This window comes from Cupriavidus sp. DL-D2, from assembly GCF_039710735.1.
GTDB lineage: Bacteria > Pseudomonadota > Gammaproteobacteria > Burkholderiales > Burkholderiaceae > Cupriavidus.
The window spans coordinates 1-57,671 of the sequence record NZ_JBDKXK010000069.1; the positions used below are offsets into that span (position 1 = coordinate 1).

The window sequence follows — 57,671 nt, forward strand, 5'->3', positions numbered from 1 at the left end:
ACTTCATACGGCCCCCGGACGTAGACGAATGGAATCGATCACGGCGTCCCACAATTCCAGTGCTTCCTCATCGCTGGCAAAGGATTCCTTGTTCGTGGTGTAGGCGCTCTCTCCTACCCTGAGCGAGGCATTCAGATTAGGCTCCGCCAGCGAGCGCGCCTTGCCGGGGGCCTCCCATTTGAAACCATAGCCGCGCTTTCCATCCTGCGTGCTTGCAAGCAGGATCTCGTCGGCTTGAATGGAGCCAACCGGTCGTGCGCGGTCACGCAGACGCGAGAGCCCCGCCATGGTTCCGAGCAGGCCCGCGACGACGCCACCGGCGCGCTCGCGCAATCCTGGCTCTACGCGATACAGTGCATAAGATGTGAGCTCGAAAAAAACGTCAGGCTTGCCGGGCAATTGGATAACCATACGCCAGCTTTCCGGATTGAATCGTTTCTCGACCAAAATTGCATCGTCAACTATGTAGCCGACGCTTTCCGGCGTTACTCCATTTGTAGTCTGGCGCCACTGTCGAGACAACTCCGCGCAAGTCTGTAGCGCCGTTGCCTTTAGGTCTCGCGACACTTCCCCGATGGAGTTCAGATAGCGATTATCGGCCAAGAAATAGGTATCAAATACGTAGAAAATGTTCCCAGTGGGGCGATTCCATGAGATCAATGTAACGGCGTCGTTCGCATGTTCTACACGCTCCACGAACATGCTGCCAAACTTTTCATGCTTGGCCGCTCGCAGCGCTTGTTCTTTCTCAGCGAGAAGTCTCTCGTAATGCTCTTGGCTTCGGATATCGGATAGCGGTTTTACTTTGTCTTCATTGAATATATAGGTTTCGATTGTCTTGGCGTTCTCTGGAATGTCAACTAGGTGTCGCCCAATCGCTCTCGTTCTCCATCCCTGTTTCATGTGCTCTCCTTCTTGTGCCAGTGTGCCTGCTGAGCAATCTTGATCACTGCGTACATGGTGGCAAAGAGCGAGCGCCGATGCACGTCACCGAAGCTTCCCTGATGGTCATAGCAAAAGTATTCGTTACTCTGCCCCGGATTACCCTGTCCATGCGCAAAGCTCATCGCGATACCGGCTTTACCCGGGGCCTCGCCCGAGTACACTGGCACCGTGCCATCACCAGGACAGTCAGGATCAGCAATCTTCAGGACGGAACCTTTGTTCGTTCTGAGAGTTCCTTTACCGTCGTCCCGTGACACGGTAATTGCCGCGGCATCGACGTCGAACATCTCCTTGCTTTCCCATGACACCCCGCCCCAGGTCATGCGGTCCTTGTCCGCCATCAAGCCGGAACCGAATAGCCCGCCGGAGTCTTTACCTACATCGCGCTTACCCTGTACTCCATAGTGGGCATAGGTCGGTGATTTGTATTTCTTCTCAATGGCGCTGTGAAATTCTTTGACCAGGCCAATTGTCGTTGCCAATCCTTCACGCGGAGAGTCACGCTCTTGCTTCTCTCGTCTTTGTATTTTCCTGCCATTGGGATTCATCAACGCCAAATTGTGATCCGGCACAAGTCCATACCACGCGCGCGATTGATAGATCTCCTCATAGGGGTCTCCGCCCGCTGGCAAGGGCGGCATCAACTCGTTTCCTTTGTTGTCCCGCACGAACAACCATGGCTTGCCGTCGTTGTAATCAGCCGTCGGCAACAACTCGAGTCCACCCGGTGCTTGCGAAAGTATGGCCACCACGTCGGCGGCGTTGCGCCCCAGGAACAGCTTTTCCGCCCCTTCGAAGCCCGCGCGCATGCGCTTGTACGTGGCCGGCGCGCCTGTTGCGGGCTGAACGCCGTGCGAAACACCAAGGACCTTGCCGCACTGATGTATCTCGGTCAGTGCACGACTGACCAGTCCTCCCATCGAATGCGTGACAACGATGACCTTTTCCGCCATCGGCCGATTCGGCTTCTTGCGCTGGATACTGCATTGGTCGCTCCCCTCGCCATCTGGGGTGTCCTTGACGGTCACGCGCTTGCCCTCGTTGTAGAAGGGAAGAATCGTGTTCTCGATCAGGTCCTGGATGGCCGCGCCAGAATCCTTGTTGCTCTGCAGCCAGTTGTAACCACCCGCCCAAACATCGAACTGATAGTTGGCCGCGTGCAGAACCTCCTCCCTTGTCAGCGCATCGCCTTCTTCGGCGCCCCATTCCCTTGGCGAATCCTGACTGGATTCCTCCGCCCAACCCTTGAAGTCGGCTTCGCAACGCTCAAAATCGTACCGGGCCAAGTCATTGAGCAATTTTTGCAACTGCCCCATGAACGGGTGGTAGCACGAGCGCATCAATGCACCCCAACCGCGTGCTACCAGCACATTTTTCGGCAGGCCGCTGTCGCCCGCGTCGATCGGTCCACTGGGGTCGATCTCCACCGTGTCCGTCGCCAGGTCACCGGCTCGCTCATTCGTATTCTTGAGCAGGTAGCCGAACAGTTGGACGATCAGGTCTGCCGCGCCTCTCAGATCGGCGTTCGGAGGACGCCAGGCGCTTGACTTGCCTTCCTTCTTACGCAGGTTGGTCCCCATGATGCCCGGTATGAAAAGAATGGGAATCACATACGGCTTTACCAATACGATTTTCTCCCGCTGGTCCTCCTCGGAGGTCAGGGTCGCGCTACCGTACTGGTCCCCGTTCTTGTCGACGATACTGGGAATGATGACGATGTTCGATTCGGTCATGATCTTCGCAACGGATTGGGGGATTAGTCGAGCGGGCGAATTTTTACGGGTTCCACGAAGATGCTCTTCTGGACTGGTGTCTTGCCGGACGCGTTTGTTTGCATCTTCAGCCGCGTGCCGTCCTCCCGGGCGATTTCAATGGCGGAGTTGGAGAGTGGTTCCCCCGTCGATGGATTCCGGAGGACATAGGCCTCGTCGAATTTCGCGTGCTGCCACGTGTTCATTTCTTGCGCGAGCGAACTGGCGCCCTGGCGGCTGAAAGCCGCCGACTTGACCGTCCGGTCGCCCCGCGTCCCGTCCTCGATCCCGGTTGACGACATTCGCAGATACGACCCTCCACACTTGAGCAGCAACTCGTCCCTTGCCTCGATGACGACTCGGCCATTTACGCTGGAAATCGTCATGTGTTTATCTGCAAGCAGACGCATTTCATCGCTCTGGGCCTGAAGTTCTACCTTCCCGCGCGCGGCAAGCAACTTGATGCCCAGCTTCTGGGAAAAGATGGACACCAACTCGCCCGCAGCCAGCGTAAAGCGTTTCGCGATACTGAGATCGGCGTGGCCCCCCGCCGTGGCAATGAGGTTATGGGCGGCCGTGCACTGCAGGTCCGTTCCCGAAGCGAGCGCCACGCCGGCCGGGGCACTAATCAGAATGCCCGCCTTCTTTAGTTGCGCGAGGGATTCGTTCAGCAGAGCCTTCTGCCGGTCGTAGTCAGCAGTCACTGCTTCGGCTGCCTTGGCCGCAGCGGCCAAAGCTTCAGTCTGCTGTAGTGCTTGCTGGAGAAGACCTTGGGCAGACTCCATGTCGAGTTGTTGGCCGTTGGCGTTCGGCTGGTCGTCCGCCGAGATGAGCATCCCCTTGCCGCTGCGCAGAGCACCCCACCCGGACGTGCGCAGCTCGAAACCGTCGCCACGCTTTTTCTTCTTGCCATCGACCAGATAGCCCATGTTGAGCTGCGTCTTGCCACCGTAGTCGGTGGACAGCTTGATGCCTTCCTCGCCCTCCCAGTCTTCAAACCGCAGCTTGTTGTTCGCTTGCGTACGGATGACATTCCGCGAAAGCCAGCGATCTTGACTGGTAATCAGGTCCTCATGCTGACTGTGATGATGGGCGTGCGCAATGTAGGGCTTGTTCGGATCACCATCCCGGAAGGCAATGGCCACCTCCGTGCCATCGATGAGCGGAAAATGGAAGCCTGTCTGCCTCGCCCCAGCGAATGGTTTAGCCAGACGCATCGGAACACTCTCGCCGCCTTCGGGCCAGTCCTCGAAGTCGAGGTCAAGGCGCACCACATAGTGACCTTGCTGCGTCAGGTAGGCGTACTTGTAATCGCCGGGCGAGGTCACGCGCCCACTGAGGTTGCCCGAGATGCGCGGCCACTTGCCCTCGTCAATTGGCAGACGGAAGCGCCGATCCGACGGAATGGCCTTGTAGGTGTTGCGGTAGGCTTGATCACGCCCACCCGTGTGAACGACTTCTGTTACCACCTGACCGTTGGGCGCATCGGACAGTTCGACATCCATGCGCAGGATGCGTGCCGGTCGTAGGCCGAGAATGTTGCTCTGACCCTCGTAGACGATCTGCCCAGCCAAGGCCGCCTCATGGCGCAGTTGTGCTTCCCACTTGGCGCCCGCCATGTCCAGGTGGTGCGTGCCGTAGATGTAGGGCTGTCCGTAGTTGGGTTTTTCCTTGCGGGCGACATTCGCCTCGGCTTTAAAGCGCTCATAGGACTGCGCCGGATTGTAGTCTGCTGTCAGGTACGACTCGGGCACCGTATGCACGTGCGTCTGGATGTCGAACACCGTCTCGACACCGACCTCCAAGCCCGCCGTTTCCCGATATGGCACCCGCAATTCCGGCTGGTAGATATAGTGGTCTACATCGTCGGAAACCTGAAAAACATCACCAAAGGTTGTTCCAAATCGCCCAGGCAGAAAATAACTGTACAGCCCTTCTTGCTCCATCAGCAGCCGGATATAGTCCCAGTCCGACATCTGGTACTGAAGTCGGAACAGGTGCTCGGGATACTGGCGGCGGGTCTTGAAGGAGAACTGGTGGCCTTCCAGGTTGTGGCGGCGCAGGATGGCTTCGATGATCTGCGGCGCCGTCTTCTTCTGGTAGACGCGGCTCGCCTTGGTCAACGTCAGCAATGCAACTTTGGGCCGCACCTCCATTTCGTAGGCGCAGAAGTCGCGGCTCTGTCCGGTCTTCGAAAAGCGAAAGATGCAGCCCGAAAATTGACGCGGCTCCGAGCCATCACCCGGGTCGATCGAGAACGTAGCGTCACGGCGCAGGTACTCCAGCCGGTCCAGGTTCATCGGATGGGTCAGGCGTACCTTGACGCTGTAGGGCTCCCCCAGGCGCTCCTCCGCTTCGAATGACATCACGGACAGGCCCGCGGCGCTTCGCGCGCTTGGCACATCCAGATGATAGGCCTGACGCCCGGTCACCACCTTGAGCAGCCCGCCCCCCAAGACCTTCAGTTGATCCGCCACTGCACCAGCCATGTTCCTCGCTCCGTTATCAGCGTGACCGAAGTTGCCGAGTAGGTCATCGCTTCCGATGCGAAACCCACAGCCTGCGCGCCGCACCTTACGCCGTTTTCAATCGACTGAAAATGGTCAATGGCCAGGACCCACAACGGAAGTTAAACAAAGCTAGAAATAAGATAAATCCTATATACGGAGCGTTGTCACGCTGATAAAAATCGCGCTGGTCTCCGTGCCGGTCTGTTTCACATAGACGAGATGGCGCGATACAAGCAGCGTTTAATTCTGATATAAAAAGGAATAGGTATATGTCGGAAAGTTTTCAAAACGAAGTCCCCAAGGCACGGGTCAACATCAAGCTGGACCTGCATACAGGCGGCGCACAGAAGAAGGTTGAATTGCCGCTCAAGTTGCTGGTGATGGGCGACTACAGCAACGGCCAGGAAACGCGTACGCTGGCTGAGCGCGAGAAGGTTTCGGTCAACAAGAACAACTTCAACTCCGTCCTCGCCGACTACAACCCCAGGGTAAGAATCGCGGTCGAGAACACGCTGGCGGGTGATGGTTCGGAGCTACCGGTTGATCTGGACTTCAAGTCGATGGACGACTTCAAGCCCGAAGTTGTGGCGAGCCGCGTGCCAGAGCTGCGCGCACTGATGGCCGCACGCAATTTGCTGCGTGACCTCAAGTCGAACCTGCTTGATAACGCCATGTTCCGTCGCGAATTGGAAAAGATCCTCAAGGACCCGGGCCTCTCCGATCGCCTGCGCGCCGATCTGCAGAAGATCGGCGAATCGGCACCATCCGCCGTCCCGTCCGCCCAGTATCCCACAGTTCCTGAGAATTCAACTCCATGACCAAGCACGAAATCTCCGCCCTCGGCAATCACGAAACCGAGACTGTCGTATTGGATGCGTCTGGCAAGAGCGTCTACGAATCCCTGTGCGAAAAAATCAATCTGACGCCTGTCAAGATGACCCGTCCGGTCGAATCCTTTCAGAGCGCCGATGCGCTCGCGGAATCGTCGCTCGACGAGCGCGTCACGCAGGCGATGAACGTCTTCCTGAAAATGATCCAGGATTCGTCGCAGCAGGTGGACCGCCTCGACAAGAGCCTGCTGGACTTCCATATTGCACATCTGGACGAGCAGATCAGCCGACAGCTCGACGCGATCATGCATCACAAGACGTTTCAGGAGATCGAGTCTGCCTGGCGTGGCCTCAAGTTCCTGGTCGATCGCACGGACTTTCGCAAGAACGTCAAGATCGAAGTACTGGATGTCGCAAAGGAGGCGCTGCGCCAGGACTTCGAGGACACCCCTGAGGTGATCCAGAGCGGCCTGTACCGACACACCTACATCCAGGAGTACGACACCCCGGGCGGTGAGCCGATCGGCTCTATCATTTCGAACTATGCGTTTGATCGCAGCCCGCAGGATATTGCCCTGCTACGCAATATTTCCAAAGTGTCCGCCGCCGCCCACATGCCGTTCGTGGGTTCGGTCTCGCCGAAGTTTTTCGGTAAAGACGCGATGGAAGACGTGGCCAGCATCCGCGATATCGGCAACTATTTCGATCGTGCCGAGTATCTCAAGTGGAAGAGCTTCCGTGATTCGGACGATGCGCGCTATATTGGCCTGACGCTGCCGCGCTTCCTGGCTCGCCTGCCCTATGGCCCTGAGACCGTGCCGGTACGCGCGTTCAACTACACCGAGGCCGTCAAGGGTCCGGACCACAACCGATATCTGTGGGTCAATGCGTCGTTCGCGTTTGCCGCGAACATGGTGCAGAGCTTCATCAAGAACGGCTGGTGTGTGCAGATCCGCGGCCCGCAGGCCGGTGGTCTGGTCGAAGACCTGCCAATCCATCTGTATGACCTCGGTACCGGCAACCAGGCCAAGATTCCGACCGAGGTGCTGATTCCGGAAACGCGCGAGTTCGAGTTCGCCAACCTCGGTTTCATTCCTCTCTCGTACTACAAGAATCACGATTTTGCGTGCTTCTTCTCGGCGCACTCTGCTCAGAAGCCGGCGCTCTACGACACCAGTGAAGCCACGGCAAACAGCCGCGTCAACGCACGGCTGCCGTACATTTTCCTGCTGTCGCGCATCGCTCACTACCTGAAGCTCATCCAGCGCGAGAACATCGGCACCACCAAGGACCGACGCGTTTTGGAACTGGAGCTCAACACCTGGATCAAGACGCTGGTGACCGAGATGACCGATCCGGACGACGAGTTGCAAGCGTCGCACCCGCTGCGCGAAGCCAAGGTGATTGTCGAGGACATCGAGGACAACCCGGGCTTCTTCCGCGTCAAGCTCTTCATCGTGCCGCACTTCCAGATCGAGGGCATGGACATCAATCTGTCGCTGGTCTCGCAGATGCCGAAAGCGAAGAACTGAATTTCAAGGGGCTATCAGCGCCGCACGGGAGGCCAAGGCTTCGCGCGGCGCGATTTGCATTCGCCGTCTAACGCGCGTTACAGCGCGGCTCTCGATCACCATGAAGATAACAAGACCGCTGTGGGCACAGGGAATTTTCATGACCCCGCAGCATTTCCAGCAGCAGGCGCTGTGGGAGCGATACTCCGACGAACTGGTCGCGCAGATTGCCGCCCCTGAGCCGTGGGGTGTCGTGCAGGTGGCACTGGACCAGCAGGCGCTCTCCATTCATCGGCTTACCGTCAGCGCCCTGAAAGCGCGCCTGCCGGATGGGACCCTTATCGATACCCGAACATCCGACCGGACGCCCACCCCACGCGATCTTGCCGACATGCCGGTGAATGTCGACAGCGTGACGGTTCTCATCGGCCTGCCCCTGGTAGATGCCCAGGGCGGCAACTGCGTCGAGGAGGTTGATCGGCCGGCGCGACCGCGCCGTTTCGTTCGCGAATACCTGTCTGTTGCGGACATGCACGGCGAAGGCAGGGAAGAGATCAGTATCGAGCGCCACGCACTGGCCCTGCTCTTCGATTTCGAGGAACACGCCGATTACGTGACCTGTCCGATTGCCCGACTGGCCCGCACCCCGCAGGGCCGCATCGAGATTGATGCGGCCTTCGTACCCCCCTGTCTCTTCCTGTCGGCAAGTGACCGCCTCACCGACCGGATGAAGCGCTTGTCGGACATTCTTGCCGCCAAGAGTGCGAGCCTCGCCGTGCGCCGACGCGAGCGCTCGGACCAGATTGCCGATTTCGCCGTAGCCGATGTCGCACTCTTCTGGCTGCTGCACAGCGTCAACAGCAGCTGGCCGGAGCTGGCTCGGCTGTGTGCAGCGCCGCAGCAGCACCCGGAGCGCCTCTACGGTGTGCTCGCCCGCCTGGCTGGTGCGCTGCTGACATTCTCAACGACCGAAACGCTGAAAGCCATACCGGCCTACGATCACCTGACCCCCGAGCCCGTGTTTGCGGAGCTGGAATCGGTCATTCGCGCGCTGCTGGATACGGTAATTCCGTCACGTGTGGTTCCGGTAGTACTGGAGCGAGTGCGACCGACAGTCTGGGTCGGCAAGATCAACGAGGAGCGCCTGGTCGAAGGTGCCGATTACTACTTGTCAGTCCAGGCCGGATTGCCCGCCCATGCACTGCTTGAGCAGCTCCCGCGCCTGTGCAAGGCCGGGGCACCGGATGAGGTTGAGCAGATTGTCAACTCGGCGCTGCCGGGGATTCCGCTGCGCACCATGTCACGATTGCCTGCGGCTATTCCGGTGCGCATCGAGAACCAGTACTTCGCACTGGACAGCGCGCATCCCGCCTTCAGGCGCATGCTCGATGCACGCGCCTGCCAGTTTTATGTACCGGCCTCCGTGCCGGATGTCTCACTTGAGCTCTTTGCGGTACTGCCGGCATGACCACGTTCACGACCATTGTTCCACTCGCCTTGCGCGACACCGCACTGACCGTCACCGAATTGGATGCTGGCGCCACGATTGCGGTCACCTTTGAGTCCTTCCGGGCAAAGTGCCTGGAGCTTGTGGCTCACTTGCGCGAAGAGTTCCGCGCGGCTGGCCATTCTGCGGCTGTTGTGGAAGACGCTGCCTACGCGCAGTGTGCATTGCTGGATGAAGTCGCCCTCCAACATCTCAAGGCGGTGGATCGCGACGCCTGGGAACGCGAACCCCTGCAGGTCAAGGAGTTCCAGAGTCATAACGCAGGAGAAGAGCTAATTGTCCGTATGGAGCGTCGGTTGGCGGAGCCGCAGCCTGTGGTGCCGTTGCTGGCAGTGTTCTATGCCGTCCTAGGACTCGGCTTTCAAGGCAAGTTCGCGTTCGAAGGCGCCGCTGCCCGCGAGACCCTGATGCGGGCCATTGATGAACGCCTGGGGCGTGCCGGGGTGCAGGGAGCGTCCGGTCCGATCATCGTCACCGCCGGCAAGGCGCGTGGCTTGCGCCATCTCACGCCCCTCGGCTGGGTCCTGATTTCCCTTGCCGGAGCGGGCCTGATCTACTTCGCGCTGGACCGCTGGCTCACCGCCTCGATCGCGCAGCTTGTCGGCTGAAAGGGAATTCGTGACCGGCTACCCGTATCGCACACTCTTTGTCTGGATCGCGGCGCTCGCGCTGGCCTGGTTGGCGGTGAGCTCACCGTGGGCCACAGCTTGGAATCTGCTGCTCGGCGGCCTTGTCGCCGTTCTGGCAGTGGCGGCAATCGCCGTTGCAACGCGGCGATTGCAGGCGCGTCGGCAAGTTTCTCAGGCTGTTCTGACCGCGATTGATGCCTCGCTTGCGGCGCTGCCGGACGATATTCGGCGCAATACGCCGCTCGTGCTAACCGTCGGCGCTGCCAATGGCGTCCTGGCCTCGACCTTTGGCGAAGCGCTTGTGAAGATCACGGACGTCGCCATCTGGGTACGCATTGATGAGCCAAACCGGTTGGCATTCGTAGCCGATGCCCTCAAGCGTCGGCGTGAGGGCCAGGCGCCGGATGCCGTTGCCTGTCTGGTTGCGGCCGACGAAGCACGCGACGCCACGGCACTATTCGCGACACTCCGGAGCTGGCGGGCGGCCGTTGGCGTGGCCAGCCGCGCCGTCGGCTACTCGCTGCCGGTTTGCTTGGCCGTGTACGTAGAGGAAGCTGACGGGCCATCCGACGACTGTCCTTGGTTCGGCTTTTCAGGAACAGTGCCACCCGACACCGCACTAGGCGCGCAGCTTGCCGATCGCCTCGCCCAGTATCCGGCAGGGGCCATACCGGCAGATCGGGCGGCACGCATGCGCCGCATTGCCCGCCTCGATGCGCTGGCGCAGTGGGCTTCCGTTGCATTGCTGCCCTCGCTGCGCAACGACGACCCAGGCAGGAAAGCCATTGGGCGTCCGGTCTGGCTGGCTGCGTTTGGCGTAACCGCCACGGTAGGTGTGCCGGTGGCCGACTCGCTCTATGCCCAACTTGTTTCACAGACGACAGGCTTAGCCCCTGTGCCCAAAGGCGACCGGCGCGCGTCCTACGCTTTTCCAGACCCACTTATCCGGGGTATTGCAGTGCAGCCAGCACAGCACGCGCTGCCCCGCGCGCTGGCCCACGCCTTCACTTGGCTGGTCTTGGCGTTCTGCGCCGCCGCAGCGGCGTCGGCCTTGCAAAACCGCGCACTGGTCGTACGCGTAACGGACGACATGAGTAGGTATCGCGCGATCGGTGCGGACCATGTCGCAGCCCGGATCGATGCCTTACAAGTGCTCAAGCGTGACCGGGACGAACTAGAACGCTATCACCGCAACGGGGTGCCGCCACGGCTCGGCCTGGGATTCTATCGGGGAGGCGCATTGCAAAGCCCGTTAGAAAGCCTGATTGCCGCTTACAAGCCGCCAGAACCGCCGCCGTCGACCATTGAACTGGACAGCCTGTCGCTATTCAGAAGCGGCAGCGCGGTGCTCAATCCAGGCTCCAACCGCGTCTTGGTTGAGGCGCTGGAGATGATCAAGGCCCATCCGGACAAGCGCGTGCTGGTGGCCGGGCATACCGATGCCGTTGGCCGCCCCCAGGCCAATCTGAAACTGTCCGAAGCCCGTGCAGCTTCTGTGCGGGATTGGCTTGCCGACGCGGCAGGGCTGCCGGTGACGCATTTCGCGATCCAGAGCTACGGCGACACCCGCCCCAAGGCCACCAACGATACGGAGGTTGGCCGCGCGGCCAACCGTCGCGTCGAGATCACCCTTCTCCCTGACTGCCGTGATGATCGTCGTGGCAATCAGGCAATTTCGGGCCAATCGGCCTGTTCATTCCAGCAAAAGGAGTAAGTCATGGCAATTCCCGCATACATGTGGATCAAGGACGATGGCGGCGCCGACATCAAAGGGTCGGTTACCGTTTCAGGCCGTGAAGGCAGCGTCGAGGTCGTGGCGTTCGACCACACCGTGAACATCCCGACCGACTCGAACACCGGCAAGCTGACCGGCACGCGCGTGCACAAGCCGATCACCTTCACCAAGGAAACTGACGCCTCGACCCCCTACCTGTACAAGGCGGTCACCAGCGGCCAGACCCTGAAGTCGATCGAGATCAAGTGGTACAAGATCGACGACTCCGGCAAGGAGAAGGAGTACTTCAACACCAAGCTGGATAACGTCAAGGTGGTGGCCGTCGCGCCGAAGATGCTGGACATCAAGAACCCGGCCTTTGAAAAGCACAACCATCTGGAAGAGGTCGAGTTGCGCTACGAGAAGATCACTTGGTCGTACAAGGACGGCAACATCATTCACGCCGATAGCTGGAACGAGCGCTCGTAAGCGCTGCACGGCCGGTACATAGTGTCGGCTAACCACCCGCGCGGCCGGCGCGTCCTGGCCGCGCTTTCCTGACTCTTCTGATTACTCCCCCAGTTCACATCGTCATGATCGCTCGAGACTACTCACCGTTCCTGCGCCGCCTCAACACACACTGCGCTCACGCGCTGGCCGACGCTGCCAGCCTGTGCGAGACGCGCGCTCATCGGGACATCGAGGTCGAGCACTGGCTGATCAAGCTGCTGGAGCTTGGGGAAGGCGACCTGCTCGCCATCCTACGTCGCTACGAACTGGATGTGGACACTATCTGGAACGGACTGCTGGCTGCGGTCGACCGCCTGCCACACGACCTCCGCGGTAAGCCAGGGCTGTCGTCGCGGCTCGGGCAATGGCTGGAAGCTGCATGGCTCAAGGCATCCTTGAGCGAAGGTACACAATCGATCCGTTCGGCCCACTTGCTCGCGGCGCTCGCCGAAACCCCCAGCCTGCTGCGCGCAGCGGATGCCTGGCCGCTCCTGAGCATCTCGGCCGCGCAAATCGAGCGACTTATCCCGGAACTGGACAAGATCTCGGCGGAAGCGGATACACCGTCGGCCCCGGAAAAGGCTCACCCGTCCGCCAGCGCCCCGGCACAGCCGCCATCTGGATTGGCGACCGCACGTAGCTTGCCCGGTCAGGGCGATACCTCGGCGCTTGCCCGGTTCACGACCGATATTACGCAAAAGGCGCGCGACGGCAAGATCGATCCCGTCTTCGGGCGCGATGTCGAAATCCGACAGATGGTGGATATCCTGGCCCGCCGACGCAAGAACAATCCGATCCTTGTTGGCGAGCCGGGGGTGGGCAAGACTGCGCTCGTCGAAGGTCTGGCGCTCAAGATTGCCGAAGGCGCCGTGCCCGCCGTCATCCGAGGCGTGTCCGTGCTCACCTTGGACCTCGGACTGCTTCAGGCCGGGGCAGGCGTAAAGGGCGAATTCGAACAACGACTGAAGAACGTCATTGAGGCAGTACAGCAGTCACCGACGCCAATCCTGCTCTTCATTGACGAGGCCCACACGCTGATTGGCGCGGGCAACAACGCGGGCGGCGCGGATGCCGCCAACCTACTCAAGCCGGCACTCGCACGGGGCGAGTTGCGCACGATCGCGGCCACCACATGGTCTGAGTACAAGCAGTATTTCGAACGAGACGCGGCGCTGGAACGGCGCTTCCAGATGGTTAAGGTCGATGAGCCAGACGATGAGAACGCCTGTCTGATGCTACGGGGGCTGAAGGAGCGCTACGCACAGCACCACGGCGTTCATATCACCGATGCGGCGGTGGCGGCCGCCGTGCGTCTCTCGCGCCGCTACCTGACTGGGCGCCAGCTGCCGGACAAGGCGGTTGACCTGCTCGATACGGCGGCGGCCCGCGTGCGCATGAGCCAGGAGGCCACACCCGTCGCCATCTCGATTTGCCAAGCAGAACAGGCCGCCCTAGAGGTCGAGCGCACTGCGCTGCAGCAGGACCGAGGCGCCGTGGGCACCAGCGATCAGGATCGCCTGGCAGCCATCGAAGTGCGGCTCACTGCGCTGGCCGCTGAAAGGGTCCGGCTTGAGCAGGCGTTCGCCAAACAGAAGGATGCCGCCGAGACGCTGCGATCTTTGCGAAAACGTTGGGAAACGGCCTCGGACGAAACCGTGCGGCGGCACCTGGAGCCGGCGATCGCCGCCACGCATGAGACGCTGGCGCTGCCAGGCCACAACGCACTGATCCATGCGGAAGTCGATGAAAGCGCCATTGCGCAAGTCATTGCCGACTGGACAGGCGTCCCGGTAGACAGCCTGCTGGCCAACGAACTCGCGACACTGCTCGAGCTGGAATCGCGCCTCGGCACTATCGTTGTGGGCCAGAATGATGCGCTGGCGGCCGTGGGCAGGAGCCTGCGCGCCGCCAAGGCAGGACTGAAATCCGAGGAAGCGCCACTAGGCGTTTTCCTGTTGGTCGGGCCGTCCGGGGTGGGCAAGACCGAAACAGCGCGCGTGCTTGCGGACCTGATGTTCGGCGGCGAACGATCGCTCATCACTATCAACCTCTCCGAGTACCAGGAAGCCCATACGGTGTCGCAATTGAAGGGCTCGCCGCCGGGTTATGTCGGCTACGGGGAAGGCGGCATCCTGACCGAAGCGGTTCGCCAGCGCCCCTACAGTGTGGTGTTGCTCGATGAAGTCGAGAAGGCTCATCGAGACGTGTTGAGCTTGTTCTACCAGGTATTTGACCGCGGCTTCATGCGTGACGGTGAGGGCCGGGTCATCGATTTCCGCAACACCGTCATTCTCATGACGTCGAATCTCGGCAGTAGCGAGATTCTGGCTGCCAGCCTGGCGGTATCGGAGGCCGGCGGCGAGCTCACCGCCGGCATGCTGATGGAAACCATCCGGCCAAAGCTGCTGGACCATTTCCAGCCTGCGTTGCTCGCCCGCTTCCAGACCGTCGTCTACCAGCCGCTTGCCGCGAACGCAATGGCCACGATCGTGCGCATGAAGCTCGCGAAGGTAGCTACCCGTATCGAACGCCGGTTTGGCGTACCGCTGCAGTGTGCCGATGCGCTCGTGGCCGAACTGGTTCGCGCCTGCCTCTTGCCGGATTCCGGCGCGCGCAACATCGATAGCCTGCTTGATCAGCAGATCCTGCCGGTGCTGTCCCGCGAGTTGCTCTTGCGCGTCGCCAACGGTCAAACCCCGGCTTCGATCCGGCTGTCGTTCTCAGAGGAGCACGGCATCGGTGTGGAGTTCGACGAAATGCCTGAAGGCGTGGAGCAAGGCTGATGCGCGGTGGGCCAGGCCTCTTTGAAGCCGTGACGGGATACTTTGCAAATGGCCTGGCGGTCGACGAGTTCGATGCAGCCACGCAGACCTTCCTGTCGGTGCAGGACAACATTCAGCGCATCCTCAATAACCGCCGTGGTGGTCTCGCGCATCTGCCGGATTATGGGCTCGGGGACTTGTCCCGCATCTATCGCCATCTCCCCGCCTCTGCACATACGCTTAAGCGCGAGATCGAAGCCACGCTGCTGCGCTACGAGCCGCGGCTGAGGGCCATAGACATCACCATCGAGCAAACCGAGCCGGGGATGCTGCTCAGTTTCACCATGAGCTGTCACCTGCATCAAGCTGGCCTCGTGCGATTCGGCACCCACTTTACCCCGGACGGCAAAACGCGGCTTAAGCTGCTCAGGCCCGGCCAGGAGCAGTACTAAACCACGGCCTGGAACGTGGGGTGTTGTCGGCCACACTGATCAAGTTCATGCTGCGCGACGCACGCGTTGCCCTGGGATTTGCATAACCGCGAAACTGGTGGATCCATGACGATTCCAGCACGCTTGCTGGGCGCACCAATGAAAACGGCGCCCATCAGGGCGCCGTCGCAGGAGAGGCAGCTTGCGGGGCCGGTACAGCGTGCCCCAGGGCAAGTGCCGATCCATGCATGATCAGTGCATGAACAGCCAGATCAGGATCAGAACGAAGGCCGGTACGCCGAGGAGCCACGCGAGGATATACGGCATGATTTGTTTCCTCCTTGTCTATATGTGGTGAGCACGACTCCACTATAGAAAGGCGATTCAAACGCCGGTGTCGGGTCCGTTCCGCTTCGCGTTGTAGGACGGAACTGACCCAAGACAATCGCTCCCGTAGCGCCTGTGACGCCGGTGAATCTCAGCCGCCCGTCTTCTCGATCCAGGCCGCGAAGGTGGTCAGGTACTTGCTCAGGAAACCGCGCGTGGATTCGTTGGCAATCCCCCCTTGTTCGTCGAACAGCTTGTCGGCACCGGCCAGATAGGCCTCGGGTTGCTGCAGCACCGGCACGTTCAGGAAGACCAGCGACTGTCGCAGATGGTGGTTGGCGCCAAACCCGCCGATATTGCCCGGCGATGCGCTAACCACCGCGCCGGGCTTGCCATCCCATGCGCTCTGACCATAGGGCCGTGAACCAATGTCGATAGCGTTCTTGAGCACGGCAGGCACCGAGCGGTTGTATTCGGGCGTAACAAACAGCACGGCGTCCGCGCGGCGGATGCGATCGCGGAACGCCACCCACTCGGCTGGCGGGTTGTCGTCCAGATCCTGGTTATACATCGACAACTGGCCGATCTCGACAATGTCGAGTTTCAACTGGGGCGGCGCGAGCGCGGCAAGGGCCTTGGCCAGTTTCAGGTTCAGGGAGTCCTTGCGCAGGCTACCCACCACTACGGCGACATCACGAGGATTGCTCATACGGTTCCTTTCACTGTTCAGCGAATGTAGAGACGTTCAGGGAGATCGAGGGCGTGACCGCCCTGCCCAGGTCATGCCAAACGCACGACCGTGCAGGGCAGCCATCACTCTACTAGAGCCTGCGTGGTTCTGCTCCGCGGGTCAGGCCAGCGACAACTATCGGCCCAGCGCGGCCAGCGGGTGATCCTCGGCTTTCCACTTGCTGTCGAAGAACGCACGAACACGGCCCGGCGTCACCTCGTCGAGTCGCACCGGATTCCAGCGGGGCTGATGATCCTTGTCGATTGCCAGCGCGCGGATACCTTCCACGCCGTCGCCATGGCGGAACACGTCATGCATCATGTCCAGCTCCATGCGCAGTTCGTCGGCCAGCGACATCGACCGTGCACGGCGCACCTGCTCCAGCGTGACACAAAGCATCATCGGCGAACGGCTGCGCAGCATCGCCGCGGTCTGCGCCGCCCAGTCGCCAGCGGCATCGCTAACCCCGTCGAGGATGTCCCGCACCGTCGCGCGGCCAAAGAGGCTGTCGATGGCTTCGGCCTGATGTGCCAGTTGGCTCTCCGCCGGCACGCAGGCCCCTGCATGCTGCTGCGTGAACGTGGAAACATGTGCCAGCACCGCATCGCCACTGTTGAACGACTGCGCCTGCAGCGACGCCACCAGTTCGGCCAGTGCATTCGTTGGCAGGAAAGCATCTGCCAGCTTCGCGTACAACGCATCTGCCGCAGCAATCACGACGCCGGTGAGTCCGAGGTACTCGCCAATGTGCCCCGGCGTGCGCGCCAGGAACCAGCCGCCGCCTACATCGGGAAACAATCCGATATTGGTCTCCGGCATCGCCATCTTCGTGCGATCGGTAACGATCCGCAGCTTCGCGCCTTGCGAGATGCCCATGCCGCCGCCCATGACCACGCCATCCATCAGCGCGATGTAAGGCTTGGTGTAACGATGGATCAGGTAGTTGAGCGCGTATTCCTCGACGAAGAACTGGTCGAGCAGCGGATCACCCTCGTGGTACGCCTTGTGGAACCAGCGGATATCACCGCCCGCGCAAAACGCCTTGCCTCCTGCACCGGCCACTACCACCGCATGCACGGCCGGGTCGGCTTCCCAGCGCGTCAGCGCCGCCGTCATCGCTCGGATCATCTCCAGCGACAACGCATTGAGGGCCTGCGGGCGGGTCAGCGTCAGGTACGCCACACCGCCCTGCAGTCCGGTCGATACAAACTCGGTGAAACCCGGTTCCGTTGCTACGTTCGATACGACATCCGTCATGTGCAGTCTCTTCCGTCTTCGTTCTGATCGTCAGCGATTCTACGCCAGACATCCCGCGAAACAACGCTGACGGAACCGCTTCGCCCCGATTCGGAAGCGAATGAGAAATGCCTCAGTCTCGCATCGCGGTTTCACGAAGACGGCCTTTTGACCCATCGTTCTCAGGCCAGCCGGAACGTTCCCATCAGCCCCTTGAGCCGCTGCGACTGATCCTCCAGCGAACCGGCCGCCGCTGCAGCTTCCTCCACCAGCGCGGCATTCTGCTGCGTCATGCCATCCATATGCGACACGGCCACGTTCACCTGCTCGATGCCGCGCGACTGCTCGTCGGACGCTGCGCTGATATCGCCAATGATGTCGGTCACCCGCCGCACAGCGCCGACGATGTCCTGCATGGCGCGCTCCGCACCATTGACCAGAGCCGTCCCTTCGCGCACATTCGCCACCGATGCGCCGATCAGCGCACGAATTTCCTTCGACGCCGACGCACAGCGTTGCGACAGGTCGCGCACATCGCCGGCCACCACGGCAAAGCCACGTCCGTGTTCGCCGGCCCTTGCCGCTTCCACCGCCGCGTTCAATGCGAGGATGTTTGTCTGGAACGCAATTTTCTCGATCACCTCGATGATGTCGACGATCTTGTTGGCGCCCGTGTCGATCTGCTGCATCGTGGTCTGCACGCGCGCCACGGCCTCGCTGCCATGCTCGGCCAGCGAGCGGGCATCCACAGCCAGCGTGCTCGCTTCGCGCGCGCTATCGGCGTTCAGGCGCACCGTGCTCGTCAGTTCCTCCATGCTCGACGCGGTCTCTTCGAGCGACGCGGCCTGCTGCTCCGTGCGTTGCGACAGGTTGGCATTGCCGCTGGCAATCTGCTGGCTGGCCGCCGCGATCGAGTCCGCACCACCGCGCACCTCGCCCACCATCTGCGCAAGCTTCTGCTGCATGCGGCCCAGCATGCCGAGCATGCGCGTGGTTTCGCTCTTCGCGTGCTCGTCGGCGTCCACGCCCAGATGGCGATCCGTCGATGCGCTCAGGTCACCATCGGCCATCCGCGCAAAACGTGCGATAGCGATATCGAGCGGCTGCACGATCGACGCACGCAGACGCCACGCCACCACCGTACTGAACACCAGCCCCACCAGCAGCACGCCGATGGAAATCGTCAGCAGCCAGTCATAGCGCTGCTGCGACGATTCGTAGACGGCCTTTGCACTGGCAACCTGCAGCTTGGCGAGTTCGGTATTGACGGCCGTGAAGGCGATGTCGAGTTTCGGAATTTCCTCCATGATGTAACGCATCACGGCATCGCGATCACCGCGATGCAACGCGGCGATCATCGGCGCCACACCCTGCTCGAACAGTGCGCGGCGCTTGGCCGAGACGTCGTCGGTGGCACGCGCCTGTTCAGGCGTACGCGGAATCGCCATGTAGCCCTGCCACGCGGCATCGGAGAGCCGCGCAAAATCCTGCGCCGTCGCGGCGCGTGCCTTGCCATCTTCTGCTTTTGTTGCGAACGCTGCCTGATCCAGCAGCACGCGCACGAGCAACTGGTTGGAGCGGGCTTCAGCAAGGAACGATGCTGCCGACAATTGCTGTTGATAGATTTGCCGCGTGGCATCGTTGCTGAGCGACATGCCGATGCAACCAACGGCACCGACAATCAGCAGCAACAAGTTGGTGACAATCGTCAGGAGCCACAGTCGGGCTCCGATCGTAGTGTTGCGAAACATGGGGGCGTTCTCTCCGTGACGTGAATGACGGCCACTCCTCCATGGCCGACGTTCCCAATGACGGCATTGCCACGACTGACTTGATCGCATTTGTGTGATGTTCAGCCGTGCATTTTTGTGATGACGCCGAAAGAGTTGCGGACACATCACCTGTCGTGACGCAAGTCCGGACAAGCACGCACGAGCCCGCGTATGGAGGAAATCCTCAGTGCGGTTTTCGTTGGAATAGGCACACTGGCGGGATGACCGCCCCTGCTTCCACGGCCACTGCCGCCACATTCGATCCCGGCCTCATCCTGATGGCCTTCGCGCCGGTATTCCTGCTGACCATCGGATGGGAAGCGTGGTACTGGTCGAAGCGCGACCGCTCGATCTACAGTTGGCGCGACACACTGTCGAACGCCACGCTGGCGTTGCTGCATCAGGCGTCCGACGCCTTCTTCCTCTGGTTGATGATTCGCACCGTCTACACCTGGTGCTATGCGCAGGGTCTGCGCGCGGTGCCTGAGACGTGGTGGTCCTTCGCGCTGCTATTGCTGCTGCAGGATTTTCTCTACTACTGGTTTCACCGCGCGAGCCACCGCGTGCGATGGATGTGGGCCTCGCATGTGGCCCACCATTCGTCCGAAGGAATGAATTTCTCCACGGCGTTCCGGCAAAGCCTGACCTATCCGATTTCCGGCATGTGGCTGTTCTGGATTCCGCTGGCGTGGATCGGATTCTCGCCAGACTGGGTGATCCTGGCCGTGGGCCTGAACCTCGCATTCCAGTTCTTCGTGCATACGCGACTCGGGCAGCGCTGGCCCCTCGTCGAGAAACTCGTGAACACACCGAGCGTCCACCGCGTGCATCACGCGAAGAATCCGCAATACATCGATCGAAACTACGCGGGCGTGCTGACGATCTGGGATCGGATGTTCGGCACGTTCGTGCCCGAGGAAGACGCGCCGCAGTACGGCATCACGCGGCAGATCCGCACGCACAATCCGCTGACGCTGACCTTCCACGAATGGCGCGACATGTTCGCGGATGTCTGGCGGGATCGGGATCTGCGGTATTTGTGGAAGCCGCCGGAGTGGCGGGCGAAGGCTGATGCCGAAGCGGTTGATGCGCTGGCCCTCTCCCCCGGCCCCTCTCCCGGAGGGAGAGGGGAGCAAACCCCTGGTATGTGATAGCGTCTCGACAATAAAAAAACCGCGCCACCAGGGCGCGGTTTTTTACCTTGCGATGCGGAGATTTACACCGCTTCGCGCGAAGCACGCTTGCGCTCGTGCTCCTTCAGGTGGCGCTTGCGCAGACGAATGCTCTTCGGCGTGATCTCGACCAGTTCGTCGTCAGCGATGAATTCCACCGCGTATTCGAGCGACATCTGGATCGGCGGCACCAGGCGCACGGCTTCGTCAGTACCCGAGGCGCGCACGTTGGTCAGCTGCTTGCCCTTGATCGGGTTCACGACGAGGTCGTTGTCGCGGCTGTGAATGCCGATGATCATGCCTTCGTACAGTGCATCGCCCGGCTTCACGAACATGCGGCCGCGATCCTGCAGCTTCCACAGTGCGTAGGCCACGGCGTCGCCGTCGTCCTGCGAGATCAGCACGCCGTTGTGGCGCTCACCCAGGCCGCCTTCGCGCAGCGGCGCGTAGTCGTCGAAGATGTGGCTGATCAGGCCGGTACCGCGCGTCAGCGTCAGGAACTCGCCCTGGAAGCCGATCAGGCCACGTGCCGGAATACGGTATTCCAGACGTGTGCGGCCCTTGCCGTCCGATGCCATGTCGAGCAGTTCGCCCTTGCGGCGACCCAGTTCTTCCATGACCGAACCCTGATGGCCGTCTTCGACGTCCACGGTCAGCAGTTCGAACGGCTCGTGCTTGACGCCGCCGATGTCCTTGAACACCACGCGCGGACGCGACACGGCCAGCTCGTAGCCTTCACGGCGCATGTTTTCCAGCAGAATCGTCAGGTGCAGTTCGCCACGGCCCGAGACTTCGAAGATCGTGTCGTCGCCGGTGTCCTGCACGCGCAGTGCCACGTTTGCCTTCAGTTCGCGGTCCAGACGCTCGCGCAGCTGGCGGCTCGTGACGAACTTGCCTTCACGGCCGGCCAGCGGGGACGTGTTCACGCAGAAGTTCATCGTCAGCGTGGGCTCGTCCACCTTCAGCATCGGCAGTGCGTCCAGGGCTTCGGGAGCGCACACGGTGCAGCCAATGCCCAGTTCCTCGATACCGTTGATCAGCACGATGTCGCCGGCTTCGGCTTCGGGCACGATCTCGCGCTCCAGGCCACGGAACTTCAGCACCTGGTTGATACGGCCCTTGATCGGGTTGCCTTCCGGACCGAACTTGACCACCACGTCCTGCAGCGCACGGGCGCGGCCACGCGAGATGCGGCCAACGCCGATCTTGCCGACGTAGCTGGAGTAGTCCAGCGAGATGATCTGCATCTGCAGGGGACCATCCGCATCGTCGTTACGGACCGGCACCTTGGTCAGCACGGTCTCGAACAACGGCTTCATGTCGCCATCGCGCACGTCTTCGGTCAGGCCGGCATAGCCGTTCAGGCCCGATGCGTAGATGACGGGGAAGTCGAGCTGTTCGTCGTTGGCGCCCAGCTTGTCGAACAGGTCGAACGTCTGGTTGATCACCCAGTCAGGACGTGCGCCCGGGCGGTCGATCTTGTTGATCACGACGATCGGCTTCAGGCCCAGGGCCAGCGCCTTGCGCGTCACGAAACGCGTCTGCGGCATCGGGCCTTCCACGGCATCGACCAGCAGCAGCACGCCGTCGACCATCGACAGTACGCGCTCCACTTCACCGCCGAAGTCGGCGTGGCCCGGGGTGTCCACGATGTTGATGTGCGTGCCGTTGTACTCCACGGCACAGTTCTTCGCGAGAATCGTGATCCCGCGCTCCTTTTCCAGGTCGTTGGAGTCCATCACGCGCTCAACCATTTGCTGGTTGTCGCGGAAGGTGCCTGCCTGACGCAGGAGTTGGTCGACCAGAGTGGTCTTGCCATGATCGACGTGAGCGATGATGGCGATATTACGGATGGCGCGGGTCATTCGGTCCCCTGAAATCGGGCAATCGGAAGAAAAATTAACCCGACATTCTAGCATGTTGCAGCGCGGAACGCGCTATGGTTCTTCAGCATAGATCAAGGGCAGCCATTGCGTAAATTGCAATAACCAATTGTGACGCTTGCGAGTGGCATAGCCGATTAGCTATATTTGCTCAGACAAATATTGCCGCGCCAAGAGATGACTTCTCATTCACCTGCCGATCTGTTCGATCCTGCCGACTATCAAATCGGCAAAAGCGTGGGCTATTTGCTCGCGCGCGCCAAGAACGTGCTGTCGCTAGGGGTGGAACAGGAAGTCAGCGGCCTGGACATGACGCACGCGCAGGCCATCTGCCTGATGATGCTCGCCGAGGGCGAGGCCACCACCGTCACGGATCTGGCGCGCGCGCTCAACACGGACGCAGGTTCGGTCACCCGCCTGCTGAGCCGTATGGAAAAGCGCGGGCTGATTGCCCGCACGCGGCGTGACGACGACCGCCGCGTGGTGGATTTGTCGATCACGGCCGAAGGCGATGCACTGGTGGAGAAGTTGCCTGTCGCGTTGTGTAACGTCATGCGCCGTGGCTTCGATGGCTTCTCGCAACAAGAGATCGATGTGCTGTGCGGCATGCTGCAGCGGATCATCACCAATACCTGCCCTGCCGGCGAAGCCGGATGTCCGCAGGACCGCAATTCCGAATAGCCCTTCCGATAGTGCCCAGATGGCGCACCAGTCCTTGCAGTGAACCCAAACGGCCGGATGCCCGTTGTTTCCGGCCCCGAGAGTCAGCGTCAACGCACCTGTTCCATGACACCCATTCATTCTTCCGCCCCGACGCATCCGCACCGGGAATGGCACCGGGCCGGCGCCCTTGCCCTGACGGTGCTCGCTGCGGCCGTACTGGCCGGCTGTGCCGCGTTCGGCAATTCGCAGAGCACGCAGCATGTGGCCGATCCCGCCACGCTGACCTCGCCGCAGACGTTCACCAACGACCACGGCCAATGGCCGTCGCAGGATTGGGTCGACCAGTTCCACGATGCGCAATTGCGCAAGCTCGTCGACGAAGCCATCCTGGACAATCCGAACCTGCAAGTGGCGATCGCGCGCCTGCTAGCGTCGCGCGCCATGGCCGATGCCACGCGTGCCGCGCTGTACCCGGGTGTCGATTTCGAAGGCAGCCTGGTGCGCCAGCGCTTCTCCGAAACCGATCTGTTCGAAGGTACGCCGCTCGCCGGCTCGTGGCAGAACCAGTCGCGCTTGCAGCTTGGACTGTCGTGGGATCTCGACTTCTGGGGCAAGAACCGCGACGCACTCGAAGCCGCGCTCTCCGAAGACCGCTCCATGGAAGCCGAAAGCCAGGCGGCACGGCTGATGCTGACAACGTCGATCGCACGCGGCTACAACCGTCTGGCTGCACTCTATGCGCAGCGCGACGTGGCCGAACGCGCCATCGCCCAGCGTCGCGACCTGACCGACCTGTCGCGCCAGCGCCTGGCCGCGGGCCTCGACACCCAGGTGGAAACCACGCAGGCACGCGGCACCGTGGCTGCCGCTCAGACCGATCTGCAGCGCGTGGATGAGGAAATTGCCCTCGCCCGCAACCAGATCGCCGCGCTGCTCGGCAAGGGCCCGGACCGTGGCCTGCAGATCGCCAAGCCGACGCTGCTCGCCAACGCCACGCCACAACTGCCCGACGACCTGACCATCGGCCTGATAGGACGCCGCCCCGACCTCGTGGCTGCGCGCTGGCGCGTGGAAGCCGCGTCGCAGGACATCAGCGTGGCGAAGAAGGAATTCCTGCCCGATCTCACGCTGACCGCGTTCGCAGGCTACGCATCGCTCGATCCGTCGAACCTGCTGATGGGGATCAGCCGCACGTTCGGCGTGGGTCCCACGCTGAAGCTGCCAATCTTCGCAGGCGGACGCTTGCGCGCGAACCTCAAGGGCAAGTACGCGCAGTACGACATCGCTGCGGCCAGCTACAACCAGACGCTGGTCGATGCCCTGCGCGAGACTGCCGATACGGTGACGAGCATCCGCAGCGTCGATCAGCAAATCCGCACTCAACGCGAAGCGCTCGATCTGGCGGAACACGCCTACTCGCTTTCCATCACGCGCTACAAGGCCGGACTCGGCACGCAACTGACCGTGCTCAACACCGAAAGCAACGTGCTGCAGCAACGACGCCTGTCCACCGACCTGCAGGCACGCCGGCTCGATCTGCAGATCGGACTGATGAAAGCACTGGGTGGCGGCTACGAGGAACCCGTCGAAGCGACGGGCAAGGCGGAAAAGAACAAGACATCGGGCACGCAGGGCTGAACCGCCGACCCGCACACACACCAGATACGACCATATTACGGACGAGAATTCGATCATGAGCTCCAACCAACAAGCAGCCGCCGCGGCTGAAAACAACGGCAAGCGCCGCCGCCTGCTGATCTCGCTGACCGCCGCCGTGGTGGTGGCAGGCATCGGCTATGGCCTCTACTGGGGTCTGTACGCGCGCCACTTCGAGAACACCGACGATGCCTACGTGGCCGGCAACGTTGTGCAGGTCACCCCGCTCGTGGGCGGCACCGTGGTATCGATTGCAGCCGACGACACGCAACTCGTCACCGCCGGCCAGCCGCTGATCCAGCTCGACCGCGCCGACTCGCAGGTCACCATGGAACAGGCCGAGGCCCAGCTCGCGCAAGCCGTGCGCGAAGTACGCACGCTGTACGTCAACAATGGGTCGCTGGCCGCCAACGTGGCGCTGCGCGAAGCCGATGTGGCCAAGGCGCGAGACGACCTTCGCCGCCGCCAGGCCATCGCCGGCTCGGGCGCCGTGTCGAGCGAGGAAATCGCCCACGCACAGACCTCGCTGAAGGCCGCCGAATCGGCACTGCTGGCCGCGCAGGAACAACTGGCCTCGAACAAGGTGCTGACCGACCAGACCACGGTCGAGAAGCACCCGAGCGTCCAGCGCGCCGCCGCCAACCTGCGCTCGGCCTACCTGGCGTTCGCACGATCGACAATTCCCGCGCCGGTCACAGGCTACGTGGCCAAGCGCTCGGTGCAGGTTGGCCAGCGCGTGCAGCCTGGCGCGCCGCTGATGGCCGTGGTGCCGCTCGACCAGGTCTGGGTGGACGCCAACTTCAAGGAAGTGCAAATCACGCATATGCGCATCGGGCAGCCCGTCGAGCTAGAAGCCGATGTCTACGGCTCGAAGGTCAAGTACACGGGCCACGTCGAAGGCTTCTCGGCCGGCACGGGTGCGGCCTTCTCGCTGCTGCCGGCGCAGAACGCCACCGGCAACTGGATCAAGGTGGTGCAGCGCCTGCCCGTGCGTATCGCGCTCGATGCCAAGCAATTGAAGGATCATCCGCTGCGCGTGGGTCTGTCGATGAATGTCACGGTCGATGTGCGCAACGAGGAAGGCGCGGCCATGGTCAACGCTACGAAGGGCCGCCCAATGCAGACCAATGTCTACGACAAGGTGGCAGAAGATGCCGACGCGCTGATCGCTCGCATTATCGCCCTGAACAACGGCGGACGCACGGCAGCGCCGGCGGCCACGGGTGCGCCACGCGCCATGGCTCCGAAGCCCGCGGCCCATAGCTGAACCGACGAACCGCTGACTGCCAATGGCTAATTCCATCACCGCTACGCCGGACGACAGCGCGGCGCCGGCACCCAAGCCGGCGCCGCCCGCTCGCCCCGCGCAGCATCCGCCACTCACGGGCGGCAAACTCGTGTTGGGCACCATCGCGCTGTCGCTGGCCACGTTCATGAACGTGCTCGACTCGTCGATCGCCAACGTGTCCATCCCGGCCATCTCGGGCGACCTTGGCGTGTCGCCGAACCAGGGCACCTGGGTCATCACGTCGTTCGCGGTAGCCAACGCCATCTCGGTGCCGTTGACCGGATGGCTGACCCAGCGCTTTGGCGCGGTGCGGCTGTTCGTGCTATCTATCCTGCTGTTCGTGGTCTCGTCGTGGCTCTGCGGCGTGGCGCCGAACCTCGAGACTCTGCTCGCCGCACGCGTACTGCAAGGTGCGGTGGCGGGCCCGATGATTCCGCTCTCACAGGCGCTGCTGCTGGCCAGCTATCCACCGGCCAAAAGCTCCATGGCACTCGCGTTATGGGGCATGACCACGCTCGTTGCCCCAATCATGGGGCCGCTGCTCGGCGGCTGGATCTCGGACAACATGACGTGGCCGTGGATCTTCTACATCAACATCCCCATCGGCATCCTGACGGCCTATGTAACCTGGGTCATCTACAAGGACCGCGAAACACCAACCAAGTCGCTGCCCATCGACCGCATCGGCCTGGCACTGCTGGTCATCTGGGTTGGGTCGATGCAGTTGATGCTCGACAAGGGCAAGGAACTCGACTGGTTCCACTCCGGCGTGATCGTCGCACTAACCGTGATCGCCATCGTGGGCTTCCTGTTCTTCCTGATCTGGGAACTGTACGAGAAGCACCCGATCGTCGATATCCACCTGTTCCGCGGCCGCAATTTCGCCGCGGGCGTGGTAGCCATCTCGGTGGCTTACGGGCTGTTCTTTGGCAACCTGGTGATCCTGCCGCTATGGCTGCAGACCATCGTGGGTTACACGGCAACCGACGCCGGTCTGGTCACCGCGCCAGTGGGGATTTTTGCAATCATTCTGTCCCCGATCATCGGCCGGGTGCTGCCCAAGGTAGACGCACGGTGGATCGCCACTACGGCGTTCATCACATTCGGCGCGGTCAGCTTCATGCGGGCGGGCTTCACGACCGGGGTAGATACGCGGGCGCTGGTGATTCCGACGTTGATTCAGGGCGCGGCCATGGCGATGTTCTTCATCCCGCTGACCTCGATCATCCTGTCAGGCCAGCCGCCTGAGAAGATTCCGGCTGCTTCCGGGCTGTCGAACTTCGTGCGGATCACGTTCGGCGCCATCGGCGCATCGATCTCGACTACGCTCTGGGAAAACCGCTCGGCGCTGCATCATGCGCAACTCGTCGAACAGATCAATCCGTACAATCCGATCTACCAGCAGCAGCTGGATCACCTGATGAGTATGGGCATGTCGAAGATGCAGGCCATCGGCTCCATCGAACGAAATATCTCGCTCCAGGCATCGATGCTGGGGGCAAACGATATCTTCTGGATTTCCGGCGTGCTGTTCTTCGTGCTGATCGTGTTCGTCTGGCTGACGAAGCGTGCGCAAGGTGGCGGTGGGGCGGAGGCGGCTGGGGCGCATTAAGTCCCCTGACTACTCCGTTTTACTCCCCTCTCCCACTTGGTGGGAGAGGGGAGTAAATCAGCGCTGTGAATCAGAGCTTCACCAACCGCTCCGGCCTCAACGCCCCTTCCTTCATCCTCGCCACGCCCAGCAGTTTCCCTTCGCCATAGACCCGCGCCAGCACGCCCTCTTCCTGCACTTGCCCTTCCGGCAGATCCCGACGCGCAATCCGCTGACCCTGCACGAACCGTCCCGCCGCCACGGTATCGAGGTCCACGCGTACGCAGCGCTGCAGTAGCGCATCCACTGGCGCCAGCATTCCTGGCCGCTCGTCATCAGTCTGGGCATCGATCTGCTCCAGCGTCACCGCGCCATCAAGCGTGAGATCGCCCACGGCAGTACGACGCAGGCCGGTCAGGTGCGCACCGCAACCCAATACTTCGCCGATGTCCTCGGCCAAAGTCCGAATGTACGTGCCTTTACTGCACGTCACGCGCATCATGAACCGTTGATTCGCGAGGTCCACGTCGAGCACGGTCAGTTCGTGAATCGTCACCCGACGCACCGCGCGCTCCACGGTCTGGCCGGCGCGCGCGTATTCGTAGAGTGGTTTGCCGTCCTTCTTCAGCGCCGAATACATCGGCGGCACTTGTTCGATATCGCCCGTAAAGCGCGCGACCGCCGCATCCAGCGCAGCGCGATTGCATGTCACGGGACGCTCGACGACAACATCGCCCTCCGCATCGCCCGTGGTCGTGGTCGCGCCCAATCGCACCTCAGCCTCGTAGGTCTTGTCTGCTTCAAGCAGATCCTGCGAGAACTTGGTCGCTTCGCCAAAGCAAAGCGGCAGCAAGCCGGTCGCCAGCGGATCGAGCGTACCGGTGTGCCCGGCCTTGTTCGCGCGCAGCAGGCGCTTGGCGCGCACCAGCGCGTCGTTGGACGAAAGGCCCAGCGGCTTGTCGAGCAACAGCACGCCATGGACGTCACGGCGCGGCAACCGGGGCGGACGGCTGGCTTGGGAATCGGTCATTGCGGGAAATTCGAGAGAAGCGGCACCGGCGAACGCCGGCGCGCTTGGGGATATGCGGATCGACTACTCGTCGGTACGCGTGTCGTCGTCCTTCGAACGCGTGGCGTTCGCCTCGTTGATCAGCTTGGACATTTCGATCGCATGCTCCACCGACGTATCGTGATGGAAATGCAGCGTCGGCACCGTATGGATATGCAGGCGCTTGAACAGCAACGAGTGCAGGTAGCCAGCCTTCTCACGGAGGATGCCAGCCGCTACGTCCGGCTCGGCGCCTAGCACCGTGAAATAGACCTTGGCGTGCGCGTAGTCGGGCGTCAGCGCGACCGATTGCAGGGTCACCAGACCCAGGCGCGGATCGCGAAGCTCGCGCTGGATCATCTCGGCCAGTTCCTTCTGGATCTGGTCGGACAGGCGCAGGTTACGGGAGGAGATATTGCCTTTCTTGGCCATTCAATACTTTTAGCTTGCTTGCTGCTTTTTGCCTTGCCGAAGTAAAAACGGCAGGCCGGAGCCTGCCGTTCTGCGTTGCGCCTTACAGCGTACGCGCCACCTCGGTGATTTCGTACACCTCGAGTTGGTCGCCTTCCTGAACGTCGTTGAAGTTCTTGATCGACAAGCCGCACTCGAAACCTTGCTTGACTTCCTTGACGTCGTCCTTGAAACGCTTGAGCGAGTCCAGTTCGCCGCTGTGGATCACCACGTTGTTGCGCAGCACGCGGACCAGCGACGAGCGCTTGACCATGCCGTCGGTGACCATACAACCCGCCACCGCACCGATCTTCGGCACGCGGAAGACCTGACGGACTTCCACCTGACCGATCGTCGTCTCGCGCTTTTCCGGCGCCAGCATGCCCGACATCGCCGCCTTGATCTCGTCTACCGCATCGTAAATGATGTTGTAGTAGCGGATATCGATGCCGTTGTGCTCGGCCAGCTTGCGCGCGCCAGCGTCGGCTCGCACGTTGAAGCCGATGATGACAGCCTTCGAGGCGGTCGCCAGGTTGACGTCCGACTCCGAAATGCCACCCACGCCACCGTGCACGATCTGCACGCGCACTTCGGCGGTCGAAAGCTTCTGCAGCGACTGCACCAGCGCTTCCTGCGAACCCTGCACGTCCGCCTTCACGATCAGCGGCAGCGACTGGACTTCGCCTTCGGCCATCTGCTCCAGCATCGTTTCCAGCTTGGCCGCCTGCTGCTTGGCCAGCTTCACGTCGCGGAACTTGCCCTGACGGAACAGCGCGATTTCACGTGCCTTGCGCTCATCCGGCAGCACCAGCACTTCTTCACCGGCGGCCGGCACTTCCGACAGACCCTGGATTTCCACCGGGATCGACGGACCAGCTTCCTTCGCCGGCTTGCCGTTTTCGTCCAGCATGGCGCGCACACGACCGTAGGCGCTGCCTGCCAGCACGACGTCGCCACGCTTGAGCGTGCCGCTGCTGACCAGGATCGTTGCGATCGGGCCCTTGCCCTTGTCGAGCTGGGCTTCCACGACCAGACCCTTGGCCGGTGCATCGACGGGGGCCTTCAGTTCCAGCACTTCCGCCTGCAGCGACACCTGTTCCAGCAGTTCTTCGATACCGAAACCGGTCTTCGCGGACACCGGCACGAACGGCGAATCGCCGCCGTACTCTTCCGGCAAGACCTGCTCTGCCACCAGTTCCTGCTTGACGCGGTCCGGGTTGCCGTCCGGCTTGTCGATCTTGTTGATCGCCACCACGATCGGCACTCCGGCAGCCTTGGCGTGCGCAATCGCTTCCTTGGTCTGCGGCATCACGCCGTCGTCGGCAGCCACCACCAGGATCACGATATCGGTCGCCTTGGCACCACGGGCACGCATGGCCGTGAAGGCCTCGTGACCCGGGGTGTCCAGGAACGTGATCACGCCACGGTCGGTTTCCACGTGGTACGCGCCAATGTGCTGCGTGATACCACCGGCTTCGCCCGCGGCAACCTTGGTGCGGCGGATGTAGTCCAGCAGCGACGTCTTGCCGTGGTCGACGTGACCCATCACGGTCACCACCGGCGGACGCGGCAGCAATTCGGCGTCAGTATGATCCTCGCCATCCACCACCAGCAGGGCTTCCGGATCGTCCAGCTTGGCGGCAAACGCCTTGTGGCCCATTTCTTCCACCACGATCATGGCGGTTTCCTGGTCCAGCACCTGGTTGATCGTGACCATCTGGCCGAGCTTCATCATCTGCTTGATGACCTCGGATGCCTTCACGGCCATCTTGTGCGCCAGGTCGGCCACGGAGATGGTTTCCGGCACGTGCACTTCACGGATGACCGGCTCGGTCGGCGCCTGGAAGTTGCTGCGATCGTCGGCATGCTGCTTGCCGCCGCGACCACGCGAACCACTGCGCCAGCCGCCCGTGCCGCCGGACGAATCGCCGCGCGTCTTCAGGCCGCTGCCCTTCTTGCCGCGATTGTCGTCTTGCCAGCCGCCAGCCTTGGCGCCCTTGCCACCCTTCTTGTCGGCGGTCGCCGTCGTCGTGGTGGTAGTGGCGGCCGGTGCGGCCTTCTTTTCGTCCTTCTTCGGCTCGGCCGTGGCACCCGCCGGCTTCACCGGCTTGTGCAGCGTGCCGGTCTGCTCGGCCTTCTTTTCCTCTGCCTTGCGTTCCGACGGCGCCTTGAGCACGCGCGGCGGCGCATTCAGCATCTGCTGGATGGCGCGGGCCTCGGCCTCTGCAGCTTCGCGACGGCGGCGCGCGGCAGCATCCTGCTCGGCACGTGCCTTGTCGGCGGCGGCCTTGGCGCTGTCCTGCTCGGCACGTGCCTTGTCGGCAGCCGCCTTCGCATCGTCGGCGTTTTTCTGGGCCTGCGCACGCTCACCAGCCAGACGCGCCTTGTCGTCTTCGGCCTTCTTGCGCGCAGTTTCCTCGGCGGCATCGGTCGCGGCGCGCGAAGCGGCAGCCTCTTCCTCGGCCTTCTGCGCGAGCAGTTCAGCCTGGCGGCGCTGCTCGGCCTCGGCGGCTTCCTGGCGCGCGCGGCGTTCGGCTTCCTCGCGTTCGGCGGCTTCGCGTGCAGCCTGGGCTTCGGCTTCCTGGCGAGCCAGGGCCTCCGCTTCCTGCCGACGCGCCTCTTCGTCGCGACGTGCCTGCTCGGCGGCGTCAGCCGCGGCCTGCTCGTCGGCGCCATCGTCGTGCGATTCCACGTCGTCACGCTTCACCAGCACGCGCTTCTTGCGTACCTCGACCTGCACCGTGCGGGTCTTGCCGGTGGAGTCCGACTGGCGGATCTCCGAAGTTTCACGCTTGGTCAATGTGATCTTCTTGCGCGCGCTATCGTCGGCCTGACCATGCGACCGCTTGAGGAAATCCAGCAGTCGGGTCTTGTCCGATTCGGTAATGATGTCTTCAGGCTTTGCCTTGCCCACCCCAGCTGCCTGCAATTGTTCCAGCAGTGCAGCAGGGCTGCGGCTCAGTTCTGCGGCCAGTTGGGCAACTGTTGTGCTTGCCATTCAAACCCTTTCAATGCTCGGTTTCTACGTCGGGACAATTCGTGTGCGGAAAGCGCGTCCAGGCCAGGCCCGGACGTGTCCCTCAGTTAAACCAATGTTCCCGTGCTTTCATGATCAGCCCGCGGGCTTCATCCTCGGTCACGCTGGCCATTTCGACCAGTTCGTCCACGGCCAGTTCGGCCAGGTCGTCGCGCGTGTGGATATTGCCTTCAGCCAGCTTGCCGATCAGCTCGGGCGTCAGGCCGTCGAGGGAACGCAGGTCCTGCGATACCTCTTCCACCTTTTCTTCCCGGGCCAGTTCCATCGTCAGCAGCGCATCGCGGGCGCGATTGCGCAACTCGGTGACGGTATCTTCGTCGAAGGCCTCGATCTCCATCATTTCGCTGATAGGCACATAGGCCACTTCTTCCAGCGTGGAGAAACCTTCGTCGATCAGGATGTCCGCCACTTCCTCGTCCACGTCCAGCTTGGCCATGAACAGCTTGCGTACCACTTCGCTTTCCTCGGCCTGCTTTTGCGCCGATTCTTCCTGCGTCATGATGTTGATCTGCCAGCCGGTCAGCTCCGACGCCAGGCGTACGTTCTGACCACTGCGACCGATGGAGATGGCGAGGTTTTCCTCGTCCACCACCACATCCATGCTGTGCTTCTCTTCGTCGACCACGATCGACTGGACCTGGGCCGGCGCCAGCGCACCGATCACGAACTGCGCCGGATCTTCCGACCACAGCACGATGTCCACGGCTTCGCCACCGATCTCGTTGCGCACCGCCGTCACACGCGTGCCTCGCACGCCGACGCAGGTACCGATCGGGTCAATACGCTTGTCATGCGCCACCACGGCGATCTTGGCGCGAACGCCCGGGTCGCGGGCAGCCGCCTTGATTTCCAGCAGGCCCTGTTCCATCTCGGGCACTTCGTTCTCGAACAGCTTGATCAGGAACTCGGGTGCCGTACGCGACAGCTCGATCTGCGGGCCGCGCGCAGCACGGTCCACGTTCAGGATGTACGCACGCACGCGATCACCGGTGCGCAGGTTTTCCTTCGGAATGATCTGATCGCGTGCCAGCAGCGCTTCCACGCGGCCAGATTCCACGATCAGACCCTTCTTGTCGGCGCGCTTGACCGTGCCGGTCATGATCTTTTCGCCGCGATCGAGGTAGTCGTTCAGGATCTGCTCGCGCTCGGCATCGCGGATGCGCTGCAGGATCACCTGCTTGGCAGCCTGCGCGCCGATCCGGCCGAATTCCACGGACTCGATCTGTTCCTCGATGAACTCATCGAGTTCGATATCGGCGATCTGGTCACGGGCTTCGAACAGCAGGATCTGCTTGTCCGGCTCCTGCAGGCCCTGTTCGTCAGGAACCACGAGCCAGCGGCGGAACGTTTCATGCTCACCGGATTCACGGTCGATATGGACGCGGATATCCACGTCTTCCTCGAAACGCTTCTTGGTCGCAGAGGCGAGTGCCGCCTCCAGCGCACCGAAAACCACATCCTTGTCGACGTTCTTCTCGCGCGCTAGCGCATCGACGAGCAACAGAACTTCGCGGCTCATTGCTTGTTCCCTTTTCTTTGATTTCCCTTGAAGTCGATCACCGGCACCAGGCGTGCCTTGTCGACATCGGGTATGGCGAATTCCAGCAGCGCCGGACCATCCTTGCCCTCGAATTCCAGGCCGATCTTCTCGGCGCCAGCTTCGCCCGAGGGTTCCCTCAGGATGCCGACGAAATTCTTCTGGCCGTTGACCGGCAGGCGCAGCGTGACCCTGGCTTCGGCGCCGACGAAGCGGACAAAATCAGCCAACTTCTTGAGCGGACGATCCAGACCGGGCGACGACACTTCGAGGCGCTCGTAATCGACGTTCTCCACTGTCAGAACGTGGGTAAGCTGGCGGCTTACCTTCTCGCAATCCTCAATGACGATGCCGGTTTCAGGCTGATCGATGTAGACACGCAGAAGTCCGGCCGGGGCACGCTCAAGCTCAACCAACTCGTAGCCCATGCCGATAAGGGTGGTTTCGATCAAATCTGCCAGATGCACTGTAATCCCGAGTAGTGGCCTTCAACACCGTGGCAGGCACTGGACAACACAACGTTCTGAAAGCGAGTTTCCGAAACCTGTAAGCTGCCCCTGCCTGCCTATCACCCTCGGGCGGTGCGCAGCGTGGCGCAAACCAGCCGCACTCGACGCGCACTCACGAACGGGCGAACCAAAAAAAAATGGGCGCAATGCCCATCATTCGCCCATCCCACTGAGGATGATACTTTTGAATAGACTTGGATTATACGCGGATTATGTCCAAAAGGCAAAAGCCGGTTGTATCCGCACTGGATGGGGGCAATGACGCCATGCGCACATCGACCCCACCCTGCCTGGCGTCAGCGATGACCGCCCCGACCACCACCGCCCCCGCCACCACGCGGACGCCGTGCGCCACCACCACCCGCCCCGCCACCGCTATTGCCACGGGCATTGCCGCCGCCCTTGGCAGCCTTCGGCATCACATTGCCGTTCACCTCGCCACCGCCACGACGCGGACGGTTGCCACCGGCGTTGCCAGCATTGCCAGCGCTTCCACCCCGCCCACGGCCACCTGCACCGCCAGGACCACGCGCACCGCCACCCATACCGCCCATGCCACCCCCAAACTTCGTCGAGTGTGACGTCAGCGGCGCAGGACCCGACGGGATGTAGCCCATTGACGTCTGCATCGGATCAGGCTGGCCGCGGCCGGCGTTACCGCCACCGCGATTGCCACCGGCTTTCTCGAACCGCGGCAGTCCATCCATGCCCGTGACCATGGGCATCCCCGCGATCGCAGCCTCGGTGCGCGCCTTCCGCCCGCCCACCTTGGTCATTCCCTTGCCGCCGCCCTGCTCGCCCTTGGCCGGTGCTTTCAGGCCGATATTGGCCATCAGGTTGCGCACCTCGGTGGCTTCGAGTTCCTGCCAACGGCCACGCTTGAGACCACGCGGCAACAGGAATTGCCCGTAGCGTGTGCGAATCAGGCGTGAAACGGTCAGGCCCACCGCCTCGAACATGCGGCGTACTTCGCGGTTCCGTCCTTCGGTCAGCGCTACGTGATACCACTGGTTCACACCCTCGCCACCGCCATCGGCGATCTGCAGGAAGTTAGCCTGGCCGTCGTCGAGTTCGATGCCGTGAAGCAGACGCTGACGATCGGACTCGGCCAGTTCACCCAGCGTGCGCACCGCGTATTCACGCTCCACGCCATAGCGCGGGTGCATGAAGCGGTTGGCGATATCGCCCGAAGTCGTGAAAATCAGCAGGCCCTCGGTATTGAAGTCCAGCCGGCCCACGGCCACCCACTTGCCGTTCTTGATTCGCGGCAGGCTGTCGAATACGGTCGGACGGCCTTCCGGATCCGACTGGCTGACGATTTCGCCGGCTGGCTTGTGATACAGCAACACCCGGGGCGGCTTGGTCGTAATCTTGCGGTGGATCAGCTTGCCGTTTACGCGCACCTGATCGGCCGGCAGGATCCGCTGGCCAATATGTGCTGGAAGCCCGTTGACGGAAACACGACCCTGCAGGATCAGTTCTTCCATTTCGCGGCGGGACCCCAGCCCACCGTCAGCCAACACCTTGTGCAGCTTCGGCGCATCGTCATCCGATGTCAGCTCGCGAACGGGCTTCGCCTTTGTGCGCGGAACGACCATGTCTTCCTGGTCGAACTGCTCGGAGATCACAAAGCGGAACAGATCCTCGCCACCTGCAGCCTTGAGCGCCTTGCCGGCGGGCTTCGCCGACTTGTCACCTTGACGGGATTCACCCTGGCGCTGATCGCCGCGACCACCCGGTTTGCCAGCGCCACCCTGGCCCTTGCGCTGCTGCGGGCCTGGCTTGTTGCGCCTGCCGGCCTGCTCGGCTGCTGGCTTGTTCTCACCGTCGACCATCGCAGCCTTACGTTGCGGCTGCTGCCGCCGACGGCGCTGCGGCTGGCCTTCGCCCGATTCGGACTGGCGCGGATTAGCCGGTCGCATTTCCGCCCGTGGAGCCGCGACCTGTTCACCGGCATCGGCGGCAGGCGCAGGCTTGCGTCGGCCGCGTGTCCGCGGTGCTGCGGGCTGCGCACCCTCTTCGGCCTGCACCGGCGGCGCATCGGCATCACCCCGACCGGCATCCCGATCCTGGGCACCCTGGCGGCGGGACGCCACCAGGTTTCGCAGACCGCGGCGGAGGCCCTTGCGGCGCGGCGCGCCGTCCGCGCCATTGCCCGTATCGGGCGCTGCGCCGGTGTCGCCCGGCACGTCCGGCTGGCGGACGTCTTGATCAGCGGAATCAGACAAAGTATTCACTATCGATGTTGCATGTTATTCAGTTGGACACGCGCTCGTCGTCCTCGGCCGGATAAGGCGCGTCGCCCTCCAGACCCGATTCCTCGGCAACTTCCGAAACGGAAGCCTGAGTGTCCACGTGGAAACCGTTGGCATGCGCCAGCGGCACGTCGTCGTCCTGCCCGAGTGACGGGGGATCGGACTCGACGCTGCTTTCTTGTTCTTGCGATGCGCCTTCAATGACCTCGGTGGAATCGGCAGTTTCCAAATTGGCCGGCGTCTCCGCATCGGCCTTCTCGGTGTCCGCCGGCGTCACGGCGTTGGGGACCACTTCCGTGGCCGCAAAAGCCTCTTCGTCGCCAGCAGGCGGATTGGCCGTGGCGATATCTTCGAAGTCGATGGCTTGTTGATCCAGCAACGTTGCCTGGGCCTGCGCCTGAGCATCCTCAAGCGGCGGGAGTTCGTCCAGCGAACGCAAGCCAAGGTCATCGAGAAACGCCTTGGTCGTCGCATAGAGTGCCGGGCGTCCAGGAACGTCACGATGGCCGATCACTTCGATCCAGTCGCGGTCCTCAAGCTTTTTGACGACTTCCGTACTGACCGTCACTCCGCGGATTTCTTCGATGTCGCCACGCGTCACCGGCTGGCGATACGCGATGATCGCCAGCGTTTCCATCACCGCGCGGGAATACTTGGGCGGCTTTTCCGGATTGAGCCGGTCGAGATACTCGCGCATTTCGGGCCGGCTCTGAAAACGCCAGCCGCTCGCCAGCGCCACGAGTTCCACGCCACGCCGTTGCCAATCGTTCCGCAACTCTTCGAGGAGCACCCGGATCGTGTCGGCACCGACATCGTCGGCAAACAACCGTCGCAGATCACCGACGCGCAACGGTTCCTGCGCACAGATCAGCGCGGTCTCGAGGACGATCTTCGCCTCTTGGGTATTCATGTGATTGTGTGCAGCCTGTCTTTGCACCTGCCCCCGGACGAATCCCGGGGCACTGGAGATTGCAGATACAGCGAGGCCAATGCCATCGCCATCTCGTCGCGCAGACGGTCCACGCTGGTTTCAGCGCCGCCGTGCACCTCGTTCTTTGCATCGAATTGCCGGGACTGTCCGGCAGGAGATCGTCCAGGGCCGGCAGCCATCACCGGTCGACGGACCTCTTGCGTCGCGCCTCCCCTTCGGGGCGGACATTCGCCTGGGCCAACGCATGACCAAGACGGCAAGAAACAATCGGATATCGGCTCAGGAAACTTCGCCCTGACCCGGCGTCACCTTCCACACCGCCGTCGGCCTTTTAACCAGATCTTTTGAACCGGATGGACTGTGGGGATGGTTCCGGCATGCAACAGCATGGCCAGAAACCCTGGGCGGGCATCCCTGATGAGAGAAACCGCCCCGGCGACGCCTCGTGCATGACGCGGCGCGATACCGTGGTTCTCGCGATTGTATGGCATTACCGCCGGATACCGCAACCCGGGGCTGTGGCCGATTCAGAACACCACGCAGAATCCGGCGTGCGCAAGGGTCTCCGGAAGCCATACGGCGCGGGCCACCCCCAGCAACCCGAAACCCGCCACGAGCAAAGCTGAAACGGTGCGAACCCACCGCTTGCGCGACCACTGCCGCAGGTAACCGGATAACCCCGAGATCACCAGCAGATTCGGCAAAGTACCTAGTCCGAAGGCTCCCATGACGAGTGCGCCCGACGAAGCATTGCCCGCCAGCAGCGCCAAGCCGAGCGCACTATAGATCATTCCGCAGGGCACCATACCCCATACAAGACCCATGCCGAATCGGTGCATCGCTGACGGCACTGCGGCAGGACCGCCATGCAACCCCTGAGTCGATCGAACGTGCCGCAAGAGCTTGGCGACGTGCGAAGCGATCCGCGCGACAAAACGTTCCACGGCACCCATGCGCATCTGCCAGCCGAAAAGCAACCACAATCCGGCCATGATCAGCAACAGGCTCCCCACGCCGAACAGCCATCGCTGCAATGGCAGATAGTCGTGCGCCCACGCCGCCGCACCCACTGCACCGGCCAATGCGCCGAGCAACATGTACGTCGTCACCCGGCCCGCATGCATGACGCAAATCGACATCCACCAGTGCCGTCTAGAACGGTGCAAGAACGAGACCGTCTGTTGCACTTGCTGCGGATTTTGTTCGACTGCAATAGCAATTCCTCCACACATCGCCGCGCAATGCACACCGCCAAACAGGGCAATCAGAAAAACGCTTAAAAGCACGCCAAATGGCAACTGTTCCTCGCTTCCGCGTCACTCCACGCTGTAAAATGCATGCATCGCGCCCTCGCTGCAAGCGCATTCAAACGAGCACTTCAATTGCTGACTTCCATCCCCGTTACCGAGATGTCGCCACGCTGCTCCACGTGTGCCATGGGCCAACTCTGCCTGCCCGTGGGCATGTCGCAGCAGGACCTCGTAAAAATGGACACTCTCGTGCAGGAGCGCGTGCGTGTCCACAAGGGCGAAACGCTGTATCGAATGGGTGAACCGCTCTCCGCGGTCTACGCCATTCGTTTCGGCACGCTGAAAACCCACGTCACCATGGAGGATGGGCGTACTCAAATTACCGGCTTCCATCTTCCGGGAGAAGTCATCGGCCTCGATGGACTCGGCGAGATGCAACATGCATCGGATGCGACCGCCCTCGAGGACGCTGAAGTCTGCGTCGTGCGGTTCGACGATCTGCAATCGCTGTCGAATCATCTGCCTTCGCTGCAAGGTCAGTTCCTGCGACTTATGAGCAAGGAGATCTCGCAGGACCAGGTCATGCTGATCACGCTTGGCTCGATGCGTGCCGAAGAGAGACTCGCCGCCTTCCTCGTCAATATGTCCGAGCGCCTCTCCGCACGCGGTTATTCCTCCACGGAGTTCGTGCTGCGCATGAGCCGCGAGGAAATCGGCAGCTATCTCGGCCTCAAGCTCGAAACCGTCAGCCGCCTGTTCTCCCGGTTCGCGGAAGCTGGCCTGATCCAAATTCGTCAACGGCATGTGAAGATCATCGACATGGCTGGCATCAAGCAGGTCTATAGTCGCTCCTGCTAGGCGCCATCCTGCTGCAAGACCAGAGCCGCACAGCATCACGCTGTTGCGGCTTTTTTTGCGAAATTGCTATTCGAGTTCATCGGTATCGCTGAGCCTGCCCGGCATCGTGTAAAGCGTGAGACCGCTGGACAGTGCGCAGAACAGCCACGCCAGCAGAAAGCCCACGGTGTAGATCGCCTGCCTCGAAGCCTCCACCGGTTGGCCGAAGAAACTGATGTCTCCCGGGTCGACAACGGAAAACACTACCGCCGTAGCCGCGCCACCCATCAGAAACGCTGGCCACAGTACCCACATCAGCCAGCGCAACCTCATGGATGACTCCCTTGTTCCGTGGCGCTTCCGACATCGGCTTTCTCGACGACCAGTCCATGGCGGGTGGCATCGCGCACAGGGACGTCCGCATGTGTGCTGGCCAGCCAGATCGTGATACCACAACCCACCATCGCCAGCATCGGGCCGGCCATCAAGATCCACGGCCACGGCTCCTTGTACCAGGGTCGAACGGCATGGGGAGGCTGTTGGGGGCGCTGAGCCATTGCATCTCCTCTTACAAGTTGCGGGGAACGATAAAGCTTGTGCTCTGACGGATCTGCGACCGGCGTTGCGACTCGGTTTCCGCCGTGACCGTCACGTCGATCTTGTGGGTACCTTGCCTGGCGTCTTCGATCGGCACACGGATGCGAATTGGCAACAGCCGGTTCGACGTGGGATCTAGAGTGCTGGCCGTCTGGTCATACTCGACGGTGAGCCCTTTCATATCGTAGCCATCTACCTTCACATCGATTGTCACTGGTGACTCGGTGGCATTGATCAACTGCAACCGGTACACGTTCTCGACCCAGCGTCCATCCACCTCGCGACCAAGCGCTCCACGGTCTCGAATGATGTCGACCTTCAGCGGCGTGCGCATCGCCAGCGACGCGGCAAAGCCACCCATCAGTGCCAGCCAGATCACCATGTAGATCATGGTGCGAGGCCGCACCAGCCGCTTGCGGGCCTCGGCAATGGACAACGCCGATCGCATGGCATTCTCGGAGGTGTACCGGATCAGCCCGCGCGGGTACTCCAGCTTGTCCATGACCTGATTGCAGGCGTCGATACAAGCTCCGCATCCAATGCATTCGTACTGGAGGCCGTCCCGGATATCGATCCCCGTCGGGCACACCTGCACGCAGATGCTGCAGTCCACGCAGTCGCCCAGGCCGGCGGCACGGTGATCCAGCTTCCGCGAGCGGCCGCCGCGCGGCTCACCACGCCCCACGTCATAGGTCACCACAAAGGTGTCGCGGTCCACCATCACGCTCTGGAAACGCGCATACGGACACATGTACTTGCAGACCTGCTCACGCATGAAGCCGGCGGCGCCCCAGGTAGCGAACGCATAGAAAAGCATCCAGAATGCCTGCCACGGCCCCAGTGACCACTGCAGTATCTCGCTGCCAAGCTCCCGGATCGGCGCGAAATAGCCGATGAATGTGAAGCCGGTCCAGAGGGCGATCAGGATCCAGAGCGTATGCTTCGTCGTCTTGATCCTGAACTTGCGCAAACTCCATGGATCGCCATCGAGCCGGATGCGCGCGATGCGATCACCTTCCACACGCCGCTCGATCCACATGAATATTTCCGTGTAGACCGTCTGAGGACAAGCGTAGCCACAGAAGAGCCGGCCGGCGATGGCGGTGAACAGAAAAAGTGCCAGCGCCGAAATGACCAGGAGCACGGCGAGATAGATCACGTCCTGCGGCCAGAGCACAAGACCGAAAATGTAGAACTTGCGTGCTCCGAGGTCGAACAGAACGGCCTGCCGGTCGTTCCATTGCAGCCAGGGCGCACCGTAGTAGACCAGTTGCGTCAGGATGACGAGCCATACGCGCCAGCTCGAAAACGCGCCTTTCACCGAGCGCGGGTAGATCTTGCGGCGCACCTCGTACAACGCTTCTTCCGTTGCATCGTTAGCGGTCTTGGGCGGTGGCGCGGGGCGCCATCCCCGAGTCTCTGAGACCTCGGGTCCTTCAGGAGGGGATTTCAGGGGCGCATTCATGGGACTAGCCCTAATGCCCCGGTCAGCGCCGTCGCTGGCCGGGGCGGTTTGTCATTGCCCGGCTGCTCCGGCCGCAGCGCTGGAGGTACTGGAGAGTCCCCACACGTAGGCAGTCAGCATCCGGATACGCTCCGGCGTCAGGATTTCTTCGTGCGCTGGCATGTGGCCGTTGTGGCCCTTCAGGATGGCATCGACGATCGCGCCTTCCGAACTGCTGTACAGCCAGACGTTATCGGACAGGTTCGGCGCGCCCAATGCCTGGTTGCCTTTGCCTGTGCCACCGTGGCACGCCGCACAGGTCGACTTGAACGTGCTTTCGCCGCGCGATGCCCGGATCGGGTCGTAGGCCAGCCCGGACAGCGAGCGCACATACTGCGCGGTATCGCCAGCCAGCTTTGCGTCGATGACGCCAGTCAGCGGCGGCATCACGCCATTGCGCCCCTTGGTGATCGATTGCTGGATGGTGTCGGGCTCACCGCCATACAACCAGTCGTTGTCGGTCAGGTTGGGAAAGCCGCGGCTGCCACGCGCATCGGATCCATGGCACTGCGCGCAATAGTTGAGGAATAGTCGCTGGCCGATCTCGCGCGCCTCGGGGTCGGCCGCCACCTGCTTGACATCCATCTTCAGGTACTTGGCGTAGATCTGATGCTGCATGCGCTCGGCGGCCTCGCGGTGCGCGGCCAGCTCCACCTGGGACGAGGTCTTCAGCACGCCAGGATAGGCGCCCAGTCCCGGAAAGAGGATCAGATAGCCCAGTCCGAACACGCAGGCCAACAGGAACATCCACATCCACCAGCGCGGCAGCGGATTGTTCAGCTCGCGTAGGTCGTCATCCCACACGTGGCCCGTGTCGTCGGAGGTGCTGACGCCCTTTGGCATCTTGCGCTGGGAGAACAGCAGCCAGACGCACCAGGCAATGCCGATCAGCGCGATGGCCGCAATGTAGTGGCCCCAGATATCGGAGATGAAATCGCTCATGGTTACGAATTCCGCCTTGGATTGTTATCTTCGTCAGGCAAGGCAAAGGGCAGCATCGCCGATTCCTCGTTGGCGCCCTTGCGCCCCGCCGACCATGCCCACCAGCAGATGGCCAGAAATGTCACCATCGAAATGACAGTGGCAATGGCAGTGATGATCACCATGGCTTCACTCCTTCGGCGCCGCTTCCACGCGCACATTGCGGCGGTTCAGGCCCAGACCCTGCAGGTACGCCACCATCGCGTCCTCCTCGGTCTTGCCCACCAGATCCTCCGGTGCCCGCTCGATTTCCGCATCGGTGTACGGCACGCCAAGCCGTTGGAGGGCCCGCATACGCGGCTGCACCGAATCGGTCGGCAACGGCGTCTTCTCGAGCCACGGATAGGACGGCATCACCGATTCCGGCACGACATCACGCGGACTGCGCAGATGGATGCGCTGCCAGTCGTCGGAGTAGCGGCCGCCTACGCGCGCCAGATCAGGACCCGTGCGCTTGGAACCCCACAGGAACGGGTGGTCATACACCGACTCTCCTGCCGTCGAGAAATGGCCGTAGCGTTCCGTTTCGGCCTGCAGCGTGCGAACCTGTTGCGAATGGCAACCCGCACAACCCTCGCGGATATAGATATCGCGGCCCATCAGCCGCAGCGGCGAATACGGCGTGATGCCGGGATCGGGCTTGGTGGTCGAGTGCTGGAAGAACAGCGGTACGATCTGCACCAGGCCCGCAATACTCACGACGATGATCGTCGCGACAATCAGCCATCCGACGTTCTTCTCGAGCGTCTCGTGACGAAAGAAACTTTGATTCTGAGACATCGTTCTATCCTCGCGATCAGTGGGCGGAAGCCGGCAGGCTGGTCGGAATCGGCGCATCGACGGCAGGCTTGCCAACGATGGTGCGGACGACGTTGTAGGCCATGACGAACATCCCGGCCAGGAAGCAGATACCTCCGAGCAGACGGATCAGGTAGAACGGATACTTGGCTTTTACGGCTTCGACGAACGCATAAGTCAACGTGCCGTCCGGCTGCGTGGCGCGCCACATCAGGCCTTCCATCACGCCAGCAATCCACATCGAGGCGATGTACAACACCACGCCGATGGTTGCGATCCAGAAATGCCATTCGATCAGGCGGACGCTGAACATTTCCTTCTGCCCGAACAAGCGCGGAATGAGGTAATACAGGGAGCCGATCGAAATCATCGCCACCCAGCCGAGCGCGCCGGAATGCACGTGGCCGATCGTCCAGTCCGTGTAGTGAGAAAGCGCATTGACGGTCTTGATCGACATCATCGAGCCTTCGAAGGTCGCCATGCCGTAGAACGAGAGTGCGACAACGAGGAACTTGAGAATCGGATCGGTGCGCAGCTTGTGCCAGGCGCCGGACATGGTCATGATGCCGTTGATCATGCCGCCCCAGGATGGCGCGAGCAGGATCAGCGAGAACACCATGCCAAGCGATTGCGCCCAGTCGGGCAGCGCCGTGTATTGGAGGTGATGGGGACCCGCCCACATATACGTGAAGTTGAGCGCCCAGAAGTGGACGATCGACAGGCGGTAGGAATAGATCGGGCGCTCGGCCTGCTTCGGAATGAAGTAGTACATCATGCCGAGGAAGCTGGTGGTCAGGAAGAAGCCCACTGCATTATGGCCGTACCACCATTGGATCATCGCGTCCTGCACGCCTGCATAAGCGGAGTACGACTTCCACATCGACGCCGGCATCTCGATGTTGTTGACGATATGCAGGATGGCGATGGTCAGGATATAGGCGCCGAAGAACCAGTTGGCCACATAAATGTGGCGGGTCTTGCGCTTGACAATCGTGCCGAAAAAGACGATGGCATACGCCACCCAGACCAGCGTGATCAGGATGTCGATGGGCCATTCGAGTTCCGCATACTCCTTGGAAGTCGTAATGCCCATCGGCAGGGTGATCGCGGCGGCGATGATGACAAGTTGCCAGCCCCAGAACGTAAAGGCGGCGAGCGGTCCGCAGAACAGCCGCGCCTGGCACGTACGCTGAACCACGTAATACGACGTGGCAAACAGTGCGCTACCGCCGAAGGCGAAGATAACGGCGTTGGTGTGAAGTGGACGCAGACGGCCGAATGACAGCCACGGCGTATTGAAATTCAGTTCCGGCCAGATCAGTTGCGCCGCAAGCAGAACGCCTACGGCCATGCCGACGATACCCCAGACCACGGTCATGACGGCAAACAGCCGCACCACGCCATAGTTGAAGGTGTCGACGCGTGGAGACGCGGTGGTGACAGCCATTCAGACCCCCAAGCTAAGAAAGAATAAACCTATTGACGGTGTGACTTTAGAAAAACGGCACGGCCATCGTCTTGACTTCGATCAACACAACCGCATGTCCGGAGAACCGAGCGCAAATAAGTTGGTCTGTTGCGCCCACGCTGTCCCAGGCACTTTCCCAGTGCCTCTAAGACTTGTCCGACCCGCGCGACGAACGCCCGATACGAGTCAAATCCGCCGGGGTATCGTTGTCGAGAAGAATGGCTTCGCCGGGACGCTCCAGATCGTCGTACTGGCCGGCATGCAAGGCCCACCACAAGGCACCCGCGATCAACGCGGCGAGCACCAGGCTCATCGGCACCAGCAGATACAGCGTTTCCATTCAAGACTCCCGAGGCCGCGTCGCGGTGCGCACGCGCAATAGTCGCCAGGCATTCGCCACCACCAGTAGCGAGGACAGCGACATGCCGATGCCAGCCATCCATGCGGTGACGAAGCCCGTTGCGGCCAGCGGGATTGCGACCACGTTGTAGGCAAATGCCCAGCCCAGGTTCTGGCGGATGACGCGGCGCGTTCGGCGCGCGACGGCAATAGCCGTGGCAATCTCCGCGATGCCGCCATGAGTCAACACCGCATCGGCGCCGGCCTGCGCGAGCGGGGCACCGCCACCAATTGCGATCGATACCTGGGCCTGCGCCAGCACCGGCGCATCGTTGATGCCGTCGCCAACTGCCAGCACTACCGCGCCATTGCGCTGCAGTGCGCTGACATACTCACGCTTGCCCTCAGGTGTCACGGCGCCTGCCGCAGTTGCTATCTGGAAATGCCCGGCCCACCAACGCACCGCCGCATCCGTGTCGCCGGAAACGAGGTGGCAGCGCACACCGAGCGCTTTTAACTGGCACAGCAGCGCGGCGGTCTGCGGCCGCTCGACATCGGCAAGTCGAAAGCATCCGAGGATATTGTGGGTATCGCCAAGCCAGACTTCGGTTGCGCCGGGGTGTCCGGCATCCAACCGCGCGACGCCCCCATTGACATCGCCTGACAAAACCGCTACGAATTCTCGACGACCGAGACGCACCTTACGGCCATCGACTGTTGCCTCCAGCCCCTGCCCCGGTACGTTGCGCAGATCTGTCACTGTCAGTGAGGCATCGCCGGCCGTGCCCGCCGGCTCGGCAAATGCCCGTGCGATCGGATGTTCGCCGCCACGTTCGAGGGTCCGAGCGATCTGCGCGCAGCCCGCCGCATCGAGATCGCCGAAAGTTTGCGTTTCGACGAGCGCGAATCGTCCCTCGGTCAACGTGCCTGTCTTATCGAGCATCACGTCGGTGACGCTCGCCAGCGTCTCCAGCGCATGAGCGCGCGTCAACAGCACGCCCCGCCGCGATAACGCCGCACCGGCCGCCGCCAGCGCCGCCGGCGTAGCCAGCGACAGCGCACACGGACAACTCACCACCAGCACTGCCACTGTCACCAGCACCGCACGCGACGGATCGATCCAGACGGCCCAAACCAACCCTGTTACGGCTGCCATCAGCAGCAGCAGCCCCACGAACCATCCGGCCACCCGATCCGCCAGTTGGGCGAGCCGTGGCTTGTCAGCGAGCGCGCGGTCCAGGACTGCAACGATCTCGGCCAATCGCGTTTGCGCACCGATCCGGTCAATGCTCACTTCCAGCGGACTCGCGGCATTGAAGCAACCTGCCAGCACCGCATCGCCTATTTCACGCGTCACCGGGCGCGCCTCGCCGGTCAGCATGGATTCATCTATCTCGCTCGCACCGGCCACCACCACACCATCGGCAGGCACGATCTCGCCGGCCTTGACCCGAATCCGGTCACCGGGCTGCAGCCGTGCCACGGGGATGCGCTCGCCCTGCCCGCCACCATGGGCGATACGCTCGCAGGTAGCGGGAAGTTGCCGCGCGAGCATCTCGGCACCACTGCGCGAGGCCTGGCGCATACGCAATTCCAGATAGCGCGCCAGCAGCAGGAATGCCACGAACATCGTGACCGAATCGAAATAGACTTCTCCGATGCCTCGCACCGTTGCCACGGCGCTGGCGAGGAAGCCGGCAGCAACGCCAATCGCCACGGGGACGTCCATCCCCATATGTCGCTGCCGCAGCGCACGCCAGGCTCCTGCAAAGATTGGCGAGGCCGAATAGAAGACCACCGGTAGCGTCAGCGCAAAGCTGGCCCAGCGCATCAACTGAAGTTGGCCGGGATCGATGGTCGCTTCATGCGTGTAGAGCGGCCACGCATACATCATCACCTGCATCATGCCGAGCATCGCCACGGCCATGCGCATCAGCAAGCCGCGCCGCTCGCGACGATCCTGCCGATCCGTGCGCGACACCTCGAACGGCCAGGCCGTGTAGCCAATGTCCGCCAACCTGCCAAGTAGTGCCGCCACACCCTGCGATGCCGCGCGCCAGCGCACGACAACGCGGCGTGTCGCCACGTTCGCCACCACCGACTCCACGCCTTCCAACTGATTCAGATGCTGTTCGATCAGCCACGCGCAGGCCGCACAACGAATGTTCTCTGGCGCGAGCGTAATCTCGCAACGCCCGTCGCCCAACTCGCGAACGAACTGGCCGCGCAACTCGGGCGTGTCGTAAGCCGCCCAAATTGGCTCGGCCTCACGCCGGGCCTCGGCATCGAGTGGGCGGGCAAAGCGGGTGATGTCGCGATAGAGGTGGCCAAAACCGGCCGCATGGAGCGTCTGCGCGAGCGTCTGGCAGCCTGCGCAACAGAAGACGCGTTGTTGCCCTTCGATAGGCGCGACTAATGGCGCGGCATCATTGAGAGGCTGGCCACAGTGAAAACAGTCGGATGCAGAATCTGAGGAGGTCGCCGTCGAGTGATTGGTGCCGACGGGAAGGCTCGCAGCACTGGCTACGGAAAGAGATGGCGCGAAGGGGGCAGGATTTATCGACGGCATGGCGCGCTTTTTTTACCCAACGGATATTAGGTAAAAAAAACTCACCCTGCGTTGATGCAAGTCAAGTCAGAAACTACCGGGGCGGATTCTCCCGCCACCGGTTTCCCACAAACAACAGCGGGCTTCCAGAGGTCAGGTCAGCGACGTGTCCATCACGCGTCGTTCCGACTCCAGGTATTCGCGCGACTGCATCTCGATGATTCGCGAGACCGTGCGATGGAATTCGCTGGCCATCTGCCCTTCCGTGTAAAGCTCGTCGGCGGGGACCTCGGCCGATATCAGCAGCTTGACCTTGTGGTCGTAGAAGACATCGATCAGCCAGGTGAAGCGGCGCGCCTCAGAGGACATACGCGGTGTCATCTTCGGCACGTCCGACAGGATCACGGTGTGGAACTGCGAAGCGATTTCCAGGTAGTCGTTCTGTGAACGCGGACCGCCGCACAGCGTGGCAAAGTCGAACCAGACCACGCCATTGGCCTTGCGCAGCGATTTGATTTCGCGATGTTCGATATGCAGTATCGGCGATTCGTCGGCCGTACCTGCAATAGACGTGAAAGCATCGCGCAGCGCAGCGCTGGCCTCGCGGCTGAGCGGCGTGTGGTATGCATCTACCTGCTCCAGTGCGCGCTTGCGGTAGTCGATGCCGGCATCGACGTTCAGCACATCCAACTTGGTTTGCAGCAATGCGATAGCTGGCAGCACGCGATCACGGTGCAGGCCGTCCGGGTACAGCAAGTCCGGGCGATAGTTCGAAGTCATCACGAACTGCACGCCGTTGTCGAACAGTTGTTGCAGCAGCCGGTGCAACATCATGGCGTCGGCCACGTCGCTGACGTGGAACTCATCGAAACAGATCAGTCGGAAGCGTCGTGCAATCCGTTTTGCCAACTCGTCGAGCGGATCGGGCCTGCCGCGTAATTCTTCGAGTTCGCGGTGTACCTCGCGCATGAACTCGTGAAAATGGAGTCGCGTCTTGCGCACCACGGGCACGCAGGAATAGAAGCTGTCCATCAGGAAGGACTTGCCGCGCCCTACCCCGCCCCACAGGTACACGCCCTTGGGCACGTCAGGATGCACGAGCCACTTTTTCAGCGTATTGTTGCGGCGGCTTTTGTAGGCCACCCACTCGTCGTAGCATTGCTGCAGCCGCGCCACGGCACGCAGTTGCGCCTCATCGGACTGATAGCCGCGCTGCTTGAGTTCGTGCTCGTAAAACTCGGTGACGTTCATCGTGGGGGCCTACGAAAATTCTGATGCTTGCAAAGCGAAAACGGCGCGCCGCAGAAATCGCGGCGCGCCGGGGTTCACCGGAAGGTGAACGGATGCATTACATATTCAACTGACGCTTGTCGACAGCCAGCGCAGCTTCGCGCATGACTTCCGACATCGACGGGTGCGGGTGGCAAACGCGGCCGATGTCCTCGCTTGCTGCCTTGAACTCCATCGCCACCACGGCTTCGGCGATCAGGTCCGAAGCGTTCGCGGCCACAATGTGCACGCCGAGGATTTCGTCGGTCTTGGCATCCGCCAGCATCTTGACGAAGCCGTCAGCAGCGCCCATGCCCAGCGCACGGCCGTTGGCCATGAACGGGAACTGACCGGACTTGTAGGCACGGCCTTCGGCCTTCAGCTGTTGCTCGGTCTTACCGACCCAGGCGATTTCCGGGAACGTGTAGATCACCCACGGCACCGTGTTGAAATCGATGTGCGGCTTCTGGCCAACGATACGCTCGGCCACGGCCACGCCTTCGTCTTCCGCCTTGTGTGCCAGCATCGGGCCACGCACCACGTCGCCAATTGCCCAGATGCCCGGCACCTTGGTCTGGCAGTGGTCGTCCACCTCGATGAAACCGCGCTGGTCCACACCCAGGCCAACAGCTTCCAGGTTCAGGTTGTCGGTGTTCGGCACACGGCCGACCGACACGATCAGACGATCCACTTCGAGCGTCTGGTCCTTGCCGTCCTTGTCCGTGTAGTTGACAGTGACGTTGTCCTTGCCGGTCTTGACTTCGTTGACCTTGACGCCGAGGTTGAACTTCAGACCCTGCTTGGTCAGCAGCTTCTGGGCTTCCTTGGCCACGCCTTCGTCAGCGGCGCCCAGGAATGCGGGCAACGCTTCCAGCACGGTCACGTCGGCACCCAGGCGGCGCCACACCGAACCCAGTTCCAGGCCGATCACGCCAGCGCCGATCACGCCGAGCTTCTTGGGCACCGAGTCGTACTTCAGTGCGCCTTCGTTATCGCTGATCAGCTTGTTGTCGACGGTGATGCCCGGCAGATGACGAGCCTTCGAACCCGTGGCTACGATGACTTGCTTGGCAGTCAGTGTCTCGCCGTTGACTTCCACCTGGAAACCTTCGGCAGCCTTGCCTGCGAACTTGCCGTAGCCCTTGAACAGCGTGATCTTGTTCTTGCGGAACAGGAACTCGATGCCCTTGGTCATCTTGCCGACGATGTCGTCCTTGCGCTTGAGCATCTTGGCCACGTCGACCTTGATGTCGCCCACGGTGATGCCGTGGTCAGCCAGGTGGTGCGAAGCGTTCTCGAATTCTTCCGAGGAAGCCAGCAGTGCCTTGGACGGGATGCAGCCCACGTTCAGGCAGGTACCGCCCAGGCGGGCTTCGCCCTTGGGATCGTCGTAAGCGTTGCCTTCCAGGCAGGCCACGTTCAGGCCCAGCTGGGCAGCGCGAATGGCGGCGATGTAGCCGCCGGGGCCGGCGCCGATCACCAGCACGTCGAATTGTTTGCTCATGGGAATTATCTCTTTGGCACGTCATGCCCGCCGCAGGTTGGCGACCATCCGGGCACATCGCGATGGCGATGCGCTCGCCGGGTCCCCACGCCGAAGCGTGGGGACGACGACAAACGAAAGACCAGGGTCTGTCTGGGGATAGGACCGATTACAGGTCCAGCAGCAGGCGTGCCGGATCTTCCAGCGCTTCCTTCATGGCCACCAGGCCCAGGACGGCTTCGCGGCCGTCGATGATACGGTGGTCATAAGACATGGCCAGGTAGTTCATCGGACGGATCACGATCTGGCCGTCTTCCACCACGGCGCGGTCCTTGGTGGCGTGCACGCCCAGGATGGCCGATTGCGGCGGGTTGATAATCGGCGTCGACAGCATCGAACCGAACGTACCGCCGTTCGAGATCGAGAACGTACCGCCGGTCAGCTCTTCCAGAGACAGCTTGCCGTCACGGGCCTTGGCACCGAACTCGGCAATCTTCTTCTCGATGTCGGCCAGGCTCATCTGGTCGGCGTTGCGCAGGATCGGCACCACCAGGCCACGCGGCGAACCCACGGCGATACCGATGTCGAAGTAGCCGTGGTACAGGATGTCGTTGCCGTCGACCGAAGCGTTGATGATCGGGTACTTCTTCAGCGCGTGCACGGCGGCCTTCACGAAGAACGACATGAAGCCCAGCTTCACGCCATGTTCCTTCTCGAAGCGATCCTTGTACTTGTTGCGCAGATCCATCACCGGCTTCATGTTCACTTCGTTGAACGTGGTCAGGATGGCGTTGGTCGATTGCGACTGGATCAGGCGCTCGGCGATACGGGCACGCAGGCGGCTCATCGGCACGCGCTCTTCCGGGCGATCACCCAGCGCAGCGAAGTCCACCTTGGCTGCCACTTGCTGCAGCGCGGGCTTGGCCGCGGCCGGTGCCGGAGCAGCCTTGGCAGCCGGGGCAGGAGCCGAACCAGCGGCCAGCACGTCACCCTTGGTGATGCGGCCGTCCTTGCCGGTGCCGGCAACCTGCGAAGCCGACAGGCCACCTTCGGCCATCAGCTTGGCAGCCGACGGCATGGCGATGCCGCCAGCCGTAGCGGCTGCGGGGGCAGCAGCGGCCGGAGCCGGTGCAGCTGCGGCGGGTGCCGGAGCTGCAGCTGCCGGGGCCACGGCGCCAGCAGTGGCTTCCGTGTCGATCTTGGCGATGATCTCATCGGCCACCACGGTGTCGCCGTCGTTCTTGATCACTTGCGACAGCACGCCAGCCGACGGGGCCGGCACTTCCAGCACAACCTTGTCCGTTTCGATTTCAATCAGGATTTCGTCCTGAGCGACTGCTTCGCCCGGCTTCTTCTTCCAGTTCAGCATGGTCGCTTCGGCGACCGATTCAGACAGCTGCGGAACCTTGACGTCAACAATAGCCATGGTTTGGTATTTCCTCGATGTATGCGTATGTGTTTCGTTTCGGGCAGGTAGCCCCGCGATGCGCATCCCTGTGCGCGCTCGCGGGGTACCAACGAATTACTTGGTCAGAACAAAGCCCTTGAGCTTCGAGAACGCCGCGTCCAGCAGCGCCTTCTGTTGCTCGTTGTGCTTTGCGTAGTAGCCCACCGCCGGCGAAGCCGAGGCAGGACGACCGGCATAACCGAGCTTCTGGCCTTCCGTCATGTTTTCCATGATGTAGTGCTGGACGAAGAACCAGGCGCCCTGGTTCTGCGGCTCGTCCTGGCACCACACGATTTCGGTCGCGCCGGAGTACTTCTTGAGTTCTGCTGCCACAGCCTTGTGCGGGAACGGGTAGAGCTGTTCCAGGCGGATGATGGCCGTATCGGTGACTTCGCGCTCCTTGCGGGTGTTGACCAGGTCGTAGTAGACCTTGCCCGAGCACATGATCACGCGCTTGACCTTGCTGGCGTTCAGTTCCTCGTGATCGGGGATCACGGTCTCGAAATGACCCTTGGCCAGATCGGACAGCGGCGACACGGCGTCCTTGCTACGCAGCAGCGACTTCGGCGTCATGATCACCAGCGGCTTGCGGAACAGACGGATCATCTGGCGACGCAGCAGGTGGAAGATCTGGGCCGGAGTCGTCGGCTGGACCACTTGCATGTTGTGGTCCGCGCAGAGCTGCAGGAAACGCTCGATACGGGCCGAGCTGTGTTCCGGACCCTGGCCTTCGTAGCCGTGCGGCAGCATCATCGTCAGGCCCGAGGCGCGACCCCACTTCACTTCGCCGGACGAGATGAACTGGTCGATCACCACCTGGGCACCGTTGACGAAGTCACCGAACTGGGCTTCCCAGATCACCAGCGCATTCGGCTCGGCAGTCGAGTAACCGTATTCGAAGCCGAGCACAGCTTCTTCGGACAGCACCGAGTCGATCACCGTGAACGGTGCCTGGTTCTCGGACACGTTCTGCAGCGGAATATACGAGCCCGCATCCCAACGCTCGCGTGCCTGGTCGTGCAGCACGGCGTGACGGTGCGTGAAGGTGCCACGGCCGGCATCCTGACCCGTGATACGGACCGGGTAGCCCGACGCCACCAGCGAGGCGAAGGCCAGGTGCTCACCCATGCCCCAGTCCAGCATCTGGTCGCCACGGCCCATGTTCGAGCGGTCCTTGATGACCTTCTCAACCAGCGGGTGCAGCTTCAGGTGTTCGGGGATCGTGGTGATCCGCTCAGCCAGGCGCTTCAGTTCGGTCACCGGCACGGCGGTGTCGGCAGCGTCGGTCCACTTGCGGTTCAGGAACGGCATCCAGTCCACGGCGAACTTGTTCTTGAAGTTCGACAGGACCGGGTCGGCCGTATGCTTGCCCGCATCCATCGCGTTGCGGTATTCCTTGACCTTGTCGTCACCAAACGATGCGGCGGTCAGGTTCTGTGCGACGAGCTTGTCGGCGTACAGCTTGCGCGTGCCCGGATGCTGGGAAATCTTCTTGTACATCAGCGGCTGGGTCATGGCAGGCGTGTCCTGCTCGTTGTGGCCCAGCTTGCGGAAACAGATGATGTCGACCACAACGTCCTTGTTGAATTCCATGCGGAAATCAACGGCCAGCTGCATGGCGTACACCACGGCTTCGGGATCGTCGCCGTTCACGTGCAGCACCGGCGCCTCGATCATCTTGACCACGTCCGTGCAATACAGCGTCGAACGCGCGTCGCGCGGGTCCGAGGTCGTGAAGCCGATCTGGTTGTTGATGACGATGTGCATCGTGCCGCCCGTGCCGTAGCCACGGGTCTGCGCGAGGTTCAGCGTTTCCATCACGACGCCCTGGCCGGCGAAGGCCGCGTCGCCGTGCACCTGCACCGGCAGCACTTCCTTGTGGCCTGCATCCCCACGGCGTTCCTGGCGCGCCTTGGACGAGCCTTCCACCACCGGGTTGACGATTTCCAGGTGCGACGGGTTGAATGCGAGCGACAGGTGAACCGGGCCGCCTTCGGTCGAGACATCGCTCGAGAAGCCCTTGTGGTACTTCACGTCACCGGCCGGCAGGTCGTCGACATGCTTGCCTTCGAATTCGGCAAACAGGTCAGCCGGCATCTTGCCCAGCGTGTTGACCAGCACGTTCAGACGCCCACGGTGGGCCATGCCGATCACGATTTCCTGCACGCCCTTCGAACCGGCGTGCTGGATCATTTCGTCCATGGCGGCGATGAAGCTTTCGCCGCCTTCCAGCGAGAAGCGCTTCTGGCCAACGTACTTGGTGTGGAGGAAGCGCTCCAGGCCTTCGGCCGCGGTCAGGCGGTCGAGGATGTGCTGCTTCTTCTCCAGCGTGAACACCGGCTTGGAACGCGTGGTTTCCAGGCGTTCCTGCCACCAGCGCTTCTGCGCCTGGTCGCTCACGTACATGAACTCGGCGCCGATGGTGCCGCAGTAGGTCTCGCGCAGGTTGTTGAGCAACTCGCGCAGGCTCATCGACTCCTTGCCGAAATACGTGTTGCTGGCATTGAAGACGATGTCGAGGTCAGCCTCGGAGAAACCGTAGAACGCCGGGTCCAGATCCGGCAGGGGCGGACGCTCCTGGCGCTTGAGCGGATCGAGGTCGGCCCAGTGCGATCCGATGTTGCGGTAGGCGGCGATCAGCTGGGTTGCAGCGACGCGCTTGCGGCCCATGTCGGAATCGGCCGAGGCAACAATGGTCTTGATGGGACCTTGCTTGGCGCGCTCGGCGAACGAGGCAACGATCGGTGCGTGGGGGATGTCGCGGGCGTTGGAACCGTCCACAGCCGGGACATTCTGCATCGCGTCGAAATACGCGCGCCAGTTGTCGGGAACCGAGCTGGGATTCTGGAGGTAGGCCTCGTACAGCTCTTCCACATAGGGGGCGTTGCCGCCGAAGAGGTACGAATTGCTCTGATACTGCTGCATCATGGGGCGCTCACTATTCTCCGGGAATGCCGGAGTTAAGCGGGTTCATCAACCTTCCGCGACACGGCTTGACCGGTTAGCGGATTGCAAACAACTCTTGAGGATACTGACTGCGATACCTTGAACGAACGGCACCGACGGGAATATGTATTGCCCGGGTGCCGTTGGTCTTCGGCCTCACCGCCAGACCCGGAAGGGTCAGTTGTGCGGGGAAGGACCTAAGTCTTCACTCGCAAAAGAATAGCACGTTATCCCATCGACAGTGGGGACTTTTCGTGATGCAAAATCGAGACACTTTGATCAGGCGCCTATACGATCCGGCGCAATCCGGTCCACTGCGTCCGTGATCAGCCCGTCCAGACCCCACCCCAGCAGGTGGTTTGCGCGAGTTTCGTCATTGACGGTGTAGCACAAGACCTTGAATCCCGCCGCATGAGCCTGCCCGATGACGGCGGCATCGAGTTCGCGATGGTTGGCGTCGAGCGCCACGCAGTCCAGACGCCGCAGGCGGTCGAGCCAGTCGGGCGGCAGCTTGTCGAGCAGCAGCGCGCGCGGCAGCACTGGCGCCACCTGGTGCGCAGCTTCTAGCGCCGCCTCGGAAAAGGACGACAACAGCGGCGGCACCGCCGCGTCTCTCCACAGCGAGAGTGCATCAAGCGCCACTGCAGCGCCAGTCCGGTACTCCGCACCCGGCACGGGCTTGATCTCGATATTGACCAGGAAGCCGTTGGCTTGCGTGTACCGGGCAATGGCGGCGAGCGTCGGCACTGGCTCGCCGGCGAACGCCGGCCCGTGCCAGCTTCCGGCGTCGAGCGCGGCCAGCTCGCCAAGCGTCAGCGCATCGACGCGACCGCTGCCCGAGGTGGTGCGGTCCAGCGTAGCGTCGTGCATCAGCACGGCCTTGCCGTCGCCGGACAGCTTCACGTCGAATTCGAACATGCGATAGCCGAATGACGCCCCATGCCGGAACGCCGCCAGCGTGTTCTCGGGCGCCAGCTTGCCGGCGCCGCGATGGGCAATATGGCGTGGATACGGCCAAGCGGCTTGGGTCATGCCAGCGCCTCGATTCGCTTGCCGCTTTGCGTGTCGAAGAAATGCAGATGCTCGGCCGATGCGGTGATCGGCAACTTGTCGCCAGCGCGCACGGGCATGTGCGTATCCAGCCGGACTACGATCGGCTGGCCACCCAGGGTGCCATATGCATAGGAATCGGCACCGAGCGCCTCCACGACACGGACGTCGACTTCGGCGATGGCCTCGTGCGTCGCGCACGGCTCCACGTGTTCGGGACGCAGACCCAGCAGCGCCTCACCGGGCAGATGCAAACCCATTGGCAAATGGCCCAGCGTGGCGGAACCCGCCTGCCCTTCCTTCGGCACGACACGCATGCGAGCCTCGCCGCCCTGCCCCGCACCCTCGCGCGCCACCGGCACGAGATTCATCGGCGGCGATCCGATAAAGCTCGCCACAAACGTGCTGGCCGGCTTGGCGTAGACGTCCAGCGGCGTGCCGATCTGTTCGACACGACCACCGTTGAGCACCATCATGCGGTCTGCCAGCGTCATGGCCTCGACCTGGTCGTGGGTCACATAGAGGCTGGTCGTGCGCAGGCGGCGATGCAGTTCCTTGAGCTCCAGCCGCATCTGAACGCGCAGCTTGGCATCAAGGTTGGACAGCGGCTCATCGAACAGGAAGACCGAAGGCTCGCGCACGATGGCACGCCCCATCGCCACGCGCTGGCGCTGGCCACCCGACAGCGCACGCGGCTTGCGTTCCAGCAACGGCGCCAGTTCCAGGATGCCCGCGGCGTGGTTCACGCGCTGTGCGATCTCGGCCTTCGCCATGCCCCGGATCTTGAGACCGTAGGCCATGTTGTCGTACACGCTCATATGCGGATACAGCGCGTAGTTCTGGAACACCATGGCGATGTCGCGTGCCGCCGGCTCCAGGTCGTTGACGACCTTCTCACCGATATGCACCTCGCCGCCGGAAATTGTTTCGAGTCCCGCCACCATGCGTAGCAGCGTGGACTTTCCGCAGCCGGACGGCCCGACGATCACGATGAACTCGCCGTCGGCGATCTCCATATCGATGCCATGCACCACCTGCGTGCCGCCGGGGTAGGTTTTCTGTACGTTACGTAGAGACAGCTTTGCCATGCTTTGACCTTATTTTTCCGTTTCCACGAGGCCCTTGACGAACCAGCGTTGCATCAACACCACCACCACGGCCGGCGGAATCATCGCCAGCAGCACGGTAGCCATCACGAGGTTCCAGTCGGTGGCGGCATCGCCGGACCGGGACACCATCTGCGTCACCCCCACCACCACCGGGGTCATCGACTTCTGCGTGGTAATCAGCAGCGGCCAGAGATACTGGTTCCAACCGTAGATGAACTGGATCACGAACAATGCCGCGATGCTCGTGCGCGATAGCGGCAACAAGACATCCCAGAAGAACCGCAGCGGCCCGGCACCGTCGATGCGCGCCGCCTCGGCCAGTTCATCCGGGATCGTCAGGAAGAACTGCCGGAACAGGAACGTGGCCGTGGCCGACGCGATAATCGGAATAGTCAGGCCGAAGTAGCTGTCCAGCATGCCGAGATCCGACACCACCTTGTAGGTCGGCAAGATCCGCACTTCCACCGGCAGCATCAACGTGATGAAGATCATCCAGAAGAAGGTCTTGCGCAGCGGAAACTTGAAATAGACGATAGCGAAGGCCGAGATGATCGAGATGGCAATCTTGCCCACTGCGATGCCGAGCGCCATGATCAGGCTGTTCTTCATCATCGTGGTGACCGGCGATGCGGCCTCGCCCACGCCCTGGAACAGCACGGTGCGATAGTTTTCGATCAGGTGGCTGCCCGGGATCAGCGTCATCGGCGCGTCAAGCACCTGCTCGGCGGTCAGCGTCGATGCCACGAAGGTCAGGTACACCGGGAATGCCACCACGGCAATGCCGACGATGAGCACCAGGTGCGTGATGAAGTCCAGTACAGGACGACGTTCTACCATTGCGTTTCTCCTGTGCCTGTCAG

Annotated in this window: 46 protein-coding genes (1 of these 46 running past the window's edge); 14 read left to right on the forward strand and 32 right to left on the reverse strand. The window is 62.1% G+C overall.

Going from position 1 to position 57,671, the window contains the following annotated elements; all coding sequences use genetic code 11:
- Window positions 1-3 precede the first annotated feature (3 nt).
- Genes ABDB81_RS25975 through vgrG form a run of 3 tightly spaced genes read right to left on the reverse strand, consistent with a single transcriptional unit; the run spans window position 4 to window position 5,185 of the window.
- Window positions 4-903: a T6SS immunity protein Tli4 family protein gene (locus ABDB81_RS25975; RefSeq protein WP_346813977.1), complete on the reverse strand. Its 900-nt coding sequence runs from the start codon at window positions 901-903 to the stop codon at window positions 4-6.
- A complete protein-coding gene (locus ABDB81_RS25980; RefSeq protein ID WP_346813978.1) occupies window positions 900-2,678 on the reverse strand; it encodes a hypothetical protein in 1,779 nt (592 codons plus the stop codon). The genes ABDB81_RS25975 and ABDB81_RS25980 overlap by 4 nt, the downstream gene beginning before the upstream one ends.
- A 23-nt stretch (window positions 2,679-2,701) precedes the next feature.
- Window positions 2,702-5,185 (reverse strand): type VI secretion system tip protein VgrG, encoded by a 2,484-nt coding sequence (gene vgrG / locus ABDB81_RS25985; protein ID WP_346813979.1) that lies wholly within the window; start codon window positions 5,183-5,185, stop codon window positions 2,702-2,704.
- Window positions 5,186-5,475: 290 nt separating this feature from the next.
- Between vgrG and tssB the strand changes: the two genes are divergently transcribed.
- The 8 genes from tssB to tssE all read left to right on the forward strand — a co-directional run bounded on the left by tssB (window position 5,476) and on the right by tssE (window position 15,121).
- A complete protein-coding gene (tssB, locus tag ABDB81_RS25990; RefSeq protein WP_346813980.1) occupies window positions 5,476-6,024 on the forward strand; it encodes a type VI secretion system contractile sheath small subunit in 549 nt (182 codons plus the stop codon).
- Window positions 6,021-7,568, forward strand: a complete 1,548-nt coding sequence (gene tssC / locus ABDB81_RS25995) for a type VI secretion system contractile sheath large subunit (protein WP_346813981.1) — start codon at window positions 6,021-6,023, stop codon at window positions 7,566-7,568. The genes tssB and tssC overlap by 4 nt, the downstream gene beginning before the upstream one ends.
- A 100-nt stretch (window positions 7,569-7,668) precedes the next feature.
- Window positions 7,669-9,015, forward strand: a complete 1,347-nt coding sequence (gene tssK / locus ABDB81_RS26000) for a type VI secretion system baseplate subunit TssK (protein ID WP_346813982.1) — start codon at window positions 7,669-7,671, stop codon at window positions 9,013-9,015.
- Entirely contained in the window at window positions 9,012-9,662 is a 651-nt protein-coding gene (locus ABDB81_RS26005; protein WP_346813983.1) for a DotU/TssL family secretion system protein, read from the forward strand. Before tssK ends, ABDB81_RS26005 begins: the two co-directional genes overlap by 4 nt.
- A 10-nt stretch (window positions 9,663-9,672) precedes the next feature.
- Window positions 9,673-11,397 carry an OmpA family protein gene (locus ABDB81_RS26010; RefSeq protein WP_346813999.1) on the forward strand — a complete coding sequence of 575 codons (1,725 nt, stop codon included), beginning with the start codon at window positions 9,673-9,675 and terminating at the stop codon, window positions 11,395-11,397.
- 3 nt (window positions 11,398-11,400) lie between these two features.
- A complete protein-coding gene (locus ABDB81_RS26015; protein WP_346813984.1) occupies window positions 11,401-11,886 on the forward strand; it encodes an Hcp family type VI secretion system effector in 486 nt (161 codons plus the stop codon).
- Window positions 11,887-11,990: 104 nt separating this feature from the next.
- A complete protein-coding gene (gene tssH / locus ABDB81_RS26020) occupies window positions 11,991-14,690 on the forward strand; it encodes a type VI secretion system ATPase TssH (protein WP_346813985.1) in 2,700 nt (899 codons plus the stop codon).
- The gene (gene tssE / locus ABDB81_RS26025) at window positions 14,690-15,121 is read left to right on the forward strand and encodes a type VI secretion system baseplate subunit TssE (RefSeq protein ID WP_346813986.1); all 432 of its coding nucleotides are present in this window, start codon (window positions 14,690-14,692) and stop codon (window positions 15,119-15,121) included. The genes tssH and tssE overlap by 1 nt, the downstream gene beginning before the upstream one ends.
- Window positions 15,122-15,578: 457 nt before the next feature.
- Here the strand turns inward: tssE and ABDB81_RS26030 are convergent, their stop codons facing one another.
- The 3 genes from ABDB81_RS26030 to ABDB81_RS26040 all read right to left on the reverse strand — a co-directional run bounded on the left by ABDB81_RS26030 (window position 15,579) and on the right by ABDB81_RS26040 (window position 19,144).
- On the reverse strand, window positions 15,579-16,136 hold the full coding sequence (locus tag ABDB81_RS26030) for an NAD(P)H-dependent oxidoreductase (protein ID WP_160472540.1): 558 nt from the start codon (window positions 16,134-16,136) through the stop codon (window positions 15,579-15,581).
- 156 nt (window positions 16,137-16,292) lie between these two features.
- Window positions 16,293-17,414: an enoyl-CoA hydratase/isomerase family protein gene (locus ABDB81_RS26035; RefSeq protein ID WP_137923901.1), complete on the reverse strand. Its 1,122-nt coding sequence runs from the start codon at window positions 17,412-17,414 to the stop codon at window positions 16,293-16,295.
- A 161-nt stretch (window positions 17,415-17,575) separates the two neighbouring features.
- Window positions 17,576-19,144: a methyl-accepting chemotaxis protein gene (locus ABDB81_RS26040; RefSeq protein ID WP_346813987.1), complete on the reverse strand. Its 1,569-nt coding sequence runs from the start codon at window positions 19,142-19,144 to the stop codon at window positions 17,576-17,578.
- 242 nt (window positions 19,145-19,386) lie between these two features.
- Between ABDB81_RS26040 and ABDB81_RS26045 the strand changes: the two genes are divergently transcribed.
- The gene (locus ABDB81_RS26045; RefSeq protein WP_346813988.1) at window positions 19,387-20,316 is read left to right on the forward strand and encodes a sterol desaturase family protein; all 930 of its coding nucleotides are present in this window, start codon (window positions 19,387-19,389) and stop codon (window positions 20,314-20,316) included.
- A 65-nt stretch (window positions 20,317-20,381) separates the two neighbouring features.
- Here ABDB81_RS26045 and typA read toward each other — a convergent pair whose 3' ends face one another.
- On the reverse strand, window positions 20,382-22,202 hold the full coding sequence (gene typA / locus ABDB81_RS26050) for a translational GTPase TypA (protein ID WP_346813989.1): 1,821 nt from the start codon (window positions 22,200-22,202) through the stop codon (window positions 20,382-20,384).
- Between the two features lie 195 nt (window positions 22,203-22,397).
- Here typA and ABDB81_RS26055 point away from each other — a divergent pair, with 195 nt between their 5' ends.
- The 4 genes from ABDB81_RS26055 (at window position 22,398) to ABDB81_RS26070 (ending at window position 27,439) form a co-directional block, all read left to right on the forward strand.
- Complete coding sequence (locus tag ABDB81_RS26055; RefSeq protein WP_137923897.1) at window positions 22,398-22,901, forward strand: MarR family transcriptional regulator; 504 nt, start codon at window positions 22,398-22,400, stop codon at window positions 22,899-22,901.
- A gap of 105 nt (window positions 22,902-23,006) precedes the next feature.
- Window positions 23,007-24,521 carry an AdeC/AdeK/OprM family multidrug efflux complex outer membrane factor gene (locus tag ABDB81_RS26060; RefSeq protein ID WP_346813990.1) on the forward strand — a complete coding sequence of 505 codons (1,515 nt, stop codon included), beginning with the start codon at window positions 23,007-23,009 and terminating at the stop codon, window positions 24,519-24,521.
- 55 nt (window positions 24,522-24,576) lie between these two features.
- Entirely contained in the window at window positions 24,577-25,806 is a 1,230-nt protein-coding gene (locus ABDB81_RS26065) for an HlyD family efflux transporter periplasmic adaptor subunit (protein WP_160472545.1), read from the forward strand.
- Between the two features lie 22 nt (window positions 25,807-25,828).
- Complete coding sequence (locus ABDB81_RS26070; RefSeq protein ID WP_160472546.1) at window positions 25,829-27,439, forward strand: DHA2 family efflux MFS transporter permease subunit; 1,611 nt, start codon at window positions 25,829-25,831, stop codon at window positions 27,437-27,439.
- 70 nt (window positions 27,440-27,509) lie between these two features.
- Here the strand turns inward: ABDB81_RS26070 and truB are convergent, their stop codons facing one another.
- The 8 genes from truB to ABDB81_RS26110 form a co-directional block, all read right to left on the reverse strand.
- Entirely contained in the window at window positions 27,510-28,448 is a 939-nt protein-coding gene (gene truB / locus ABDB81_RS26075; protein WP_346813991.1) for a tRNA pseudouridine(55) synthase TruB, read from the reverse strand.
- 63 nt (window positions 28,449-28,511) lie between these two features.
- A complete protein-coding gene (rbfA, locus tag ABDB81_RS26080; RefSeq protein ID WP_137928582.1) occupies window positions 28,512-28,898 on the reverse strand; it encodes a 30S ribosome-binding factor RbfA in 387 nt (128 codons plus the stop codon).
- Between the two features lie 82 nt (window positions 28,899-28,980).
- Window positions 28,981-31,914, reverse strand: a complete 2,934-nt coding sequence (gene infB / locus ABDB81_RS26085; protein WP_346813992.1) for a translation initiation factor IF-2 — start codon at window positions 31,912-31,914, stop codon at window positions 28,981-28,983.
- An 82-nt stretch (window positions 31,915-31,996) separates the two neighbouring features.
- A complete protein-coding gene (gene nusA, locus ABDB81_RS26090; protein WP_137928584.1) occupies window positions 31,997-33,472 on the reverse strand; it encodes a transcription termination factor NusA in 1,476 nt (491 codons plus the stop codon).
- Complete coding sequence (gene rimP, locus ABDB81_RS26095; protein WP_137928585.1) at window positions 33,469-33,957, reverse strand: ribosome maturation factor RimP; 489 nt, start codon at window positions 33,955-33,957, stop codon at window positions 33,469-33,471. The genes nusA and rimP overlap by 4 nt, the downstream gene beginning before the upstream one ends.
- Before the next feature lie 338 nt (window positions 33,958-34,295).
- Window positions 34,296-36,227 carry a 23S rRNA pseudouridine(2605) synthase RluB gene (rluB, locus tag ABDB81_RS26100; protein ID WP_346813993.1) on the reverse strand — a complete coding sequence of 644 codons (1,932 nt, stop codon included), beginning with the start codon at window positions 36,225-36,227 and terminating at the stop codon, window positions 34,296-34,298.
- Window positions 36,228-36,255: 28 nt separating this feature from the next.
- Entirely contained in the window at window positions 36,256-37,164 is a 909-nt protein-coding gene (scpB, locus tag ABDB81_RS26105) for an SMC-Scp complex subunit ScpB (RefSeq protein ID WP_160472550.1), read from the reverse strand.
- A gap of 548 nt (window positions 37,165-37,712) precedes the next feature.
- Complete coding sequence (locus tag ABDB81_RS26110) at window positions 37,713-38,483, reverse strand: sulfite exporter TauE/SafE family protein (RefSeq protein ID WP_137927200.1); 771 nt, start codon at window positions 38,481-38,483, stop codon at window positions 37,713-37,715.
- 84 nt (window positions 38,484-38,567) lie between these two features.
- Here ABDB81_RS26110 and fnr point away from each other — a divergent pair, with 84 nt between their 5' ends.
- On the forward strand, window positions 38,568-39,293 hold the full coding sequence (fnr, locus tag ABDB81_RS26115; RefSeq protein ID WP_160472551.1) for a fumarate/nitrate reduction transcriptional regulator Fnr: 726 nt from the start codon (window positions 38,568-38,570) through the stop codon (window positions 39,291-39,293).
- Between the two features lie 66 nt (window positions 39,294-39,359).
- Here fnr and ABDB81_RS26120 read toward each other — a convergent pair whose 3' ends face one another.
- From ABDB81_RS26120 to ugpA, 17 genes are all read right to left on the reverse strand, one after another.
- Window positions 39,360-39,605 (reverse strand): hypothetical protein, encoded by a 246-nt coding sequence (locus ABDB81_RS26120; protein WP_137927198.1) that lies wholly within the window; start codon window positions 39,603-39,605, stop codon window positions 39,360-39,362.
- Complete coding sequence (locus ABDB81_RS26125) at window positions 39,602-39,829, reverse strand: FixH family protein (RefSeq protein WP_137927197.1); 228 nt, start codon at window positions 39,827-39,829, stop codon at window positions 39,602-39,604. Before ABDB81_RS26125 ends, ABDB81_RS26120 begins: the two co-directional genes overlap by 4 nt.
- Window positions 39,830-39,840: 11 nt before the next feature.
- Window positions 39,841-41,334 (reverse strand): cytochrome c oxidase accessory protein CcoG, encoded by a 1,494-nt coding sequence (gene ccoG, locus ABDB81_RS26130; protein ID WP_137927196.1) that lies wholly within the window; start codon window positions 41,332-41,334, stop codon window positions 39,841-39,843.
- Window positions 41,335-41,385: 51 nt separating this feature from the next.
- The gene (gene ccoP, locus ABDB81_RS26135) at window positions 41,386-42,315 is read right to left on the reverse strand and encodes a cytochrome-c oxidase, cbb3-type subunit III (protein WP_137927195.1); all 930 of its coding nucleotides are present in this window, start codon (window positions 42,313-42,315) and stop codon (window positions 41,386-41,388) included.
- 2 nt (window positions 42,316-42,317) lie between these two features.
- On the reverse strand, window positions 42,318-42,479 hold the full coding sequence (locus ABDB81_RS26140) for a CcoQ/FixQ family Cbb3-type cytochrome c oxidase assembly chaperone (protein WP_137927194.1): 162 nt from the start codon (window positions 42,477-42,479) through the stop codon (window positions 42,318-42,320).
- Between the two features lie 4 nt (window positions 42,480-42,483).
- Window positions 42,484-43,134: a cytochrome-c oxidase, cbb3-type subunit II gene (gene ccoO, locus ABDB81_RS26145; RefSeq protein WP_137927193.1), complete on the reverse strand. Its 651-nt coding sequence runs from the start codon at window positions 43,132-43,134 to the stop codon at window positions 42,484-42,486.
- A gap of 16 nt (window positions 43,135-43,150) precedes the next feature.
- Window positions 43,151-44,599 carry a cytochrome-c oxidase, cbb3-type subunit I gene (ccoN, locus tag ABDB81_RS26150; protein ID WP_137927192.1) on the reverse strand — a complete coding sequence of 483 codons (1,449 nt, stop codon included), beginning with the start codon at window positions 44,597-44,599 and terminating at the stop codon, window positions 43,151-43,153.
- A gap of 166 nt (window positions 44,600-44,765) precedes the next feature.
- Window positions 44,766-44,960: a cbb3-type cytochrome oxidase assembly protein CcoS gene (ccoS, locus tag ABDB81_RS26155; protein ID WP_137927191.1), complete on the reverse strand. Its 195-nt coding sequence runs from the start codon at window positions 44,958-44,960 to the stop codon at window positions 44,766-44,768.
- A complete protein-coding gene (locus tag ABDB81_RS26160; protein ID WP_346813994.1) occupies window positions 44,961-47,528 on the reverse strand; it encodes a heavy metal translocating P-type ATPase in 2,568 nt (855 codons plus the stop codon).
- A gap of 132 nt (window positions 47,529-47,660) precedes the next feature.
- A complete protein-coding gene (gene zapE / locus ABDB81_RS26165) occupies window positions 47,661-48,758 on the reverse strand; it encodes a cell division protein ZapE (RefSeq protein WP_346813995.1) in 1,098 nt (365 codons plus the stop codon).
- 97 nt (window positions 48,759-48,855) lie between these two features.
- Entirely contained in the window at window positions 48,856-50,280 is a 1,425-nt protein-coding gene (gene lpdA, locus ABDB81_RS26170) for a dihydrolipoyl dehydrogenase (RefSeq protein ID WP_137927189.1), read from the reverse strand.
- 148 nt (window positions 50,281-50,428) lie between these two features.
- Window positions 50,429-51,685, reverse strand: coding sequence for a 2-oxoglutarate dehydrogenase complex dihydrolipoyllysine-residue succinyltransferase (odhB, locus tag ABDB81_RS26175; RefSeq protein WP_346813996.1), 1,257 nt, complete (start codon window positions 51,683-51,685; stop codon window positions 50,429-50,431).
- 96 nt (window positions 51,686-51,781) lie between these two features.
- The gene (locus tag ABDB81_RS26180) at window positions 51,782-54,634 is read right to left on the reverse strand and encodes a 2-oxoglutarate dehydrogenase E1 component (protein WP_137927187.1); all 2,853 of its coding nucleotides are present in this window, start codon (window positions 54,632-54,634) and stop codon (window positions 51,782-51,784) included.
- Between the two features lie 297 nt (window positions 54,635-54,931).
- Window positions 54,932-55,684: a glycerophosphodiester phosphodiesterase gene (gene ugpQ, locus ABDB81_RS26185; protein ID WP_346813997.1), complete on the reverse strand. Its 753-nt coding sequence runs from the start codon at window positions 55,682-55,684 to the stop codon at window positions 54,932-54,934.
- Window positions 55,681-56,790, reverse strand: coding sequence for a sn-glycerol-3-phosphate import ATP-binding protein UgpC (locus tag ABDB81_RS26190; protein ID WP_160472557.1), 1,110 nt, complete (start codon window positions 56,788-56,790; stop codon window positions 55,681-55,683). Before ABDB81_RS26190 ends, ugpQ begins: the two co-directional genes overlap by 4 nt.
- Window positions 56,791-56,799: 9 nt before the next feature.
- The gene (gene ugpE, locus ABDB81_RS26195) at window positions 56,800-57,648 is read right to left on the reverse strand and encodes a sn-glycerol-3-phosphate ABC transporter permease UgpE (protein WP_346813998.1); all 849 of its coding nucleotides are present in this window, start codon (window positions 57,646-57,648) and stop codon (window positions 56,800-56,802) included.
- Between the two features lie 19 nt (window positions 57,649-57,667).
- A protein-coding gene (gene ugpA, locus ABDB81_RS26200; protein WP_137927183.1) for a sn-glycerol-3-phosphate ABC transporter permease UgpA crosses the window boundary here: on the reverse strand, window positions 57,668-57,671 show its 3' end. It continues 878 nt past the right edge of the window; the window shows 4 of its 882 coding nt (coding positions 879-882); its start codon lies beyond the right edge, outside the window; it ends in the stop codon at window positions 57,668-57,670.

Bases quoted from the DNA above. Each gene is read 5' to 3' on its own strand.
- ABDB81_RS25975 (WP_346813977.1), bottom strand. From the start codon at position 903: ATGAAACAGGGATGGAGAACGAGAGCGATTGGGCGACACCTAGTTGAC.
- ABDB81_RS25980 (WP_346813978.1), bottom strand. From the start codon at position 2,678: ATGACCGAATCGAACATCGTCATCATTCCCAGTATCGTCGACAAGAAC.
- vgrG (WP_346813979.1), bottom strand. From the start codon at position 5,185: ATGGCTGGTGCAGTGGCGGATCAACTGAAGGTCTTGGGGGGCGGGCTG.
- tssB (WP_346813980.1), top strand. From the start codon at position 5,476: ATGTCGGAAAGTTTTCAAAACGAAGTCCCCAAGGCACGGGTCAACATC.
- tssC (WP_346813981.1), top strand. From the start codon at position 6,021: ATGACCAAGCACGAAATCTCCGCCCTCGGCAATCACGAAACCGAGACT.
- tssK (WP_346813982.1), top strand. From the start codon at position 7,669: ATGAAGATAACAAGACCGCTGTGGGCACAGGGAATTTTCATGACCCCG.
- ABDB81_RS26005 (WP_346813983.1), top strand. From the start codon at position 9,012: ATGACCACGTTCACGACCATTGTTCCACTCGCCTTGCGCGACACCGCA.
- ABDB81_RS26015 (WP_346813984.1), top strand. From the start codon at position 11,401: ATGGCAATTCCCGCATACATGTGGATCAAGGACGATGGCGGCGCCGAC.
- tssH (WP_346813985.1), top strand. From the start codon at position 11,991: ATGATCGCTCGAGACTACTCACCGTTCCTGCGCCGCCTCAACACACAC.
- tssE (WP_346813986.1), top strand. From the start codon at position 14,690: ATGCGCGGTGGGCCAGGCCTCTTTGAAGCCGTGACGGGATACTTTGCA.
- ABDB81_RS26030 (WP_160472540.1), bottom strand. From the start codon at position 16,136: ATGAGCAATCCTCGTGATGTCGCCGTAGTGGTGGGTAGCCTGCGCAAG.
- ABDB81_RS26035 (WP_137923901.1), bottom strand. From the start codon at position 17,414: ATGACGGATGTCGTATCGAACGTAGCAACGGAACCGGGTTTCACCGAG.
- ABDB81_RS26040 (WP_346813987.1), bottom strand. From the start codon at position 19,144: ATGTTTCGCAACACTACGATCGGAGCCCGACTGTGGCTCCTGACGATT.
- ABDB81_RS26045 (WP_346813988.1), top strand. From the start codon at position 19,387: ATGACCGCCCCTGCTTCCACGGCCACTGCCGCCACATTCGATCCCGGC.
- typA (WP_346813989.1), bottom strand. From the start codon at position 22,202: ATGACCCGCGCCATCCGTAATATCGCCATCATCGCTCACGTCGATCAT.
- ABDB81_RS26055 (WP_137923897.1), top strand. From the start codon at position 22,398: ATGACTTCTCATTCACCTGCCGATCTGTTCGATCCTGCCGACTATCAA.
- ABDB81_RS26060 (WP_346813990.1), top strand. From the start codon at position 23,007: ATGACACCCATTCATTCTTCCGCCCCGACGCATCCGCACCGGGAATGG.
- ABDB81_RS26065 (WP_160472545.1), top strand. From the start codon at position 24,577: ATGAGCTCCAACCAACAAGCAGCCGCCGCGGCTGAAAACAACGGCAAG.
- ABDB81_RS26070 (WP_160472546.1), top strand. From the start codon at position 25,829: ATGGCTAATTCCATCACCGCTACGCCGGACGACAGCGCGGCGCCGGCA.
- truB (WP_346813991.1), bottom strand. From the start codon at position 28,448: ATGACCGATTCCCAAGCCAGCCGTCCGCCCCGGTTGCCGCGCCGTGAC.
- rbfA (WP_137928582.1), bottom strand. From the start codon at position 28,898: ATGGCCAAGAAAGGCAATATCTCCTCCCGTAACCTGCGCCTGTCCGAC.
- infB (WP_346813992.1), bottom strand. From the start codon at position 31,914: ATGGCAAGCACAACAGTTGCCCAACTGGCCGCAGAACTGAGCCGCAGC.
- nusA (WP_137928584.1), bottom strand. From the start codon at position 33,472: ATGAGCCGCGAAGTTCTGTTGCTCGTCGATGCGCTAGCGCGCGAGAAG.
- scpB (WP_160472550.1), bottom strand. From the start codon at position 37,164: ATGAATACCCAAGAGGCGAAGATCGTCCTCGAGACCGCGCTGATCTGT.
- ABDB81_RS26120 (WP_137927198.1), bottom strand. From the start codon at position 39,605: ATGAGGTTGCGCTGGCTGATGTGGGTACTGTGGCCAGCGTTTCTGATG.
- ABDB81_RS26125 (WP_137927197.1), bottom strand. From the start codon at position 39,829: ATGGCTCAGCGCCCCCAACAGCCTCCCCATGCCGTTCGACCCTGGTAC.
- ccoG (WP_137927196.1), bottom strand. From the start codon at position 41,334: ATGAATGCGCCCCTGAAATCCCCTCCTGAAGGACCCGAGGTCTCAGAG.
- ccoP (WP_137927195.1), bottom strand. From the start codon at position 42,315: ATGAGCGATTTCATCTCCGATATCTGGGGCCACTACATTGCGGCCATC.
- ABDB81_RS26140 (WP_137927194.1), bottom strand. From the start codon at position 42,479: ATGGTGATCATCACTGCCATTGCCACTGTCATTTCGATGGTGACATTT.
- ccoO (WP_137927193.1), bottom strand. From the start codon at position 43,134: ATGTCTCAGAATCAAAGTTTCTTTCGTCACGAGACGCTCGAGAAGAAC.
- ccoN (WP_137927192.1), bottom strand. From the start codon at position 44,599: ATGGCTGTCACCACCGCGTCTCCACGCGTCGACACCTTCAACTATGGC.
- ccoS (WP_137927191.1), bottom strand. From the start codon at position 44,960: ATGGAAACGCTGTATCTGCTGGTGCCGATGAGCCTGGTGCTCGCCGCG.
- ABDB81_RS26160 (WP_346813994.1), bottom strand. From the start codon at position 47,528: ATGCCGTCGATAAATCCTGCCCCCTTCGCGCCATCTCTTTCCGTAGCC.
- zapE (WP_346813995.1), bottom strand. From the start codon at position 48,758: ATGAACGTCACCGAGTTTTACGAGCACGAACTCAAGCAGCGCGGCTAT.
- lpdA (WP_137927189.1), bottom strand. From the start codon at position 50,280: ATGAGCAAACAATTCGACGTGCTGGTGATCGGCGCCGGCCCCGGCGGC.
- odhB (WP_346813996.1), bottom strand. From the start codon at position 51,685: ATGGCTATTGTTGACGTCAAGGTTCCGCAGCTGTCTGAATCGGTCGCC.
- ABDB81_RS26180 (WP_137927187.1), bottom strand. From the start codon at position 54,634: ATGATGCAGCAGTATCAGAGCAATTCGTACCTCTTCGGCGGCAACGCC.
- ugpQ (WP_346813997.1), bottom strand. From the start codon at position 55,684: ATGACCCAAGCCGCTTGGCCGTATCCACGCCATATTGCCCATCGCGGC.
- ABDB81_RS26190 (WP_160472557.1), bottom strand. From the start codon at position 56,790: ATGGCAAAGCTGTCTCTACGTAACGTACAGAAAACCTACCCCGGCGGC.
- ugpE (WP_346813998.1), bottom strand. From the start codon at position 57,648: ATGGTAGAACGTCGTCCTGTACTGGACTTCATCACGCACCTGGTGCTC.